Annotated in this window: 48 protein-coding genes (2 of these 48 cut by a window edge); 6 read left to right on the top strand and 42 right to left on the bottom strand. The window is 40.1% G+C overall.

What is annotated here, in order from left to right; all coding sequences use genetic code 11:
• Together PR800_RS04310 and PR800_RS04305 are read right to left on the bottom strand one after the other, a co-directional pair.
• Positions 1-1,426 carry the start of a nitrate reductase subunit alpha gene (locus tag PR800_RS04310; RefSeq protein ID WP_272530283.1) on the bottom strand. 2,336 nt of this gene lie to the left of the window's left edge, so only the first 1,426 of its 3,762 coding nucleotides appear in the window; the start codon lies at positions 1,424-1,426; its stop codon lies beyond the left edge, outside the window.
• 67 nt (positions 1,427-1,493) lie between these two features.
• Entirely contained in the window at positions 1,494-2,894 is a 1,401-nt protein-coding gene (locus tag PR800_RS04305) for a NarK family nitrate/nitrite MFS transporter (RefSeq protein WP_166264160.1), read from the bottom strand.
• A gap of 331 nt (positions 2,895-3,225) precedes the next feature.
• Here PR800_RS04305 and narX point away from each other — a divergent pair, with 331 nt between their 5' ends.
• Both narX and narL read left to right on the top strand, forming a co-directional pair.
• On the top strand, positions 3,226-4,968 hold the full coding sequence (gene narX, locus PR800_RS04300; RefSeq protein ID WP_272530281.1) for a nitrate/nitrite two-component system sensor histidine kinase NarX: 1,743 nt from the start codon (positions 3,226-3,228) through the stop codon (positions 4,966-4,968).
• Positions 4,969-4,989: 21 nt separating this feature from the next.
• Positions 4,990-5,649 (top strand): two-component system response regulator NarL, encoded by a 660-nt coding sequence (gene narL, locus PR800_RS04295; RefSeq protein ID WP_272530280.1) that lies wholly within the window; start codon positions 4,990-4,992, stop codon positions 5,647-5,649.
• A 9-nt stretch (positions 5,650-5,658) separates the two neighbouring features.
• Here narL and PR800_RS04290 read toward each other — a convergent pair whose 3' ends face one another.
• The 7 genes from PR800_RS04290 to PR800_RS04260 all read right to left on the bottom strand — a co-directional run bounded on the left by PR800_RS04290 (position 5,659) and on the right by PR800_RS04260 (position 14,599).
• Entirely contained in the window at positions 5,659-6,813 is a 1,155-nt protein-coding gene (locus tag PR800_RS04290) for a CdaR family transcriptional regulator (RefSeq protein ID WP_166264154.1), read from the bottom strand.
• 26 nt (positions 6,814-6,839) lie between these two features.
• Positions 6,840-7,991: a glycerate kinase gene (locus PR800_RS04285; protein WP_195697818.1), complete on the bottom strand. Its 1,152-nt coding sequence runs from the start codon at positions 7,989-7,991 to the stop codon at positions 6,840-6,842.
• Positions 7,992-8,024: 33 nt separating this feature from the next.
• Positions 8,025-9,365 (bottom strand): MFS transporter, encoded by a 1,341-nt coding sequence (locus PR800_RS04280; RefSeq protein ID WP_166264150.1) that lies wholly within the window; start codon positions 9,363-9,365, stop codon positions 8,025-8,027.
• A gap of 122 nt (positions 9,366-9,487) precedes the next feature.
• The gene (locus PR800_RS04275) at positions 9,488-10,672 is read right to left on the bottom strand and encodes a thiolase family protein (protein WP_102138110.1); all 1,185 of its coding nucleotides are present in this window, start codon (positions 10,670-10,672) and stop codon (positions 9,488-9,490) included.
• 9 nt (positions 10,673-10,681) lie between these two features.
• A complete protein-coding gene (fabG, locus tag PR800_RS04270) occupies positions 10,682-11,419 on the bottom strand; it encodes a 3-oxoacyl-ACP reductase FabG (RefSeq protein ID WP_102138111.1) in 738 nt (245 codons plus the stop codon).
• A 26-nt stretch (positions 11,420-11,445) separates the two neighbouring features.
• Positions 11,446-13,014 carry an acyl CoA:acetate/3-ketoacid CoA transferase gene (locus PR800_RS04265; protein WP_166264146.1) on the bottom strand — a complete coding sequence of 523 codons (1,569 nt, stop codon included), beginning with the start codon at positions 13,012-13,014 and terminating at the stop codon, positions 11,446-11,448.
• Positions 13,015-13,081: 67 nt separating this feature from the next.
• Complete coding sequence (locus PR800_RS04260; protein ID WP_206276584.1) at positions 13,082-14,599, bottom strand: class I adenylate-forming enzyme family protein; 1,518 nt, start codon at positions 14,597-14,599, stop codon at positions 13,082-13,084.
• A 496-nt stretch (positions 14,600-15,095) separates the two neighbouring features.
• On the opposite strand from PR800_RS04260, the gene yghU reads away from it, so the two are divergent.
• Entirely contained in the window at positions 15,096-15,935 is an 840-nt protein-coding gene (gene yghU, locus PR800_RS04255) for a glutathione-dependent disulfide-bond oxidoreductase (protein WP_166264142.1), read from the top strand.
• Positions 15,936-16,345: 410 nt separating this feature from the next.
• On the opposite strand, the gene PR800_RS04250 is transcribed toward yghU, so the two are convergent.
• The 6 genes from PR800_RS04250 to PR800_RS04225 form a co-directional block, all read right to left on the bottom strand.
• Entirely contained in the window at positions 16,346-17,020 is a 675-nt protein-coding gene (locus tag PR800_RS04250; protein ID WP_195697821.1) for a TorD/DmsD family molecular chaperone, read from the bottom strand.
• A 31-nt stretch (positions 17,021-17,051) separates the two neighbouring features.
• Positions 17,052-19,475 carry a DMSO/selenate family reductase complex A subunit gene (locus PR800_RS04245; RefSeq protein WP_166264138.1) on the bottom strand — a complete coding sequence of 808 codons (2,424 nt, stop codon included), beginning with the start codon at positions 19,473-19,475 and terminating at the stop codon, positions 17,052-17,054.
• A 28-nt stretch (positions 19,476-19,503) separates the two neighbouring features.
• The gene (locus PR800_RS04240; RefSeq protein ID WP_166185226.1) at positions 19,504-20,331 is read right to left on the bottom strand and encodes a dimethyl sulfoxide reductase anchor subunit family protein; all 828 of its coding nucleotides are present in this window, start codon (positions 20,329-20,331) and stop codon (positions 19,504-19,506) included.
• A 2-nt stretch (positions 20,332-20,333) separates the two neighbouring features.
• Entirely contained in the window at positions 20,334-20,960 is a 627-nt protein-coding gene (locus tag PR800_RS04235; protein WP_102138119.1) for a DMSO/selenate family reductase complex B subunit, read from the bottom strand.
• Between the two features lie 255 nt (positions 20,961-21,215).
• Positions 21,216-21,866, bottom strand: a complete 651-nt coding sequence (locus PR800_RS04230; RefSeq protein WP_166185224.1) for a response regulator transcription factor — start codon at positions 21,864-21,866, stop codon at positions 21,216-21,218.
• A 53-nt stretch (positions 21,867-21,919) separates the two neighbouring features.
• Positions 21,920-23,683 carry a sensor histidine kinase gene (locus tag PR800_RS04225; RefSeq protein ID WP_272530278.1) on the bottom strand — a complete coding sequence of 588 codons (1,764 nt, stop codon included), beginning with the start codon at positions 23,681-23,683 and terminating at the stop codon, positions 21,920-21,922.
• A 960-nt stretch (positions 23,684-24,643) separates the two neighbouring features.
• Here PR800_RS04225 and PR800_RS04220 point away from each other — a divergent pair.
• Entirely contained in the window at positions 24,644-26,050 is a 1,407-nt protein-coding gene (locus PR800_RS04220; RefSeq protein WP_210848267.1) for a cytochrome-c peroxidase, read from the top strand.
• A 66-nt stretch (positions 26,051-26,116) separates the two neighbouring features.
• Here PR800_RS04220 and dmsD read toward each other — a convergent pair whose 3' ends face one another.
• The 4 genes from dmsD to PR800_RS04200 all read right to left on the bottom strand — a co-directional run bounded on the left by dmsD (position 26,117) and on the right by PR800_RS04200 (position 30,738).
• Positions 26,117-26,749 (bottom strand): Tat proofreading chaperone DmsD, encoded by a 633-nt coding sequence (dmsD, locus tag PR800_RS04215; protein WP_102138123.1) that lies wholly within the window; start codon positions 26,747-26,749, stop codon positions 26,117-26,119.
• Positions 26,750-26,811: 62 nt separating this feature from the next.
• A complete protein-coding gene (locus tag PR800_RS04210; protein ID WP_272530277.1) occupies positions 26,812-27,663 on the bottom strand; it encodes a DmsC/YnfH family molybdoenzyme membrane anchor subunit in 852 nt (283 codons plus the stop codon).
• 1 nt (position 27,664) lies between these two features.
• Positions 27,665-28,282 carry a DMSO/selenate family reductase complex B subunit gene (locus tag PR800_RS04205; protein WP_102138125.1) on the bottom strand — a complete coding sequence of 206 codons (618 nt, stop codon included), beginning with the start codon at positions 28,280-28,282 and terminating at the stop codon, positions 27,665-27,667.
• Positions 28,283-28,293: 11 nt separating this feature from the next.
• Positions 28,294-30,738, bottom strand: a complete 2,445-nt coding sequence (locus tag PR800_RS04200) for a DMSO/selenate family reductase complex A subunit (protein WP_195697826.1) — start codon at positions 30,736-30,738, stop codon at positions 28,294-28,296.
• A gap of 531 nt (positions 30,739-31,269) precedes the next feature.
• On the opposite strand from PR800_RS04200, the gene PR800_RS04195 reads away from it, so the two are divergent.
• Entirely contained in the window at positions 31,270-32,148 is an 879-nt protein-coding gene (locus tag PR800_RS04195) for an SMP-30/gluconolactonase/LRE family protein (protein WP_195697827.1), read from the top strand.
• Between the two features lie 68 nt (positions 32,149-32,216).
• Entirely contained in the window at positions 32,217-33,557 is a 1,341-nt protein-coding gene (locus PR800_RS04190; RefSeq protein ID WP_166264124.1) for an MFS transporter, read from the top strand.
• A gap of 135 nt (positions 33,558-33,692) precedes the next feature.
• Here PR800_RS04190 and PR800_RS04185 read toward each other — a convergent pair whose 3' ends face one another.
• The 23 genes from PR800_RS04185 to PR800_RS04075 form a co-directional block, all read right to left on the bottom strand.
• Complete coding sequence (locus PR800_RS04185) at positions 33,693-34,433, bottom strand: SDR family NAD(P)-dependent oxidoreductase (RefSeq protein ID WP_210843004.1); 741 nt, start codon at positions 34,431-34,433, stop codon at positions 33,693-33,695.
• 1 nt (position 34,434) lies between these two features.
• Complete coding sequence (locus PR800_RS04180; protein WP_102138129.1) at positions 34,435-34,686, bottom strand: acyl carrier protein; 252 nt, start codon at positions 34,684-34,686, stop codon at positions 34,435-34,437.
• 19 nt (positions 34,687-34,705) lie between these two features.
• Positions 34,706-35,515, bottom strand: a complete 810-nt coding sequence (locus tag PR800_RS04175; RefSeq protein ID WP_272530275.1) for a MaoC/PaaZ C-terminal domain-containing protein — start codon at positions 35,513-35,515, stop codon at positions 34,706-34,708.
• The gene (locus PR800_RS04170) at positions 35,512-36,765 is read right to left on the bottom strand and encodes a beta-ketoacyl-[acyl-carrier-protein] synthase family protein (RefSeq protein WP_102138131.1); all 1,254 of its coding nucleotides are present in this window, start codon (positions 36,763-36,765) and stop codon (positions 35,512-35,514) included. The genes PR800_RS04175 and PR800_RS04170 overlap by 4 nt, the downstream gene beginning before the upstream one ends.
• Positions 36,762-38,174, bottom strand: coding sequence for an efflux transporter outer membrane subunit (locus tag PR800_RS04165; protein ID WP_272530330.1), 1,413 nt, complete (start codon positions 38,172-38,174; stop codon positions 36,762-36,764). Before PR800_RS04165 ends, PR800_RS04170 begins: the two co-directional genes overlap by 4 nt.
• A gap of 2 nt (positions 38,175-38,176) precedes the next feature.
• Positions 38,177-40,147 (bottom strand): ABC transporter permease, encoded by a 1,971-nt coding sequence (locus PR800_RS04160; protein ID WP_375373106.1) that lies wholly within the window; start codon positions 40,145-40,147, stop codon positions 38,177-38,179.
• Positions 40,147-41,331, bottom strand: coding sequence for an efflux RND transporter periplasmic adaptor subunit (locus PR800_RS04155; protein ID WP_195697830.1), 1,185 nt, complete (start codon positions 41,329-41,331; stop codon positions 40,147-40,149). Before PR800_RS04155 ends, PR800_RS04160 begins: the two co-directional genes overlap by 1 nt.
• A complete protein-coding gene (locus PR800_RS04150; protein WP_166264116.1) occupies positions 41,328-43,529 on the bottom strand; it encodes a peptidase domain-containing ABC transporter in 2,202 nt (733 codons plus the stop codon). Before PR800_RS04150 ends, PR800_RS04155 begins: the two co-directional genes overlap by 4 nt.
• Positions 43,530-43,535: 6 nt before the next feature.
• Positions 43,536-44,492, bottom strand: a complete 957-nt coding sequence (locus tag PR800_RS04145) for an ABC transporter (protein ID WP_166264114.1) — start codon at positions 44,490-44,492, stop codon at positions 43,536-43,538.
• The gene (locus PR800_RS04140) at positions 44,489-45,175 is read right to left on the bottom strand and encodes a DsbA family protein (RefSeq protein WP_229597488.1); all 687 of its coding nucleotides are present in this window, start codon (positions 45,173-45,175) and stop codon (positions 44,489-44,491) included. Before PR800_RS04140 ends, PR800_RS04145 begins: the two co-directional genes overlap by 4 nt.
• Before the next feature lie 79 nt (positions 45,176-45,254).
• Positions 45,255-45,452 (bottom strand): DUF4762 family protein, encoded by a 198-nt coding sequence (locus tag PR800_RS04135; RefSeq protein ID WP_102138136.1) that lies wholly within the window; start codon positions 45,450-45,452, stop codon positions 45,255-45,257.
• A gap of 110 nt (positions 45,453-45,562) precedes the next feature.
• Positions 45,563-47,233, bottom strand: a complete 1,671-nt coding sequence (locus PR800_RS04130; protein WP_272530273.1) for a PglL family O-oligosaccharyltransferase — start codon at positions 47,231-47,233, stop codon at positions 45,563-45,565.
• Positions 47,234-47,244: 11 nt separating this feature from the next.
• Positions 47,245-47,808: a fimbrial protein gene (locus tag PR800_RS04125; protein ID WP_229597489.1), complete on the bottom strand. Its 564-nt coding sequence runs from the start codon at positions 47,806-47,808 to the stop codon at positions 47,245-47,247.
• Positions 47,809-47,816: 8 nt separating this feature from the next.
• The gene (locus tag PR800_RS04120) at positions 47,817-48,938 is read right to left on the bottom strand and encodes a fimbrial protein (protein ID WP_102138139.1); all 1,122 of its coding nucleotides are present in this window, start codon (positions 48,936-48,938) and stop codon (positions 47,817-47,819) included.
• A 2-nt stretch (positions 48,939-48,940) separates the two neighbouring features.
• Complete coding sequence (locus tag PR800_RS04115; protein ID WP_102138140.1) at positions 48,941-49,555, bottom strand: fimbrial protein; 615 nt, start codon at positions 49,553-49,555, stop codon at positions 48,941-48,943.
• A gap of 10 nt (positions 49,556-49,565) precedes the next feature.
• Positions 49,566-50,276, bottom strand: coding sequence for a fimbrial biogenesis chaperone (locus PR800_RS04110; RefSeq protein WP_229597622.1), 711 nt, complete (start codon positions 50,274-50,276; stop codon positions 49,566-49,568).
• A gap of 83 nt (positions 50,277-50,359) precedes the next feature.
• Entirely contained in the window at positions 50,360-52,837 is a 2,478-nt protein-coding gene (locus PR800_RS04105; protein ID WP_195697833.1) for a fimbria/pilus outer membrane usher protein, read from the bottom strand.
• Positions 52,838-52,907: 70 nt separating this feature from the next.
• Positions 52,908-53,447, bottom strand: coding sequence for a fimbrial protein (locus tag PR800_RS04100; protein WP_272530269.1), 540 nt, complete (start codon positions 53,445-53,447; stop codon positions 52,908-52,910).
• Positions 53,448-53,530: 83 nt separating this feature from the next.
• Entirely contained in the window at positions 53,531-54,073 is a 543-nt protein-coding gene (locus tag PR800_RS04095; RefSeq protein WP_102138144.1) for a fimbrial protein, read from the bottom strand.
• A gap of 199 nt (positions 54,074-54,272) precedes the next feature.
• On the bottom strand, positions 54,273-54,593 hold the full coding sequence (locus PR800_RS04090) for a helix-turn-helix domain-containing protein (protein WP_102138145.1): 321 nt from the start codon (positions 54,591-54,593) through the stop codon (positions 54,273-54,275).
• Positions 54,594-55,467: 874 nt separating this feature from the next.
• Positions 55,468-56,076, bottom strand: a complete 609-nt coding sequence (locus tag PR800_RS04085; protein WP_102138146.1) for a sulfite oxidase heme-binding subunit YedZ — start codon at positions 56,074-56,076, stop codon at positions 55,468-55,470.
• Positions 56,076-57,086, bottom strand: coding sequence for a protein-methionine-sulfoxide reductase catalytic subunit MsrP (msrP, locus tag PR800_RS04080; protein WP_272530268.1), 1,011 nt, complete (start codon positions 57,084-57,086; stop codon positions 56,076-56,078). The genes PR800_RS04085 and msrP overlap by 1 nt, the downstream gene beginning before the upstream one ends.
• 85 nt (positions 57,087-57,171) lie before the next feature.
• Positions 57,172-57,671, bottom strand: the end of a protein-coding gene (locus PR800_RS04075; RefSeq protein WP_272530266.1) for a heavy metal sensor histidine kinase. 865 nt of this gene lie beyond the right edge of the window; only the last 500 of its 1,365 coding nucleotides appear in the window; the start codon falls outside the window, past its right edge — the gene reads right to left on this strand; the stop codon is at positions 57,172-57,174.

Here is a 57,671-nt window from a genome sequence, read left to right as displayed (position 1 = left end):
CACTAGTAACTAATGATTCGCTACCATCAGCTAACTGAATACGTTTAGCGGGCAGTTTATGTAATAAAATATCTTTAAGTTCAACATGCTGGAAGTGCTCGCTTTCTAAGCCACCAAAGTAAGGGAAACCAACATCGACAAATTCATCATAGCTATCTGCCAAGCTGAGTTTCATTTTAATGTTATGTGCATCTTGTCCAGCGCGCGGTTCTAAATTCCATTTTTGGCCGCCATCCCAACGGAATCCCATTGAACCTTGTGGAGCACATAATTCGCCTGTCTCTTCATCAATCGCAATAGTTTTCCATTCGGCATTTTTTTCTTCGCCTAATGAATTATGTAAATCAGATGCCCGTAGCATGCGGCCTGCGGCATAAGAGCCATCTTCACGCTTATCTAGCATGACAAGCATCGGCATATCGGTATACGTACGCACATATTCACGGAAATATTCAGCTTCGCGTTTTACATGGAATTCATTGAGGATCACATGCCCCATCGCCATTGCCATGGCGCTATCTGTTCCTTGTTTCGGGTTCAACCAATGGTCACATAATTTGGCAATTTCCGCGTAATCTGGCGTCACCGCGACCGTTTTCGTCCCTTTATAACGCACTTCTGCAAAAAAATGTGCGTCTGGCGTACGCGTTTGCGGAACGTTAGAACCCCAAGCAATAATATAAGACGAGTTGTACCAATCTGCTGATTCCGGTACGTCAGTTTGTTCGCCCCACGTCATGGGTGATGCAGGCGGCAAGTCACAATACCAGTCATAAAAACTTAAGCACGAGCCACCAATTAATGATAAATAGCGCGCACCTGAGGCATAAGAAACCATCGACATCGCGGGAATGGGTGAAAAACCAACAATGCGGTCAGGACCAAATTCTTTAATCGTCGCGACGTTTGCCGCTGCAATTAGTTCATTCACTTCCTGCCAGCTTGAGCGAACAAAACCACCACGACCACGAGCTTGTTTATAGCTTTTTGCCTTTTGCGGGTCATTGATAATAGATAGCCACGCTGCAACAGGGTCTTGTTGCTCCGCTTTTGCTTCACGCCACAATTTAAGTAAGCGCTTACGCATCATTGGGTATTTAACACGGTTTGCGCTGTATAAATACCAAGAGTAGCTCGCCCCTCGAGGGCATCCTCTCGGCTCATGGTCAGGTAAATCAGGGCGAGTTCGTGGGTAATCCGTCTGCTGAGTTTCCCAAGTGACTAACCCATTTTTGACATAAATTTTCCAGCTACAAGAGCCAGTACAATTAACACCATGAGTGGAACGCACAACTTTGTCATGCTGCCAGCGGCTACGATAACCATCTTCCCAATCACGGTTTACATTTAACTCTTGCCCGTGATCACCTGAAAAGGTTTCGCCCAACTGCTTAAAATACCGAAATCTGTCTAAAAACTTGCTCATCGGATTGCCTCCAAAGAGACGGCGACCGGCGCCGTACATTGCTAAAATTGATTTTTATGACTTGTTATTATTTGTGTTTACGGCCGTATACCAGCCATGTGATAAACACACAGGAAATATAAAATACAAAAAATACTTTCATCGCATCTGCTGGTGAACCCGTCAGTGTTAATGATGTTCCGAACGCTTTTGGAATAAAAAAGCCACCGATTGCCCCAATAGCAGAGATAAACCCTAGAGCCGCAGCACTTTCTGTTACCGCTTCTTTTTGAGCCTCTTGCTCTGAAGCCCCTCTTAAAATGGCCTTATCCATGGTTAATTTACGAAAAACGACTGCGATCATTTGGAAGGTTGAGCCACTACCTAACCCTGCCGTTAAAAACAGCACCATAAATACGCCATAAAAAGCCCCGAAAGAGCCTCCTTGACCTTTTTCTGGTAACGTAAAAAACAGCAAACCAGAGAAAACAGCCATGACAACAAAGTTCAGTAATGTGACTTTCACGCCGCCAAAACGGTCAGACAGCATGCCGCCAACTGGACGCGCTAACGCCCCGAGGAAAGGACCAAAAAAAGCAAATTTCAGAATAATGACGTCTGGGAACTGCGTTTTCGATAACATCGCAAAACCGGCAGAAAAACCGATAAATGAGCCGAATGTCGCCAGATATAACAGGCTTAATACCCATAGATGGCCCCGTTTCAAAACAGGTAATTGTGCTTTAAGAGATGCCTTATTAGCCGCTAAGTCATTCATGCCAAACCAAGCCATCACCGTAAAAAGCAGTAGAAATGGCACCCAAATCCAAGCGGCATTTTCTAACCACAGCGTTGAGCCATCAGGTTGAGTCGCTCCCGTTCCCCCCACGAAAGTAAATACGCCAACACCCACAATGAAAGGGGCCACCAATTGCATGACACTGACCCCTAAATTGCCTAGCCCACCATTCAGGCCAAGTGCACCACCTTGACGAGCTTTAGGGAAAAAGAAGCTGATATTAGCCATGCTGGATGCAAAGTTAGCGCCGGCAAAACCACAAAGCAGGGAAATAATGACAAAGACTTGATAAGGCGTGGCGGGGTTTTGAATCGCATAACCTAGCCAAATGCATGGGATCACTAAAAATAGCGTACTAATAGCAGTCCAACGACGCCCACCAAAAATAGGAATAACGAATGAATAAGGGACTCTTAATAAAGCGCCTGAAACGGAAGGTAATGCGGTTAATAAAAATAATTGGTCTGTCGTAAAATTAAAACCCACTTTATTTAAATTCACAGCAACGGCACTAAATAACATCCATACGCAAAATGCGAGCAATAAACATGGAATAGAAATCCATAAATTACGATTTGCAATACGCTGCCCCGTTTGCTGCCAAAACCGAATATCTTCAGGACGCCAATCCTGTATAACACCGTTATTTGACTGTGCAACCACGTTATTAACATTATCTCGTTGAGACATAAATCACCCCGATAAATACAATTTCTGCTCGCAGTGTGTGGCGAATAGCCCACTGTGAAGCTGATCTAAATCAAGAGAGATTTAAATGAAATATGCGTGATTTTTTTCGTTAACCACTAGAGGGGTATTAGGAGTACAAAACAATAACAAATTGAATTAAAACAAAAAAATCAATTACTGCGTAATTTTATGTGTTGGAATTTAAAGCGAATGATTCAATGGGATATTAAGGAGTAATACCGAAGTGGCATATTCAATTTTATATAATAGAGAAACAATATCTACGTTATCAAAAATAATGAATAAACGTAAAGAGTAGAAAGGATCACTTATGTCTATTGCTTATCACCGATTTTCAATCATTAACCAAGTTATTGGTCTAATGTTATTGATTGCCGTACTCGGTATTATTGGCATGACAATTTCAAATAGTATGATTATTAGTGTACAAGGAAATGCACATGCAATTAATAAGTCAGGCTCATTGCGGATGCAAAGCTATCATTTACTTTCATTAGTGCCACTCAACCAATACTCTGACGTATATGTTAGTGAGCTTGAAAAAAATTTATTAAGCAATGAACTGACACAAGTTGTCGAAATAGAAGATTTAAATCCGCAATTTGCTGAGCTTTATCAATATTGGGTTACAGAATTAAAACCAGCACTTAACCATGCAGTTTCTCCTAGTGATGCACGTCTTGCGGTCGTTACCTTCGTTAATAAACTCGATGCATTAGTTCGTAATATTGATGAAAAAACAGAACGAAAAATAACCTATGTAGCCATCACCCAAATGGTATTTATTAGCCTCGTTTCATTGCTACTTATTTTTGCTATCTGCCATTTTAGAAAGAAAATTTATACACCTTGGCTTAAGTTACTTCATATGGTGAATGCGATTAGCCATCAAGATTTTAGTCAGCGCTTCCCTGTCGGCAAGAAACAAGATGAGCTAAATTCCCTGGGTCAAACATTAAATCAAATGTCGGATGAGCTCGCACAGAGTTACCATCAATTAGAATCCCGAGTTATCGAAAAAACGGCTGATCTACAAAATAAAAATAACGTATTACTCTATTTATACCAATCTAATCGCACCTTACATGCCATTGGGCCACTATCCGTCAGGTTAGAAAAAGTGTTATCTGAACTGAAAAGCTTAATGCCATTACAAAACATCAGATTGAGGCTATATGAAGAAAATAATAATGCCTGCTTTCAAGAAATTCATTGCCCTGAAAACAAGGAACACTGTCTCAAGTCACCCAAAAAAGCTGAGCACCTTAAAGTAATATCATGGGAGATTTCCGATAACTTACAGCGTTATGGCATGATTTTGGCTGAAATAGATATAAACCAGCCATTATCTGAAGAGCAAAATAATTTAGTGCTCATGCTAGTCAAACAAATTGCTGGAATGCTAGCGATGGAGCACCAATTAGAACAACAACAGCAGTTACTGATTATGGATGAACGCTCGGCGATTGCGAGAGAATTACATGATTCCATCGCACAATCATTATCTTGTCTCAAAATGCAAATTAGTTATCTGCAAATGCAACCTAAAACATTGCCAACTAAGCACCAAGAACTATTAAACGAAATGCGCAATGAAATAAATTCCGCCTATAGCCAATTACGTGAACTTTTAACAACCTTCAGGCTAAAATTAACTGAACCAGGCTTATTCCCTGCTTTAGAAAGCACAATCCAAGAATTCAGCCAACGTCTTGGTTTTCAAATTGAATTAGATTACCAAATTCCAGCCAAAAGCCTCTCTCCACATCAATCTATTCATATTATTCAGATAATCCGAGAAGCTTTAAGCAATATTCTCAAACATGCTAATGCGAACTGGTCGCGAGTCTCATTAATCGAAAATAATGGGTTAATCACCATGACAATAGAAGACAATGGGGAAGGGATCCAACCTCAGCCAACAAAAAATAACCATTATGGATTGATTATTATGAGAGAAAGAGCCCTAAGCCTAAATGGGAAATATCAAATTTCCCCAAGAGTTCAGGGTGGCACTACGGTTAATGTCGTATTTCCACTGACTGTGGCCTAATTAAATTGGAGTAACTCATTAATGAAAAATGACAATAAACTGACTGGGCAATCTACCATTTTACTGATTGATGACCACCCGATGCTACGTAACGGTGTTAAACAATTAATTAGTTTAGAACCCACATTGAAGGTCATTGGTGAAGCAGACGATGGAATAACGGGTATTAAAATTGCGGAAGAGCAAGACCCCGATTTAATCCTATTAGATCTCAATATGCCGGGTATGAATGGCTTTGAAGTACTCGATAATTTACGTAGCCACGAACTTTCAGGCCGAATTATCTTATTTACAGTATCCAATTACGGTGAAGACTTAATTCATGCATTAAAACGAGGTGCTGATGGCTATTTACTCAAAGACATGGAACCCGAAAAACTCATTATTGCATTAAAAGAAGCAGCAAGTGGTAAAATGGTCGTTAGCCCAACGCTTACCTCCATTTTAGCTGAATCTTTAAGAGATAGCCGAGCCGCTACAGAGCATAATCTATCCGCATTAACCCCAAGAGAAACGCATATCTTAGATTTAATCTCACAGGGGCTATCAAATAAGATGATTGCGAATAAATTACAAATCACAGAGAGCACCGTCAAAGTCCACGTCAAACACTTACTAAAGAAACTTAATTTAAAATCGCGTGTTGAAGCCGCTATTTGGGTTTTACAACAAAAGTCATGACACAGCACCTCAACTTAATGCATCGAGCCATGGCTGTTGTTTTGGGTAACGTCGACGATAGCCATGCATAGCAACAGATAGCTGAATAAGATCCGTAAACCTTGTGGGGTCCAAACTAGTTTGCTTTTTAATTTGTTGTAACCGATAACTTAATGTATTTCTGTGAATACCTAATTGCTGCGCTGTGCTACCTATTTCGCCATTTTGCGATAAAAATAACTCCAGGGTTTCAAGCAAAATATCGCCCGAATCATGCAACAATATTTTATGGCAAATATCTAAAAAGAAATTAAATAGATAGCTATTTTCCAATTCATTAAAGAGGCATAAAGATGCCATTTCTTTAAATAAAAAGACTTGTTTATCGGGAACCGTTAGCCGGCCAACTTCAATCACTGAACGTGCGAAATGAACGGCATCTCTCACATGTTCCTGTGTATCTGCCTGAACACCAACACCAATGTAATATTGGCTAAGTTGGCTATCTAAAATGAAATGAAGGCTCGGAATAAATGACTCATTTTGATAATGTGTTGATGGAAATAGCATCAAAATTTCGCGGCTATTGAGTAATAACACATCACTTTTCTCCATAGCGGATAATTCAGTAATGATCGTATCGAGTATTTCAGGACGGTACTGAATAGCTTCAATATTAATAATCACAGGAATAGTCGGTAAAGTGAACGCAAAACCGGAATTATGCAATTTTAGTAATGCACTGCGCCCCTGTGCTGGCGTTGTGCTTTCTATAAACTGGACAAATAACATGTCACGCAAACGATGCTGCCAGTTAATACTACGCCGCTCAATTTCTTGTTGAATTAGCAGCTCAGCCGTCAGTATAGCGAGCTCGGCATAACGCTGGATCACAACAGGATCACCACTCACACCAATAACTAATTCCACTTTATCTGCCACAACAATCGGATGGTTTATCCCCGGTGCCACATTCGAATAAGCTCGCGCTTCATTTTCATTGTAAATAGTGATCCGTTTGCCGCAGCGGATCACTTCCACTGCGGCTTCATGGGTTTCACCAATACGCTTTTTTTCTCCTGAAGCGATAATCACGCCCTGACTATTAATCACATTGACGTTGTGATGGATAATTCCCATTGCACGCGTGACAATATCATTGGCTAGTTTTTCAGTCAGTAGCATCTTACCGCCTCACTTTAGGGTTTTATTTACGTATTCGAATTTGCGAGTACGGTACGCAGCAAATTTTCAGCTGTATCTGCCAAGTAACGCTCACAATTTTTCATTGCTTGCTCAAGGGAAACCGGCCCCGGACAAAGCGACCACATTGCGGTAATGCCATGTTGGTATAGGATACGGCTATCATCACTATACCCCCCACAAAGTGCAATGACAGGCACACCATAATGGCTGGCCATACGAGCCACTCCCACAGGAGCCTTACCATTCGCACTTTGGCTGTCCAGCCGCCCTTCTCCTACAATGACTAAATCCGCTTGTTGAATATAAGATTTTGCGCCAAGGAGCCCCAAAACGAGATCAATTCCCTTTTCGAGTTTTGCCGAAACAAACCAACGAAGCCCAGCACCTAACCCACCCGCTGCACCACTGCCAGCCTCCAGTGAGACATCTTTCCCCGTTATTGTTGACATCAATTTCGCATAGTGAGCCATTCCGATTTCAAGCTGGTCGAGTGTGGCTTGGTCGGCCCCCTTTTGGGGACCATAAACATAAGTCGCACCATTTTTGCCTAATAAAGGGTTTTCAACATCGCAAGAGACATTAAATTCAACTTCTACGGCTCGTGAATCAAATTTATCAAAATCAATCTTTGCAATATTAATGAGATCTTTACCACAAATTGGCGCCTCAATAAGCTGCGAGTTTTTATCATAGAACTGAGCACCTAATGCTTGAGCAAATCCTGCACCACCATCATTAGTTGCACTTCCTCCTATCCCAATAATAATACGAGAGCAGCCCATATCTAATGCATGTTTGACCATTTCACCCAAACCATAAGTTGAGGCATTCTCAACTCGACGGTGTTCACGTTGAACTAATTCCAGCCCACAGCATTGCGCCATTTCAATAAAGGCAGTTTTTTCCTCCAGCACTAATAACCCTGCATCAACCTTACTACCATAAGGCCCAGTACAGCTAAAAATGTAAGGTGTTACACCAGAAAGCACGGGGCTATGTTCCAGTGACTCCAACAAACCTTCTCCGCCATCAGATATGGGTAATAACGTCATATCTAACTCAGAGGATACACGCTTGAAACCCTCAGCAACGGCTTGGCATGCCAACCTTGCAGAACAACTTCCTTTAAAGGAATCAAGTGCGATAACAATTTTCATGCAGACTTTCCTATTGTAAATGGCGATGTTGAATTATTTGCTTTCCGCTGGAGCCGATACTTGTAGTGATTCAGGCTCGCTCATACCGTTAGTATTCACTCGTGAAGCAATAATCGTTCCAATAACTAACAAACCGACACCAAACCATAATCCAGAAGTGGCTGTTCCTGTATAATCTTCAAAAAATCCTAGAATAAACGGGCCAAGGAAGCCACCAAATAATCCTAAGCAGTTCAATAATGCCAAACTTCCCGCTAGCATGCTGCCACTCATATACGTCGGTGGAAGTGAGAAAATAATAGATTGAACCACAAAAAACATAAATGCAGTTAAGCAAAAGCCAATTAAACCGACTACTGGGCCGCCTAAGGCACCAATCACTAACCCAACCGCCATTACTGCATAACCTGAAACTAGAATGCGTGATGAACGTCGTGGTGTATTGGCCTTTCTCGCCACAAAAATGCCACCAATTGCAGCTGAAATCCAAGGGATTGCTGTTAATAAGCCAATTTGAATAGGCGTCAATTTGCCATACTCACCTATAATAGTAGGCAAGAAGTAACTTAAGCCATAGACCGAGAACTGGTGAGTGAAATAGATAGCAACAATCATCATGAAGGCTTTATTTTTAAATGCCGCCTTGAGTGAGAATTTACTGTTACTCACACTAATGCTATTTTTGTCTTGATCGTGTTTATATTTAATATAATTCCGATCATCTTCATCTAACCATTTCGCATCTTCTGGTTTATTCGGCAACACGAACCACACAACAAATGCTAGGATAACTGCTGGCAGGCCTTCAATAACAAACATCCATTGCCAACCATGGAAGCCCCATAAGCCATCCATACTCAATAATAGGCCGCTCAGCGGTGCCCCAATAATATTCGCGAGACAGACTCCAAGTAAAAATAATCCTGTTGCTTTAGCCCGCTCCTCTTGGCTAAACCAATATGTCATATACAAAATGACCCCAGGATATAGACCCGCTTCAGCCGCTCCTAGTAATAACCGCAAGATATAAAAAGAAGTCGGCCCTGTCACAAACGCCATTGCCGCAGATAATAACCCCCAAGTGATCATAATCCGCGTGATCCAAAAACGCGCGCCCACTTTTTCCATTATTAAATTACTTGGGATCTCAAGAATCGAGTAGGTTAGGAAAAAAAGCCCTGCACCAATACCAAATGCGGTTGCAGATAATCCTAAATCAATCGACATCGCATTTTTTGCCATGCCAATATTGGTTCGGTCAATAAAGCTAATAATGTACGCTAAAATCAACAACGGCATCAGGTTACGATATATCTTTGCGTTAGTTTTTTTACCCTGAGCTGCATAATCTAACTTTGCATTTGTAGAAAACATAGATAAGATCCTCATGTTGTAGTGAAACAGGTACGGCTCTCGGCAATAAGTGACCCATACCTGTTGTTTTACTTCAGCAACAGCCCGACGCCCCACGTCGGGCTTTCTGCTTGCAGTTTTTCTTATTCTCTTTCGAACAACATTGATATCCCTTGACCACCACCGATACACATAGTCACTAACCCGGTAGCAACCTGGCGGCGTTCCATTTCATACATTAACTTCACAGGCAAAATAGCCCCACTGGCACCCACAGGATGACCCAGAGCAATTGCGCCACCATTCACATTCACTTTAGTGCTATCAAGAGACAAATCATTCATGACTGCAATAGCTTGTGCAGCAAACGCTTCATTTAACTCAATTAAATCAATGTCTTTTACATCCATTTTGAGCTTTTCCATTAATCGACGGGTTGCTGGCGCGGGTCCAAAGCCCATAATGGCCGCTTCACAACCTGCTACAGCCCAATCGACCACTTTCATTCTTGGCTTCAGACCACGTTTTTCCGCCTCTTCACGACGCATCATCACTAATGCCGCAGCTCCATCATTGATACCTGAAGAGTTTGCTGCCGTAACCACACCATCAGCTTTAAATGCAGGGCGCAATTTTGCTAATTTTTCACGTGGTGTATCCCGTGGATGTTCATCGGTATCAAAAATACGCGTGCCTTTACGGCCTTCAGGTATTTCTACGGGTAATATTTGATCAGCAAAATAACCCGCTTGAATCGCTTTTAACGCTTTTTGCTGGCTATCCCATGCAAAATCATCCATTTCTTCACGGGTAATATTGAACTGTTCTGCAACATTTTCTGCCGTCATTCCGTTGTGATAAGGGCCTTCTGGCCAAGTTAAGATAGACGTTAACCCATCCTCGAGCACATCATTCCCCATGCGGTAGCCATAACGCGCTTTGCGTAAGTAATACGGCAGCATCGTCATATTTTCTGTACCACATGCCACCACAACATCGGATTGGCCAGTCTGTAGCAGCATCATGCCATCAGCTAAAGCTTGTAACCCTGAGCCACATTGGCGGTTAACCGAATATGCAGTCGTTTCTTTTGGGAGCCCTGCTCGTAGCTGACAAATACGTGCGATAAAACCACTTTCTGCGATTTGCCCAACATTACCCACGATGACTTCATCAACATCTTCGGGGGCAATTCCTGCTCTTTTCACAGCTTCACGGATCACCACAGCTCCGAGGTCATGTTGATGCGTATTTGCAAAACTTCCCCCCATCGTGCCAATTGCTGTTCTCACACCACTCACAATGACAATATCATTCGCTTGTTTCATTATTTCCCCCTATAGCACCATTCCGCCGCCAACATTGATCACTTCACCATTGATATAACGCGCTTTATCAGAGGCTAAAAAGGCAACACATTGGCCTACATCGCGCGGATCCCCGGCAAAACCCGCAGGGATCTTACTGATCATGATGTCCCACACTTTTTCAGGTACACCACGGGTCATATCTGTATCAATAAACCCCGGGCAAATCGCATTTACTGTGACACCTTTACGGGCTAACTCGCGGCAAGCCGTTTTTGTCAGACCAATAACCCCTGCTTTAGACGCGGCATAGTTGGCTTGCCCAACATTCCCAAGCCAACTGGCCGAGGAAATATTGACAATTCGCCCATGTCCTTGCTCACGCATTAATTTTGCAGCCTCTTGCATGCAGTTAAATGTTCCTTTCAGATTGATATCAATGACTTTATCCCAATCATCTTCCGTTAATTTATGCAGCATGCCATCTCGGTTGATCCCCGCATTGTTCACCAGTACATCAATCGCCCCAAAGTGTGCTAACGTTTTAGAAAATAAGGTATTGACCTCTTCACGCTTGGCAATATCACAAGGAATAAAAATGGCTTGATGGCCTTGTTCTTGTAGCTGTTTTGCACTTTCTTCACCTGACGACATGGCTAAGTCAGAAATAACGACTTTTGCCCCTTCTTCCGCAAGCACCTGAGCAATAGCAAAACCAATACCTCTTGCAGAACCCGTCACAATGGCGACTTTATCTTGTACTAACATGGATAAATTCCTCTTTAATATTGAAACTATAAATACGAAACCAGACCAAAAGGGGCTTCCTCAAATAATGAAGAAGACATCACCTTCAAATCAGGGGAAATTTCGGGTACGAAGTCCATATGGGCAAGGATGTCACGCTCTAGGTCAATACCGGGGGCAATTTCAACCAGTACTGGGGTTTCCCCCCCTAATGTGAACACTGCACGTTCCGTGACAAAATGCATGGTTTGGTTGATATTTCGTGCGACATCCGCATTCCATGAAATTTGCCGTACTTGGTTAACTAACTTTCTAATATCCCCTTCCCGCACAATATTTAACTGCCCATTTTCACAACGAATATCTAACCCTTTTGCGGTAAACGTCGAGCAAAACACCACGTGCCGCGCATTTTGGGTAATATCAATAAACCCACCTGCCCCAGGGCAAATATTGCCTAGCAACGTCGCATTGACATGGCCACGGGCATCCATTTCCCCTGCGCCCATATACGTGATATCAACGCCTGCACCGTTGTAGTACAACATTTGGTCTTGGTGACTAATCATCGCTGATAGGTTACGGCCTATACCAAAATCAATACCGCCAGCTTGGACGCCCCCCCAAATCCCTGACTCCACGGTAATATCGACGCGCTTAGTTGCATTTTCTTCCTGAATAATTGAGCCGATAACATCGTTTGGAATACCCGTTCCTAAGTTAATCACACAGTTTTCATATAGATAACGGCATGCAATTCGCCCAATCAATTTGCGAATATCCAAAGGTAATGGCGTAGTTTGTTGGACAGGGGTGCGAATATCACCGCATAGAGTTGGGTCAAAAAACCAGCTTGAGGATTGGCGATGGTCTTCTTCAGGGTTATCGCACACGACAATGTGGTCAATAAAGCTTGCGGGAACAGTGACACGCTTGGGATGCAGAGTCCCTTCTTCAACGCAATACTTCACTTGTGCAATCACTTTCGCACCAAAGCGTTTAGCCGCCAGTACCGCATGCAAGACCTCTAGGGCCATGGCTTCTTCATCGGTGGTGAGGTTACCTTTACTATCAGCGTGAGTTCCTCTGATCACCACCACATCTAAGGGAATTTCTGGGTACCATAACCATTCTTCCCCTTTGAAATTCACTTTTTCAACCAAAGGAGGAAGTGCCAACGTTTTCGCGTTCATCCTACCGCCTTCAAGATCAGGATCGATAAATGTCCCTAACCCTACTTTGGATAAGCGCCCCGGTAAGCCTGCAGCCATTGCGCCATATAAGTGCACCATTTGCCCTTGAGGGAGGCAATACGCTTCGACTTGGTTATCATTAATCATTTGCATCCATCGAGGTGCTAACCCCCAATGGGAACCAATGATCCGTTTCACCATCCCTTCATGGGCAAAGTGTTGATTCCCTCGAATACGGTTACACTGTCCAGCCGCATGAACCAGTGTTAATTGATTTGGTGTACCCTCGGATAAAAAACGTTGTTCAATTGCCGATAAAATAGATTCAGCAGCACTGGTTAATGTCATTCCCACAGTACAAATCGTATCGCCATTATTAATTAATTTAGCGGCATCTTGTTTCGAAATAAATTTATTATTCATGATAAAACCTACCTGAAGGCTAATATTTCATAGCCCCTTTTTGATTAATTAAAAACTAATTTAGAATTTAGTTATTTAAAGAGTAATATCGTAATTTCAAATCTTTCTTACTTATTTTCCCATTCCACGTTCTAGGGAAATTACGTGTAAACATAATTCTTACTGGAACTTTATAAGTTGGCACCCTGTCTTTTAACCATTCAATAATTTCTTTACTGGTTAAACATACTTGGTTTTCAGGAATAATAAATGCAATAGGCTCTTCACCATAAATGGTACTTTCAATTGGAATGACAGCGACTTCATTAACACCCGGATAATTAGAAATCAAATCTTCGACTTCAATAGAATATATTTTTTCACCACCACGGTTAATCATGTCTTTAATTCGATCTTGAATATAAAGAAAACCATCATCATCCCTATAACCAATATCCCCTGTGAAAAACCAACCATCATTAAATGATGTCGTGTTCGCAGGGCTGTCAGGCCAATAACGTTGGATAACAACATCCCCCTTCACCCAAATGTTACCTGTCGTGTTAGCGGGTTTATCTTTACCGTTATCGTCACGTATGGCCACCTGTAATCCGGGAACTGGTGTACCTGAGCTCGCTTTCTTATCACTATAACGAATATCTTCACGAAATATGGTGGCCGGGGATGATGTCTCAGTCAAACCATAAATAGAATGAATAGATGTTTTGGCGAATATATAAGAAAGCTCTTTAATCGTACCTTCATTTAAATGCCCTGCACCACAAGCAATCATTTTTAATGAATTAAATCTTTCTAGATTAATACTTTTATTTTCTTTTATTTTTTGAATTAACAATATAAATACAGTTGGAGAACCATGTAGAAATGTTATTTTCTCTCTTGCAATTGTTGAGATAATATCTTTTGCATTAAATTTTTTCTGAAGATAGATCGTACCACCAATATGAATAAATAATGCTAAAATAGCGGAGAGCCCCGTAATATGATAAATCGGTACAGCCAAAATTGTTTTATCGTGTTCAGATAACTTTAACGTTTCCTGATAGGCATATACAGCAGATAATATATTCTTGTGCGTGATCACAGCACCTTTCGGTGTTCCCGTTGTGCCCGAAGTGAATATCACCACCGCTGGGTCTTCTTCATCAACTTGGTTAATAAAATTAATTTCATCGGTAAGGATTAAATTACGCCACTGAGAAAGGCTAACTCCTTTTTCACTGAGCTGTGCCAGCCATGGTTGGTATGTATCATCCCAAAAAATGGCATCGGCATTAATACAGGATAAATGCTCTTTACCTTCAAATTCTTTCATTTTGGTACTTAAGGGCATTACCTGAATACCCAGCCCTACCGCGGCATAAAATAATTGGCAAAATTCAATCGTATTACCCCAGCCGAGTACAATTCGATCGCCTTTTTTCAACTGCACGGTGGTTGTTAGCCACAACATTGTTTGATTTACTTTCACAAGTAATTGGCGATAACTCCAACTTTGCTCTTCAAATACAATGGCAACAGCGTCTGGCTGCACTTTTGCTCTCTGTAATAAGCTTTGGTAGATGTTTGAATTTGGCACAAGCATGGACACACTCCGATACCGCTGAATATGACTGATATGCTATCAATGTATAAAATACACTCCGATAAATTAGTGCCAATCTTCACAAATTATTCACACCCTTTTTTTATTTGAATTAGTGATCTGCACAACCCATTTGTTAACGTTTTTTTTTATTTAGGTCTCATTTCACACCCTGATTTTTATAACAAATGAAAATATTTACCTTTTGTTATTGGCGAACTACCCAAAAGGCACAGAAATTCCTATAAAGAACTCAACCGCCATTGTGCGTATAAACAACGACTCACAAACGAAAAAGAGTTCAGGGTTAATACTTAACAAGCCCGTTTATCCCCTATCAGCTCTTGCACTCTGTGCTATTTAGCCTTCTCACCAAACCCAATAAGATAATAATAGTGGTGAATTCACTAGAGATTGCTACAGTGGAACACGGTCATAATGAAAGAAATGATGTGAAAGCAATCGCCATCTTTGAAAACGGTTAAGGAGTTAACTCATGGCAAACACCCCTTATATTCCCCCTAATGTCTGGCAATGGGAGCAAGGTAATGGCGGAAAATTCGCCAATATTAATCGTCCAATTTCCGGTGCAACTCACGAAAAATCTTTACCTGTAGGTAAGCACCCACTACAGCTATATTCATTAGGAACACCGAACGGGCAAAAAGTCACTATTATGTTAGAAGAGCTATTAGCCCTTGGCATTAAGGAGGCTGAGTACGATGCTTGGCTAATTAATATCGGTGAAGGAGACCAATTTAGTTCGGGTTTCGTTGAAATTAACCCTAACTCAAAAATCCCCGCCTTAGTCGACAGAAGTGGTAAGGAGCCTATCCGAGTATTCGAATCAGGTTCGATTCTGACCTATTTAGCTGAAAAATTTTCTGCTTTTTTACCCACAACTCAACCAGAACGTGCTGAAACCTTATCTTGGCTATTTTGGCAAATGGGCTCAGCACCTTTTGCAGGTGGCGGTTTTGGCCATTTTTATGCCTATGCTCCTGAAAAATTTGAATACCCTATTAACCGCTTTGCAATGGAAACCAAGCGTCAATTAGATGTGTTAGACAAACGTTTAGCAGAACATAGATATGTTGCAGGGGAAAACTACAGTATCGCTGATATCGCCATCTGGCCGTGGTACGGTGCATTAGTGAAAGGTTGGCTTTATGATGCCGCTGAGTTTTTATCTGTCCATGAATATAAAAATGTCATTCGTTGGGCTGATGAAGTCTATGCACGCCCAGCAGTACAGCGCGGTCGACGGGTTAATCGCCTACAAGGTGATCCTGCACAGCAAGTACGCGAACGCCACGATGCGAGTGATATAAGCTAAGTCATTTTTACCAACCAAAGTACTTAAATCGCACAAGGTAGTTATTATGAGCTCACCTTGTGCTTTTTTAAACTTTACCCCTCATTTAAGCTCACTAAAGTATGCCAATATTGTTCTATCAAATATAAACTTTTATCGTGTAACTTATTTATGTCAGGGACTGAACTCTCTTTATAAGCGTATTTTTATGATCCGCATCCTAATTGTTTCTGAATTATTTATTACATTTATTTTCAAATTAACATTATTAAAAAATCCTTATAAATAATTAATCCATACTACTCATTCACAATTGCGCATTAAATTTAAAGGAATAATTAACAAACATGTAAGATAAAAGGTCAGCATTAAGAAAATGTATAATTAATCCTTTAACTTTATCTCCCGCCTTATATTGGCGGGAGCATTATTTAGAAAAACAGCTTGGTCATTGTACGCTGTACTTGTAATTCTCTTGCTAACATATTTACTACTATATGTGTAATCTCCCCAGCCAATCGATACACTGGAGTTTTTGTATTTTGATAAACTAATTGGCAAAAACGTTCTTCCCAAGTAAGAAGATGTTCATATAAAACAATACGAGTTGCATGTTTATAATACTCCTTATCTTCACCCTTTAAATTTGGGTCCATTATTTTTTGCCATAGTGTCGCTAATACTGACAGCATTAACCCTATATGGTCTTGCGGTTGTTTTTCATCAAGTATATATCGGAATTTATGCTCTTCTAAAAAAGCTATCCACTGATAAGTTGATGAGCGAAATAATAAATTTTCTTCATCTAGATAGACAGAGCCCCATGGTGGAGCTAGAGGCATTCCAATACCAACAAATAATGATAAATGGTCTGCCTGTAATTTATCTAAAACATTTTCATCAGATAAATAGTTTTCTAATACACTACAATCATTACCTAATTTTTCTTGCCAATATAATAAAATACCACTTGAACAGACTTCTTTTAAAAGTATAGCATTTGGCTCGAAAAAAAATAATTGGTATAACAACTTCAATGTAACAACAGTTTCTGATGGTTCAAGTTGTAATTGAGTATCTGTAATAATACTTTGGTCATTTCTCATCACTTGCCTCTTTCCCCATAAACTACAGCAACTATATAGCCTTAACTTCTACCAAATTGGTGCCTTGTGGGTTGGCTTTAGCCAATGCAGTAGGTCTTAAGCGAGTAATAGTATTAATGCATCCGCCTATATCGACACCATTAGAATCCGGCTTATACCATGCTCCTTCAGCCAAAGCGACAACACCTGGCATAATACGAGGTGTGATTTTAATCGGTATCTGGATAGTTCCCCGATCATTGTAAACGTGAATAAGTTGTCCTTGCTCCAAGCGACGCTCACTGGCATCAATAGGATTAATCAACAATGCATCTTCAATGACTTCTCGCAGCCAAGGGACATTATAGAATGTAGAATGTGGACGCCCTTTTGATTTAAATCCTATTAGCTGTAGTGGATATCGTTTCTTCGTATCTATATCCGTGTAGCTTTCCCATGTTTGTATATATTGCGGTAAAGGAGTAACTTTGTCCCCTTCATCTAATTGCCAAGTATTCGCGATTTTAGCTAGCTTATGGCTATATATCTGAATTTTGCCTGATTCCGTTGATAATGCATTTTCTTTAGGATTTAATCTGAATGCTTTTAATACATAGCGATCTTCTTCAGGATCGAAAGGTCTACGTATTGTTTTCTTTTGTGACAATTCCTGATAACTAGGAAAATTAGGATGTTTAACCCGGCTTTCTTCATATAAATGACGTTGCCAATCATCCCATGTTCTACCTTCTCTATATTGCTCTCTTATGCCAAACTTTCCTGCTAAATCTGAAAACACATCATAAGGGTGGCGACACTCATATAATGGATCCAATACATGTTCTGTTTTTGTTATATGTGTAGAAAATGCAACAACGCGTGAATTTTCTAGCCATGTGATATCAGGCAGTAAGATATCTGCAAACTTGGCACTTGCAGTCATATGATTATCCATGACAAAAATAAACTCAAGCAGCTCTTCATTGGCTAATATTTTAGCCATTGCATTACAGTCAGAATGTTGATTTAATAGCCAATTACCTTGATACATAAACACACATTTTACATCTGTGTTAAGCTTATCTTCACCTTCAATACCGTCACTTAATGATGTCATTTCGTGACCTCGTAGGATCGCTTCCGACCATTTAAAACAAGGTATTTTTGCTTTGACGGGGTTCTTGCCTGTAGGCATCTTAGCAATATCAGTTTTATGAAATAAAAAATCTGAGCCGCCATTATTCGTTCCAGGCAAACCAATTTTTCCAAGTAAAATTGGTAACATAAATATGGCCCGAGCTGTTTGCTCACCAGCTGCATGACGTTGAGGCCCCCAACCTTGAGCGATAAATGGAGCTTTAGCATTACCTAATTCACGCGCTAGCTTATATATTTGCTCGCTAGGAACACCGCAAATATGAGCCGCATATTCAGGTCTTTTTTCTATTCCATCTTCACCCTGCCCTAAAATATACGCTTTATAACTAAGTGATGCGTCTAAAGCGGGTAGCCCATGCTCTGGTATCGCAGGCTCTGCATCATAACCGTAGCAATATTCCTTTAAGAAAGCTTCATCAACAAATTTTTCGGTAATCAAAACCCATGACAACGCTTCGACTAATAAAGCATCTGTTCCTGGGCGAATTGGAATCCATTGGTCTTCCCGCCCACAAGCTGTATCAGTATATTGAGGGTCAATAATAATAGTCCGAGCAGAACTTTTCGCTTTGCTAACTTGATAATGATAAGTATCACTACCTCCGCTCATTCTAGTATTAGCGGGGTTATTACCAAAATAAACAATGAGGTCTGAACGAGCTAATTCTGTTGGAGCACTCCCCATTGTGTAAGACTTATCCCCATAGGTATAAGTTGAGGCAGTATCAATTTGGTGGCTACTATAATTACCAACAGGTGATAGAAAACCACCAATCATATTAAGGAAGCGAGGAACAAAATGATAGGGTCCATCAGGTTTACCATAGCCTATACGGCTAAATATAGCCTGATTACCATATTGGCTAATAATTTTACTCAGCCTAGTATATATTTCTTCTAATGCTTCATCCCAACTAATTCTTTTAAACTCACCATCTCCTCGTTTGCCAACTCTTTTCATTGGATATTTCAAGCGATCTGGTGAAAATGTACGTTTATGTAGCGAACGCCCACGTAAACATGCTCGAACTTGATGCTGTCCGAATTGATCATTACCTATATCATCAGTTTCAATTCGCTTTATCTGATTATTTTCTGTAACAATCTTTAGTAAACAACTGGAATGACAATGTGCCCAGCAGTTATGCCATTTTGTTACTTCTCCAATATGAGTTTCTATTACTGCTGATGCTATTGCATTCATAGAATGAGTAGATAAAAAAGCACCTGAACCTAAAAATGTTCCCAGCTTTATAAAATGGCGTCGAGAAAGCGTATAACGTTCTTTTTCAAATTGGTCTTTTGTATCTTTAAGCATAATGATATCTCTATTTTTAATAAGAATTCTAGAGGTGATTAAATGTAATTAACTCATAAAATACAGCACGGCCTAATAACTCAGCACTGAAGACTAAAAGCGTGACAAGTATTAAAGAGACTGTTTTAATCTGTACAGCACTTCTGATTACCCAAGTAAAAGCACATACAATCAGCATCATTTTGATGAACAAAAACAATTTAATCCATTGAGGTAAAATTATATTTTCTATAACTAACTGGGTAAAAAAATGCATTAAATATCCAGTATTAACTGCCATACTTATAATAAAAATAACACTCCACAGTTGATTAAAAAATTTCCGACTATCTTCTTGATTAGTGACTATTTTAATGATCAGTGCAATCAGTAGTGAACCTGAAATAAAACCACTAGATATAAAGTTTATTAACGTCCATTCCGAATTCCATAAATAAACAGTATCCAAATAGTAAACATTTGAAATGGCAATGATTTGTGCAAATGCAAAAATAGTAGCAATAACATTGATAATTATTTTTATCACATTATTTATATTAAACCTTTCAAGAAATATCAGAGAAAATAACATGGCACCAAAAATAGATATCGTTATAATTTCTATTGACATAGCTGATGAATGGGTTAAACCGAGTAACACATTTGGAGCCCGTAAAGGAGTACCTAAATGAGTTAATGCCACGGCCCCTGATATTCCAAGTAAAATAAGTAATATAATGAAAATATTAGTAAGCTGCTTTTTATTTATCAGAAATTGATAGCTGACTGAAATGACTCGCAAGTACTGCAAGAATATAAAACTAGCAGCGACCGCTTGAGCTAATACAGTAAAAAAAACTAAAGGAAATTCCTGCATAGTTACCACTCCGCCTTATTAATGATAAAGCCTTGCTGACTATGAGTAGGCTTAGCATGACGATTATGTCGAATAATTAAAGATGGTTGAGTCAGATTGGAATCTGGTAGGGGAGCGATATTAGCCGTTTCACCATATTTAGTTCGAAGGAAATCCATTGGCCCAAAATCAAGAGCCCGTAAAGGACAAGATGCAACACAAATTGGCGCTTTATTCTGAGCTATTAACTCAAAGCATCCATCACACTTTGTCATATGTTTTTTTTCAGGGTTATACTGCGGCGCTCCATATGGGCAAGCCATTTCACAGTAGCGGCAACCTACGCAAATTTTTTCATCAACAACAACTAAGCCATCATGCTCACGCTTATGCATTGCTCCTGTAGGGCAAGCTTTTGTACAAGCAGGATTACTGCAGTGATTACAACTAATCGAAACATAATAGGCAAATACATTTTGTTGCCATGTATCATCACTAGTTTGTTTAGTCCATTCACCACCTGTGTATTCATATACACGGCGGAAATTAACGCCGATTGGTAATTCGTTTTTATCTTTGCAAGAAACCTGACAAGTTTTACAGCCAGTACATTTACTCGTATCAACAAAAAAACCATACTGTTGTGCCATAACCATATACCTATATAGTATTAAATCCTTATAAGTATATTTACGATTTTTTGGCCATTTTTCTATTAGGGGTACCCACATAAAACATGGGTATATAATGTGGTTCACTGTTTTTGAATTCAGCGATTACTGCTAAATTCTATAATTAATAGAACATCAAAAATAACATCATAACCAATTGAAATATATTCATATTTCTCAAATTAGATACGCTAACCAAGAACTATCTAATCAATAAGCGTCAATAATACGGTTTTATTTTTTTCGCCGAATTCTCATTGGAGGAGGAGGAATAGTTGCTATAAATGGCTCAATCTGAATGTAAATTTTAATCATTTCCGCCAATGTAGTTACATCCAAGTGACGTAGTGTACTCGCTTTATGAACTTCTACAGTCCGTGGTGATATGTGAAGAATATTTGACACTTCTAGATTATTTTTCCCATTCGCAAGCAAGGCTAAAATATCACGTTCACGTTGCGTAAGCTTTTGATATTTTTCAATATGATTTTTTTGATATATTTGTTTTTTACTATAAGACAACGCGGCTTCTACCGCACTAAGCAATGACTCCCTATAGATAGGTTTCTGTAAAAAGTCTACGGCACCGAGTTTAAGCGCATCAACTGCCATAGGGACATCACCATGCCCAGTAATAAAAATTATACCTAAAGTTTTATGATTCTGTTGAAGGATAACTTGTAGTTCTTGCCCACTCATTCCTGGCATTCGACTATCAAGAACCAGACATCCTTGCAATACACCTGATTGTTTTTGAATAAAGTCCAAAAATGCTTCTGCTGATGAGAAACATAATGGCTCATACCCTTCACCTTGTAGCATAAATTCCAAGGCGTCTAATACGGATTCATCATCATCAACTACAAATAAAAATGATTTTTTCATCCCAAAATCCTCTGGAGCTCCCGAACATTAAGACGGGGTACAGTCAATATATTTTATTTAACTTTAGCTATAGGGATACGAGCTACAGCTCGGCAGCCTCCGGTTGATAAATTTATCAATTCAAACTCACCGAAATGGGACTCCATGACTTCTTTACAAATCACCAACCCTAAACCAATACCATCTTGCTTCGTTGTCACAAATGGAGTTAACAACTTTTCAAAAGGCATTGATAAACCTGTACCCTGATCGTAAACCGATACTTCAACTTTATCATTTGTTTTCGTTAAGGTAATGGTGACTTGTTCACGATCATTTTGAAATGTAGCATCAATTGCATTTGTCAACAAATTCACAAGCAATTGTTCAATTGCTGCTTTATCCCCAAAGATAAAAACTGCATCACTAGCTGACTTCCAATGTAAGTGAACGTGCTTTTGATCTGCATATATTTTAACTAAATCTATTGTTCCACCGATTAATGCATTTATATCTATATACTTTTTTTCTATTGCTTTCTTTTGAAGTAATGAACGAAAACGGCGCACAACCTCATCGACTCGATTAACCTGTCGATGGATTTTATCTAAGAGTACAGTGATATCTGTATCTAATTTGCCTTGATTCCTTCGTGAAATTTCACTTTCAGCATAGAGGCGAATTGCAGCTAGAGGCTGATTCAATTCATGTGCCAAGCCTGAACCTAATTTATCAACTAATGCGTGACGTTGAACCTTATGCAAACTTTCTTGAGCATGTCTCAGTTTGAGATAATTCTTTCGGTAACGAAGAGACAAAAAGAAGTATTGAATAGGAAGAATTGCAAACAGTAATAGACCAGCAATGGTAGCGTAGTAATTATTAATTAACCAATTCCAAGTTTGATACCACCATTTTTCTTGTAGTGGATGCACCCCTAAGTCAGTAAATAACCGATCTAACTCAATTTGACTTTCAGGAACACTCCATCCCAGAGATTGGGCACTTTTTGCAGCAGAAGAATCTGACGGAATATCGAATAAAGCAACAACGACTTGCTTAGCCAATAAACGGTCTGCCGCATTAGTCATAGCAAAACTCCAATTAGGATATAAATGAGTAGATACTTTACAATGCGCGTCAGATTTATTTCGCTGACCAAGTATACGTAATTGATTTGGCTTTAATTCACCTTTTAAAATCATAGATTCAATCAAACAAACAGGTAAGATCGCCCCCTCTATTTGCCCACTAACCAATGCATCCACAACATGTTCATGAGGGTAGCCAATCTCAACCAAATGAGAAAAATACCCCTTAAGCTTCCTTTCATGAATGACATCATGAGCAAATGCCATAAACCCGCCAAAAGCTTGTTTACTCGCAGTCCCAATCGAATGCCCCGATAACTCTTCAATTGAAGATATAACACTTTCTTCTTTCACCCAAACCGCGGACCCTGTTGAATATTTTGTTCCGCTATCCATAGGGCTAATCAAAGTTGCTAACCAAGAGAGTGATGATTTTCGACCAATACGGATACTTTCAGAGGGATTAACGATAATAAAAGGTAAACGTTGCCGTAAAATTTCTTCTTGTAACTGTTCTAGTAATAAAGGCTGTAGAGTGAAGTGATATTCTGGGAGACGCTCATTTAGCCAATCTATAGTCTTTTGCCAACGATTACTCGCCTCTTCTACCCCCCTATCAGCAAAAACACCAACTGTGATTACTTCTTTGGGTACTGAGGTTGGCTTTGATATTGCCAATGGGTTTAATAAAAAAAATAATAAGTTACATAAGCAAAGACTTATGAGTATTCTTTTAAGTATATACATAATAAGGAACCGTAATATTAAGTTCTAAGTACATAAAAAAATTGTTTAAGAATTTAAAAATTAAATTCACACTCTTCACCCATTGAAAACGTACTGTGTTCAATTTTATCTTTCGCAAAGAACAACATGCTATTGTTTATTATTCTTCTATGATTCAACAGATAGAGCAAATATTTTTCATCAAATAACCACATATCGACATACTCAGAGAGATTTGTCATTCTTCAAACCAAAACTCTTGATGTAACGAGCTGACGTAGACTTTTGTAGACAAGATTGATAAAAACCTAGCATAGATTCTTCTATGATTCGCTACTTGAGAGAGTAATGAAACCTCTAAATTTACCCATTATAATAAGAAAAGGAAAATACCCATAAAAACGCTAATAATCCTATTGAGTGCTGGCTTGAAACTAGTACCTTCGTATTAACGACTATTGTCGAACACTGTCTTATTTTTCGTAAAAAAATAGTTTTTTAATTAACAATTAATTTTTAACTTTTGTTCATTTTCATTATAAATAAAGCCTAAAGTTTAAATGATAAAATTTAATTTCATGATTTCCTTGTGAGATTAGCTAGCAAGTTCAAACAAGCATTTAATTTACAACAAATAAAAAACACTCAATTTCTTAAATTCATTTTGATAATTTAAGAAATAAAGAAACCCATCATAAATGCTATCTAATCATTTTACTCAGACAATAATATTTCAGCCACAAAAAAATATTAAATAACACATATATTTCATATGGTTAAATTAAAACAATTTCTTCGAATTATTTATTTCCCGACCATTGATAGGCAAATCTTATTTCAGCAATCGCTTAAACCGATGGCCATCATTGATAAAAATCAAGAACCTCTCAGACTTATTTATCCATCATAGTCCGGCTGTAGAATTATATTAATTAAAAAATATTTAAATATATTTGACCGCAATCTTTCAAGGATAGTGTAATGAAAAAACTTACTCGCATTACGGTCGCTGTCATATTTTTGCTTTTACTCGGTTATTTTGGGTTATCTGGATATGTGTGGTATCACGATAACCAACGAAGAGAAAATAATGACATTCAGACATCTAAAATTGCAGAAAATAATCAAGTCCTAAAATTCTTTGCTGAAAAAGGATGCGATTACTGTCACACGCCGTCAACTGATTTGCCTGCCTACGCATCATTCCCCATTGCTAAGCAACTGATGGAGTACGATATTCAGCTAGGTTATAAATCATTCAACCTTGAGGCCGCTCGCGCTGCACTCATCGCAGGAGAACCTGTACCGCAAAGTGAATTAAATAAAATTGAGTGGGTTATGCAGAACCACACCATGCCACCAACACGTTATGTTGCACTTCATTGGGCCAGTAGCGTCAGTGACGAAGAACGTGATAACCTATTGAATTGGATAGCTAAACAGCGGGAAGAGCACTATGCCAGCCAAGATACCGCTGCTGAGCACCGCAATGAACCAATTCAACCAATTCCAAAATCACTGGATGTCGATGATGCAAAAGTCGCATTAGGTTTTCGCTTGTATCATGATGCGCGTCTGTCAGGGGATAGCACGATTTCTTGTGCACACTGCCACGCGCTCAATGCAGGTGGTGTTGATGGCCGTAAAACGTCAATTGGTGTTGGCGGTGCAGTAGGTCCAATCAATGCGCCAACGGTGTTTAACTCGGTATTTAATGTCGAACAGTTTTGGGATGGTAGAGCACCTGATTTACAAGCCCAAGCCGGTGGCCCACCATTAAACCCTATCGAAATGGCATCAAAATCATGGGATGAAATCATTGAAAAACTGGATAAAGACCCTGTCTTAAAGCAAGATTTCAATGCCGTTTACCCAGAAGGGTTCACGGGTGACACCATCACAGATGCGATTGCAGAGTTCGAAAAAACCTTAATCACCCCAGACTCTCCGTTTGATAATTGGTTAAGAGGCGACAAGACTGCATTAACCGCGCAACAACTCCATGGCTACCAGTTATTTAAAGAAAACAAATGTGCAACCTGCCATGGTGGTGTGATCTTAGGTGGTCGTTCCTTCGAACCGCTTGGTTTGAAAAAAGACTATGAGTTTGGTGAAATCACTGCACAAGATATTGGTCGTATGAATGTCACCTCTGATGAGCGTGATAAATTACGCCAAAAAGTACCAACGCTAAGAAATGTTGAATTAACAGCGCCTTATTTCCACCGTGGGGATGTCGCCACCTTAGATGAAGCCGTGAAACTGATGCTGCGTTATCAAGTCGGTAAAGAACTGCCACAGAAAGATGTCGATGACATTGTTGCCTTTCTTGAAAGCTTAACCGGTGTGTATACACCATATGTGCAACAAAGTGATTCACAACAGTAAATATCAATAGCTGATTGATATGAAAAACCAATAGCACCGCGCAAATGATAGCGGTGCTATTTTTATTTATAACGTATCTTTGTAAAACACCACTTTCTCTAATACAGGCAATGTTAACTGTTGTTGATATCCATCCAATGTTTCTTTGGCCAGTATCGCCAATGCGCAGTAAAAATCGCTGTTAGCCGAATCTATCAATACTTCGAGAAAATGTGCCGACCAAGGTAATAGATGCCAAGCGAGTAACTCTTCTAAATCAGCTCTGCGATTTTGCTCAGCGAGCCAAGCCGCTAACATCAAAATCAGCCCAAAGTGGTCTTCTGGCTCTTTTTGTGTTGTCACTGGCTCAACACCTTTAGTACGCATCCATTGGCGCAGCTCAACGGTTGAGTCACCAAAAACAATCTTTTCTTTGTCTAACCAGACTGAGCCCCAAGGAGGCGCGGGTAAAGCATAAGGCCCGATAAACAAGCGCTGCCATGCTTCACTGAGGGGTTCATTCTCCTGAGCACTGGATTGTAAAAGCTGGCTAATTTTTGCTAAAGAAGGTAAGGAAAATGGCCATTCTTCATGCCAAGTTGGCTCTTGTAAAATCGAAATAATCTCTGCGTTGTTTTCATTTTCTGGTGAGAAATAAAATAAAGACCCCAGAACTCGCCCTGTGACTGCGACGTGCTCAAGAAAGTGCGCTTCTTGCATATTGATTGTCTCTGAAGTTATCAGCGCAGGGAAACCATCTCCTGCGCTGAAAGGTTTACCAATTAAGCCACAGCCATACCGACTGTCATATGTAAACCATAGAATAGCCCACGACCGATAAATTCACCAATCAGTACCAGCACGGTACCCAGAAGTAGACTCAATACTGAAGGCTGATTTTGTCGCACAACAGGCAAAATCCATAGCAGTAACCCAAGACTGGTCACCACTAAGCGTATCACTTGTAAAACACCAAAATCAGGGACTAAATCCACTGCTTTTTGAACAGAAGTGGCAATTAATGCAATTTCTCCGCTTTGCAGTAGTACTGACGCGATAGTCACAATATAAGCCACGATACTAATCGCTGCTAACTTACCACTATTAAACGGAAATTTAGCCACGCGTAATAAAAGTGCGCCTAAAATTGGCCCGACAACAAACAGGGTCATAAAGAAACCAATAGTGGTATGTGACGTATTCCATGTTGGCACCGTGCTTATCATATAAACTCGAGTCATTGCCCAAACAAATAACAGCCCCATCAGCATGGTGATGATTAACCACACTTTGTCTAACCCTGTTGGCATTTTTTTCATTGCAGATAACAGCCACCATAGGCCGCCCAAAGCAAAGAAAATGGAGCCAAACAGCACTTCGTTACTTAATGATGACGCAAACACACGGTTCATCGAGTTAAATGCACGCATCGGTGAGCCCATATGCATCATGGATGCGAGAAAGCCTAAGCCCATCAACACCCATAACGCCAACATTGCATTCACAATGCGCTGTTTTTGGGGTTTATCATCTGTCGATAACCAAGCAAGCCCTGTCACAATCACGCCGCCTGCAATACTTTGGCCTAATACCGTAAATAAAATCAGCGGCCATTCGTGTAATCCATTGCCCATGTTATACCTCCCGAGGATTGGCTAAATGGCCTGTCGTATCATTGACAGGACGGCTATTGGCATTGGGTTTAATGACAATATTGGGCTTGGTATAATGCGCTTCAGGTAGTGGCGCAATCTCTGCCAAATTGCCATGTTTTTCACGTAACTCTTCAATGGGACCAAAATCTAATGCACGCAGTGGGCAAGACTCAGCACAAATCGGTTTTTTGCCAACCGCAACACGTTCATAGCAACCATCGCACTTGGTCATATGCCCTTTTTCGCTATCAAATTGCGGCGCACCGTATGGGCAAGCCATATGGCAATAGCGGCAGCCAATACACACACTTTCATCCACAACGACAAAGCCATCTTCACGTTTATGCATCGCGCCACTTGGGCACACTTTCACACAAGCAGGGTCTTCGCAGTGGTTACATGAAATCGACAAATAATAACTAAATACGTTTTGATGCCATACACCGTTATCTTCTTGCCAATCTCCCCCTGCATATTCATAAATGCGTCTAAAATTCACCGCAGGAGATAAATTTTTGTAGTCCTTACACGCTAATTCACACGTTTTGCATCCGGTGCATCGTGCGGAATCAATATAAAAACCATATTGTGTTGTCATGATTTATCTCCCTATACCCTTGCCACTTCAACCAAATTACTGTGTTGCGGATTACCTTTCGCTAACGGTGACGGGCGCTGAGTCGTCAGGACGTTTAGGCTACCACCATGGTCCACCTTATTTTCATCAGGTGCGTACCATGCCCCTTCCCCCATAGCCACAACCCCTGGGATGATGCGTGGGGTCACTTTGGCAGCAATCTGCACCTCCCCTCTATCGTTGTAAATACGCACTATGTCGCCATCTTTAATATTGCGACGTTTTGCATCAATAGGGTTGATCCACATCTCTTGTAAACAAGCAGCCTTAAGCACATCAATGTTGCCGTAAGTGGAGTGAACTCGTGATTTATAGTGGAAACCACTCAGTTGCAGTGGGTATTTTTCGGTGAGCTTATCATCATGGCTTTCAAAGCCTGGTGAATACATTGGGAGTGCTGATATCAAATCACCTTCTGCGAGCGTCCATGTTTTCGCGATATCCGCTAATTGAGATGAATAGATCTCAATCTTTCCTGACGGGGTATTTAATGGGTTTGCAATTGGGTCTTCGCGGAAGGCTTTATGTGCCACGACATGCCCTTGTGGGTTCATTTTTTTGTAAATCCCTTGCTGCTGGAATGTCTCAAAATCAGGTAGCTCAGGTAACTTTTGTCGTGAAATTTCATACAAATGGCGTAGCCACTCTTCTTGGGTTCGCCCTTCGGTAAATTTCTCTTCAACCCCCATACGGCGTGCGATTTGTGTACACATTTCATACACCGTTTTGCTCTCAAAACGTGGTTCAATGGCTTGGCTGGCGAAAATCACATAGCCCATGTTACTAGCGGCACCATCCAAGCAAAAATCCATTTGTTCAGACGCGGTACAATCTGGCAGGACTAAATCCGCATATTTCGCTGAAGCCGTCATATGGTTATCAATCACTACTATCATTTCACATTTTTTATCATCCTGAAGGATGTCATGCGTTTTATTAATATCAGAGTGTTGATTGATTAAACTGTTGCTGGCGTAGTTCCAAATAAACTTAATCGGAACATCCAGTTTATCTTTACCTCTTACCCCATCATGAGTTGCGGTCATTTCAGGGCCGCGCTCTATCGCATCGGTCCATAAAAATACAGAAATACTTGCTTTAACTGGGTTTTCTAACGTTGGCATACGCTCAAATGGAATATCATAGTTCCCTTCACGAGCCCCCGTATTTCCCCCATTTATACCCACATTACCGGTTAAAATCGGTAACATCGCAATCGCACGTGCGGTTTGCTCGCCGTTCGAATGGCGCTGTGGCCCCCAACCTTGGCTAATATAAGCAGGTTTTGCGGAACCGATTTCACGCGCTAGTTTGATGATTTTATCAGCAGGAATACCGGTGATTTGCGCAGCCCATTGTGGTGTTTTTTCTACACCGTCATCCCCTTGCCCTAAAATATATGCCTTGTAGTGGCTATTTTTCGGAGCATCTGCGGGTAGCGTTTTCTCATCATAGCCGACGCAGTATTTATCTAAGAAAGGTTGGTCAACCATATTTTCAGTGATCAGCACATGAGCGATCCCTGCCACCAATGCGGCGTCTGTTCCCGGACGGATTGGGATCCACTCGTCTTCACGCCCTGCTGCTGTATCAGTATAACGCGGGTCGATCACGATCATTCTTGCATTAGAACGCTCACGGGCTTGCTCGAGTTGATAAGTGATCCCACCACCGCTCATACGGGTTTCGGCAGGGTTGTTTCCGAACAGAACCACCAACTTGGAGTTTTCGATATCAGAAACGCTATTACCCGCCCCGCTACCATAGGTATAAGGCATCGCACAGCTGATTTGTGCTGTACTATAGGTACCGTAATGATTTAAATAGCCGCCCATGCAGTTCATCAAGCGGGCGATTGGTGAATTCGCTGGCGGCCATGAACGTGCGACTGTGCCACCTAATGTGCCTGTTCCATAGTTCAAGTACACCGCTTCATTGCCATAATCGGCAATAATCCGTTTTAGATTGTCGCTAATTAAATCGTAGGCTTCTTCCCAACTAATTTGTTTGAATTTACCTTCACCACGCGCCCCAACGCGCAGCATCGGGTATTTCAAGCGGTCAGGGTTATAGACACGACGGCGCATTGAGCGCCCGCGTAAACAGGCTTTAACTTGGTGCTTATTACCGTAAACATCATCACCGGTATTGTCGGTTTCAACATATTTTATTTCACCATCAACAATATGCATTCGCAGTGGGCAACGGCTTCCACAGTTAACGGTACATGCGCTCCAAACTATTTTTTCTTCAGGTATGGCTGTTTTGGGTGCTGTTTCACTGGTATCAGCAACACTATTAAAAGGTAAACTTAGCGCTCCACTTGCAAGTGCGAGTCCCCCGACGGTACTGGTTTGCATTAGCTTCCTGCGGCTGATCTCCGATTGGAGTACTCCCTCAGATAATGCTTTACTCATAATCTGCCTCACTTAACATTGCTTCAGCGTTTTAAAATGGCTTTTTTGAAATTTATTTTTATCTTTAATTTATTTATCGACTTCCAATTACCATTCTATAACCGAGGCACCGTGGGGTATTGTGCACGATCAACAATCCAGCACAAAAAGTATGGTTTTTATCCATTAGCAATCATTAAATAATATTGAAAATAAAACCATCCCAGTTTTTATCTTTAAAAATTAATTTAATTAAAATAAATATAGTGAGATTATTTCTTAAATTGAGTTGATTTAACTATTTTAAAACCTTTTTATTTAATAAATATTTTTTACTTAATAAATTGCGCCATTCATTTCTATTGTGCAAATGAACAAACAAATTAACAATTGGCCGTACAATAAATACAGCTATCTTCACATTATTTTAATAGTACTTCCCTACTATTAAGATTACCTCTAACCAATAGCCAATCATATATATCACATCATATCTAAATTAATTAGATACATTCCTTTTAATCAATCGATATTATTAATAAGGCTGTAAAAATGAAAATAAACGTATTATTAGATTTGAAGAATAATTTAGGGGAAGGCCCTGTTTGGGATATTCAACAGCAACGCTTATATTGGATTGACAGTTTAGATGGCCGTGTATTTTCCTGTACGGAACGTGGAACTGAAATTAAAAGCTGGGATGTTAGGCAGAAAATTGGTTCAATGGCTTTATGTAAAGATGGAAACTCCGCAATTGTTGCACTCGAGAAAGGAATTTATCTTCTTGATTTTGCTACGGGAGAAACAAATCTTCTGCACTCACCTGAAAGTGATAAACCTCATAATCGATTCAATGATGGGAAAGTTGATAGGCAAGGACGCTTTGTTGTCGGTTCGATGGATATGCAAGAAGAGACCCCGTCAGGTGCGTTATATCGACTAGATACGGACTATTCCCTTCATAAAATTGAACAAAGTATTATTGTTTCAAATGCGCCTTGCTGGTCGCCTAAAGGCGATACTTTCTATTTTGCTGATACATGGACAGGTGAAATATGGAAATATGATTATGACGGCTTAACAGGCAATATCAGTAATCGCCAAACATTCTGTACCGTTAACACCTCATCGGGTGGAGCTGCTGATGGTGCGACCGTTGACAGTGAAGGCTATCTTTGGAATGCCCTTGTATATGCAGGAAAAATCGTTCGATATAGCCCTACTGGCGAAATTGACAGAATTATCGAAATGCCTGTTAAGAAAGTCACCAGCGTCGCTTTTGGAGGTGAAAACTTAGATATTTTATATGTCACATCGATGGCAAGGCCGCCTTTACCTCGCTTTCCTGAAGATGGCCAATTACGCGGTAGTGTCTTCTCCATACATAATCTTGGTGTGACCGGTATTCCTGAAAAACGGTTTGGGGGTTAAATAACGTTTAAATCAAAAATGAATATCAACGGTTCACAAATTATTATACTTATAAAAGAGCTACAATTATGATTAAAAATAATGTTTCAAATAATAAAATATCATTTAAGAAAATACATCGTTTCTCGTGGGTCTCATTATTTGTTTGCTGGCTTATTTGGTTATTAAATGCTTATGATAGAGAAATGATATTAAGACTAGGCCCTGTTATTTCTCAGGAATTTAATTTAAGCCCTGAAGAATGGGGGAATATCGTTGCTATTATTATGATAGCCCTCGCTATTTTAGATATACCCGGTTCAGTTCTAAGTGATCGATATGGTTCAGGTTGGAAACGTGCTCGTTTTCAAGTTCCTTTAGTATTAGGTTATACCGCTATTTCATTTGTTTCTGGTTTTAAAGCTATTAGCCATAATTTAACCTATTTTATCCTATTAAGATTTGGAGTGAATCTCGGTGCCGGTTGGGGTGAACCTGTTGGAGTAAGTAATACGGCAGAATGGTGGCCAAAAGAAAAAAGAGGTTTTGCACTTGGTGTACACCATACTGGATATCCCATCGGAGCTTTATTAAGCGGTGTTGTTGCAAGTTTTATTATCTCTGAATTTGGCGAAGCGAACTGGCGATATAGCTTCTTTATACCACTCGTGGTCGCACTGCCTATTATGATTTTTTGGGCTAAATATTCAACCGCAGCACGGATCTCAATATTATATGAGCATATTGAAAAATCAGGCATGACCAAACCAGCAGAAAGCAGTAGTACTCAAGTACAAAAAGGCCAAGGATTTAAAATTTTTATTAAGACACTAAAAAATAGAAATATTGCACTAACAGCAGGGAATACATTATTAACTCAGATTGTTTATATGGGGATCAGCATGGTATTGCCCTCCTATTTATATCATGTCTCTGGGTTATCTTTAGCCGCTTCAGCGGGGCTGAGTATCATCTTCACATTAACGGGTGTACTCGGGCAAATTGTTTGGCCTTGGCTATCAGACATATTAGGTCGAAAAAGAACCTTAATCATTTGCGGTTTATGGATGAGCATTGGTATCGCTTTATTTTACTTCGCAACGTCAATGCCAAAAATTATCGCTATACAGCTGTTCTTCGGCTTGGTGGCTAATGCCGTTTGGCCAATTTACTACGCTATGGCATCTGATAATGCCAATGACCAATCCATTTCTACTGCAAATGGTATTATCACCACATCCATGTTCATTGGTGGTGCATTATCCCCGCTATTAATGGGCTGGTTAATTAATCTTGGTGGAGGCTGGAATAGCTCTTTAGGCTATATTTATACCTTCTTTGCAATGGCTGCCTGCGCACTACTTGGTGTCATATTACAGCTCTTTACTACCCACACATCACTGCATGAAAGCCATACTACAGCTGAATAAATCACTTTAAATAAGGTTGTTTAAACCCATAAAAAAACCCCTTAAACGGAAATTTACTAAAACGTTTAAGGGGAAATATAAAATATAAATTATCGAGTGAATATTTGTTCTGCTAACCGTAATTAAAACAATCCATTACGCAGTTAGGCCACCATCTAAGACCAATGTTTGCCCTGTTAAGTACTGGCTATTATCGCCAATCAAAAATTCAACTAGCTCTGCCACTTCTTGGGGTTGCCCTAAGCGGCGTAACGGGATGTTTTGGCACATAGCTTTTAATTTAGCTTCAGGCATTGCACGGGTCATATCACTATCAATAAGCCCCGGAGCAATACAATTCACACGTAACCCAAAACGCCCAACTTCATGAGCCAATGAACGCGTCAACCCCATCATCGCGGACTTACTCGCCGCATAAGCTGTCTGGCCAATATTGCCTTTTAGCCCAGTAATTGATGACATCAATACGACCGAGCCATTCCCCGTCATCAACATTGCAGGTAATAATTTACGGTGCCAATTCATCACGGAAATGACGTTGTTCTCTAGCACGTCTCGCCAGATTTCAGCATCTTGATGAATATGTAAGGCATCCCTAGTGATACCTGCATTATGAATAATAGCCGTAGGAGCCCCAAACTGTTCCAATAACGAGCTAGAAAGCGCGTCAACTTGTGCTTCATTCTTACCATCACACGGGGATCCTTTCACCCATGTATCTAAATCGGGGTTTTCAAGACTCGCTTGTGCTTCATTAACACCATCAACGTTACGCCCAGTAAAAACCACATTCCAGTGGCGTCGCAATTCACTAACCAGTGCGAGTCCAATTCCTCGGCTTCCTCCCGTCACGAGTATCCATTGATTATTTGCCATTTTAAGATTTCGGTTCCTTATCAATATGTTCACACAGTGCTTTTACCGAAATTTCTGGATGTTCTAGGAAAAATTCCGCATCTAAAACAACATTAAAGTCACGTTTAACAAGCACCATAAGTTCAACATAATCTAAGCTATCAAACTCTAACTGGACTAAAGTCATATCCGCATTCAACTCTTCTGCTTCTATATCTTTTGCGTCACAGATCATGTCACTAATTTTGATATAAATTTCTTGATATTGGCTCATTTTTTTTATCCTTGCATTCTTATTGAGTTATTGAATTAACTTTCAATGTTATTGAATTGTTTATTATTTTTTCCCCGTAATGGGCAGTGATACTGATACTTACTAATCGGCCACTCTCACTATCCGCAATGACTAAGGCGGGTAAAATACGTAGGTAAATAGATTCAGGAGAGGTGATAGGAACCCATTTAGTCAGAAGTGCACGGTCAAAAACCACTTCTTGGTGGGTTTGTACGATAGGATAACGGCAAAAAATATCTTTCAATGTAGAGCCGGCTGGCAGCCATTGCGCGATCTCTTGTTGTTGAAATAAAGAGCTATCATGAATTAAGTACCAAAACAAAACTGCATCAATAAATTGCCATTCATACATTTCGTTGGGAAACTGAGAGAATATTGACTGCAATTTCACAAGTTCGGCGGTCGAAATCGTTATCTCATTTGCGATTTCATGTAATCGCGGTGGGGAGGTGACCGACAATTGGCAAGTTAAACAATTTTGTTGCTCATCAGAAGAGAGTAAAGCCACAGATCCCGCTTTATTTCGTGCAACTAATTGATAATCTTTATCGTTCCATAACGGATTGCGTAACCGCACGACACATTTGATAAACTCAGAGTCGATAACCTCTTGTGAAGCCAATAGTTCGTGATTTAATGATTCACTCGCAAATTGTTTCACATCGAGTAGTGCACGCATGCCATGTACACTCAGTTGCTCTACGCCCTTCGCTTTGACCCATTCAAGGTCAAAATGAATCGGGTTATCATCACCAGAAAATGATGCCCACTGTTTTGCATCCTCAACGGTATAACGTAATGTCCTCATGACGCTTTCTCTAAAATCAGCGCCGCATTAGCCCCACCGAAGCCAAAACTCAGGTTTAGTGCACGCTTAACTTCACCAATACGGTGTTCGTTAGGGATATAATCGAGGTCACATTGCGGGTCCGAGTGATGTAAGTTAGCGGTTGCAGGCATCACGCCATGTGCCATAGCTTGCAAGCAAATAATGGTTTCAAAGCTACCAGCAGCGGCAATTAAGTGTCCGGTATAGGATTTAGTACTAGACATTGGGATTTGATAAGCTGCCGCACCTAATGCCTTTTTCAGTGATTCTGTTTCATTTAAGTCATTAAGAGCCGTTGAGGTCCCATGGGCATTGATATAATCGATAGATTCAGGAGCGGCTCCCGCTTGTTGTAAAGCCATTTCAATGGTTTTCACTCGGGCGACACAATCTTCTGCTGGTGATGTAAAATCAAATGCATCAGAAAAATTCGCATACCCTGTAATTTCACCCAAAATAGTGGCGCCACGTGAAATAGCGCTCTCACGCTCTTCTAAACACAACACGGCTGCACCTTCAGAAAGCACGAATCCACTACGGTCCGCACTGAATGGGCAACATGCACGAGTCGGGTCTTCCGCTTCACGAGTTAAAGCACCAAGAACATCGATATTCCATACAGCACAATCGGTCCGCAAGGACTCTCCTGCACCAGCGAGCATCATATCGGCTCGTCCATGACGGATCGCGTCAAAAGCATCACCAATCGCAATAGTGCCTGTCGCACAAGCCGCGATGGTCGTATTTTGATATCCACGCAGGTTCCAAAACTGGCTGCAAGCCGCTGTTGTCACACTTGGCATTGCATAAAAACAGTTGAAAGGCGAGGTCATCCCTGTCGCTTCGAATTCACTTACCGACATATAATTTTCATCAAGCCCTGCCCACCCCGATCCCATAATGACGCCACACATCAGAGGGTCATATAAATCCGTTAATGGCGTGTCTGCGAAGGCCATGTTCATGGCCTCTCGTGCGGCCCCCAAAGCTAAGCGCGTATGGCGCGGTAAACGACGACGAATAGCCGCGGGAACCCCTTTTAAGCTGGGTTCATTATCAATAAGCCCTAAAAAATGACTGTGGATATTTTGCGCAGTTTTATCAACGTAACGATAACCGAGCTTTTTATCCATAATCGCTTGCCAACATGCTGAAGCCGTATCCCCCAATGGAGTGACAGCCCCATAGCCTGTGACAACAACGCGTTTAAAGTGAGATTTTTGGTTCATAATGGGTTGTCCTCTTGTCGGGCGCTACCGCCACCTTGTGCTAGCCAAAGTTGCAGCGTTGCATAAAGATAATCGTATTGATTTTGAGCTAATGTGTTCTCAATAGTTAAAAGGTCATCTTGCGCATTAAGCAGTGTTTGATAATTCGCGGCACCAGCTCGGTAACGGCTGCTAGTGAGCTTTAACCGCTGCTGGCTAAGTGATAATGACTGTTGCAATTGCTGACGAATTTCATCCGCGGCAAAACGGGCTTCCATCGCGTTATCGACTTCTGATAAGGCGGTATAAGCTGCTCGACGAAATGCCACCGCAGCTTGTTGCACTTGTAAGTCGGATTGTTCAATGGTCAATTTCACCGTGTTCCACTGAATAAAAGGCAGAGAAATCGAACCTCCAACAACTCGTGTCGGGTCACTAAACCATTGAGAAAACAATTGGCTACCCGCATTAAGCGCACCTTGCAAAGACAGTGTCGGGTAGAAACTCAATTTAGCAGCGTCAGAGTCAGCAAGCGCGGAACGAAGACGTGACTCGGCAGCTTGAATATCTGGCCGCTGTGCTAATACGGACAACGGTGTCGCGTTAAGAATTTCAATTCGTTGATTTCGATTAAGTGCGGTGAGCTCACTGGCATGCTGCTCTGCAGGGCGGTTCAACAATAGGGCTAGCGCATTACGGGAACTGTCACGTTCTTTAATGATTCGTCGCAATTCATTTTTTCGACTAATCACAGTTTGCTGCGATTGTAAAAAATCCAGTTGGCTAACTTTTCCTGCCAAATACCAAGACTTAATTTGCTGCTGACTTTTTTCTGCAATCTTTTGGCTCGCTATCAGGTTATCAATCTGTTGATTTAACAGTGCAATATTCCAATATAATTGTGCTGTCGTATTAATAACCACTAATGCTGTTGCATGGTAATCCTGTTCGGTTGCTATTGCTTCCCACTCATTCTTTTCACGAATACGTGCAAGCTTTCCCCATAAATCAACTTCATAATTTAAGTTTAGATTTGAGCTATAACTCTCTTGAGGAGAGGTTCCATTGCGAATAGATTTTGTATTGCTTGCTGAGCCCCCAAGGGAGACATTTGGGGTTATATTAGTGTTTGCTAGCCCGGCCGTACTTCGCGCCAGCTTTAACTTAATTGCCGCTGCGGCTAAATCATTATTATTCTCTAGTACCTGGTTGATTAGTTGAGATAGCAGAGGATCTTTAAAGTTATCCCACCAATTTTCAGTTAGGTTCAATGACTGAACTGACGTCACTACGTCATTTGCACCGGATTGGTGTATTTTATCATCCCACTGCTGTGGCAATGTGAGCTCAGGACGTTGGTATTCCGTACGCGTAAAACTGCCGCAGCCATTTAGCAAAAATAAAGCAGAAATGATATAAAGCGATTTGATATTCATTCGCGTGCCAATGCCTCCGTTGGGTTGAGTTTGGCAGCCCGACGAGCAGGAAAATAGCCAAAAACAAAACCAATTAGAGCGGAAAAACCGCACGCTAATAAAATAGGGAACAGAGTAAACACCATCGTAAATTCAGTGGTGAGATAAGAAAAAACCCACCCCGCTAACCATGCACCGACAATACCAATAAACCCGCCAAGCGAACAAATCATCACGGCTTCTATCAGAAATTGGTTCATAATATCTTGAGGACGCGCTCCGACCGAAAGGCGGATCCCGATTTCATGAGTTCGTTCCGTCACAGAAACCAGCATGATATTCATCACCCCAACGCCGCCAACCAATAAGGAAATAGCAGCAATCGAGGTGATCAGTAATGACATAGAATCGGATGTTTTTTGTAATGCATTTGCGAGCTGGTCATCCGACTGAATAAAAAAGTCCTTTTTACCATGTTCGCGTAATAACAAACGCTCAACCTGTAATTTAGCTTGTTGAGAAGTTAAGCTTTCAGGGAAACGCAACGAAATAAATTCAATGGGTTTGTCCCCAACCACACGTTGCTGTAAGGATGAGTAAGGCACCCACCCCATAACAAAGCCACTCGACATTTTGGGCCCCGGTTTACGGGCAATACCAATAATTCGCCATGGTGAATGGCCAATTTGCACAATTTGCCCTAATGGTTCTTCTTCTGGTTGAAAAAGTACCTCTCGGCTTCCTTCATCCAACACGATAACGGGCTCACTGTCTGCCATATCGAGCGTACTGAATAAGCTACCATGTAAAAGCTGAAACCCTTGTGCCGCAAAATATTCTTCTGAAACGCCATTAAGCATGATGGAGTTATCCAAGCCTTTATTAACGACCATCGTCATGCTACTCGCGACGGGGGAAATAGACTCAACCCATGGCAACTGCTTTAGGCTTTTGACATCATTTAACGATAACGCACGCTCCATATCAGGCCGCTTAGCCCCCCACCCAGTGCCAGGGCGAATTTCCAGAGTCGTGCTGCCGAGTTTCCCGATTTCATCCATGATGGAGCGTCTTGCTCCTTCCCCCACGGCCATTGATGACACCACAGAAGAAATACCGATGATAATTCCCAACATCGACAAAAATGCACGCATGCGATGACCGAGTAAGGCCCGCCATGCCATACGAATAGACTCAATAATATTGCGCCACACCGATGCACGGCCATTATCTTCAACAGTAGGAAGCTGGTGTCGTTGTTTTGTGCCTTTCTGCGCTTGGTTCTGCTTATCAGAAACAATTTTTCCATCACTAATTTCAATAATTCGCTGAGTTTGCTGAGCGATATTTTTATCGTGGGTCACAATCACAACAGTGTGCCCATCGAGATGAAGTTGATGTAAAATATCCATCAATGCGTGGCCACTAGCGCTATCTAATGCCCCTGTAGGTTCATCCGCAAGAATGATTTGCGCACCATTGACCAAGGCGCGACAGACACTGACACGCTGCTGTTGCCCACCAGATAATTGATAAGGTTTGTGATCCAAGCGCGTTTGTAACCCTAACTTTTCTGCTAATAAAGCAACTCGAGCGCTCCGCTCATCTTCTGGCATTGCCGTATACAAAGCGGGGATCGCAATATTTTCCTCTGCAGTCAGGTAGGGCATTAGGTGATAACGTTGAAAAATAAATCCAAGATATTGGCTACGTAATTCCGCCAGTTGGTCGCTATTCACCTCATGAACCGCAATCCCATTGATAAATACTTCCCCTTGAGAGGGCTTATCTAAACAACCAATGATGTTCATCAGAGTTGATTTACCTGAACCTGATGCACCAATGATAGCGACCATCTCTCCTTGATTAATTGATAGCGAAATATCATTCAAAACAGGAATGGTTTGTGTACCAGCTGAAAACTCACGATAAACATGATGAAGTTCAATCAGAGGACGAGTTAAAGATACATTTCGTGTCATCGCCATTATTCACTCGCCACATTATCTGATTGAATAACAACTTGTTCACCCTCACTAATTCCCTCAAGAACTTCGACAAAATGGCGGTCATTAATGCCCACTTTGATGGTGCGCGTTTCCGGTTTTTCATTTTTGATCACGGTCACTTCATATTGGTTTGCACCCATCGCACGCCCCAGCGCACTAGTAGGGAGTCGAATGGCATCTTTTACTTGTGCAACACGAATAAATACTTGCGCTGTCATTGATGTCTTTAATGCACGATCAGCGTTATCAACCTCGAACGTTCCGTTGTAGTAAATTGCGCTGTTCTGTTGCCCTCCAGAATTATTGTTATTTTCATCAAGCGCTTCGGGCGGAATGGGTTGAACATACCCCATCGTACTTTCGTAGTGCGTTTCCGGGTCTGCAATCACATAGAACGTGAGGGGTTGGCCTGGGCTAATTTTTTGAATATCCGCTTCTGAAATTCGTGTCTGAACCTGCATTTTATCCAGGTTCGCCAACACTAAAATGGTTGGTGCTGTCTGTGAAGAAACGATGGTTTGCCCTTCGTTCGCCACAATACCCAGCACTTCACCACTGATCGGCGCGACGATCCGTGTAAAATTGAGGTTAGCTTGTGCAGTTTGTACGTCCATTTCTGATTGCGTGATTAACGCCTCATTGACATTAACCTGCTGTAATTGCGCCTCATATTGTGCTTGCGCTTGTTCATATTCACTGCGAATACCAGAACCATCTCGCTGCATCACTACCTGACGCCGATAGGCTTTGATGTACTGTATTAAAGTTGCTTCTGCAGCCCGTTTTTGCGCCTGAGCACTGGATAACCGGGCAGTTGCATTTTTGAGCTCAGACTGTTGGATAGTCGGGTCGATTTCTGCTAATAACTCCCCTTTAACTACTTTGTCGCCTTGTTTTACATACAATTTTCTGATTTGCCCGTTAACCTGAGCCCCTACGTTAACTTGCATTGAGGGCTTTAATTTCCCCGTTACCATAACGATTTTTTCTATATCGCCACGTTCCACCGATAAAATTACGTTTTCATACAATACAGGGGCGGGTGATTGCCAAACAAAACGGCCGATCACCACGATCAACACAAGCAGTGCCACCAGCCCACCTAAAATGCGTAATCGTCGGGCCGTTAAACCCAATATTGGTGTTACGTGACGAGAGGTCATAAGGGAGTACCTTCCATTACCGCTAATAAAGAAGGTTCAGATTGAAGCGTGCCTGCGGTGACAGAAGGGTCTTTATTGGTGCTTATCTCAAGACTTAATTTCCCATCCACGATTCGGTAAAGTGCATCAAAATTAGCCGCCAGCTCTTCACTGTGAGTGACGACAATCAATGTCTTACCTGTTTTCTGGCAATGTGATTGAATAGTCGCCATGACTATTTTTGCTGTTTCTTCATCCAAATTGGCAGTGGGCTCATCCAATAATAAAATAGGACGGGCACTGTACAACGAACGAGCTAATAACAAACGTTGGCGTTGCCCAAGTGACAGTGCCGCATGGCTTTCTCTTATTAACGCATTCACTCCACCAGGTAATTGATTAATCACTGCACCGAGTGCCAATTTATCGAGCAGCACTTCGACTCTTTTTTTATCTTTTTCACGGAAATTAGGGTCAAATAGCGTAATGTTATCTAAGACTCTCGCATTGAATAGAATATCTTCTTGGCTTTGCAAGCAAACCAATTGCGTAAGCTGCTGCACACTGACGGCTTCCCCATTGGATTCGCATATTCCTTGCTGTGGGCTGAATAAACCCGCAATGGTGCGTAATAACGTGCTTTTTCCTACCCCAGATTCCCCAACAATGGCAACCTGTGAGCCTGAAGGTAAGTCTAATGACACATTATTTAAAATCGGTTTTGCAGGGTCATAACAGAAATGAATCCCCTTGAAAGATAAGTGTGGTGCATTTCCTTGCACTGAGGCTTGTTTCTCGTGGAATGGTTCGGTGTCCTGCTCGCTTTTCTTAGGGAATAAAGAATGGGCGCGTGTATCAATAATATGCAGTTGTGACTTATGTATAATCGCATAAAAAATACGCGTCACATAATTGGTGAAAATTTGACGTAAGAAACTATAAGCAAAGAAATCCCCCAACGAAATTAACTCATTGGCCACCATAGGTAGAACCACCAACATAAAAATGACCATCTCCAAACTACCGATTAATTGATAGATGCCATCTTTAATTTGTTGATACACATTTCTGCGTTGCATACAGGTAAACAATTCACGGTTTAACCATGCAAATTGCGCCTTACGCTGATTTTCTATCCCTGCTGTTTTTATGGTCAGAATGCCTTGCAGCGTCTCCATAAAAAAGTCATTTAATTCTGCTGATTTTAGCTGTAACTGCTGGGTGTACCACCGGTCACGAATAATCGCCCATACACTAATTAAGCCCATCACGGTAACACCCGCAGCCGAAATAGCGGCTAACACGGGGGCAATCCAAAACATGGTACCTAATGCGATTGCACAAATAACCCAATCCGTTCGTAACCCGTTATCCAGCTCAATTTTTTCGGTTAATGCCCTCTGCCAAGCAACAAAACGGCTAAAAACATCCCCGGGTGCGCGTTTTTCAAAAAAGCGCAATGGATTACTCAATAAACGGGAAAAGCCAACCCCGCTTTTAATCAACACAAAGTGTTTTACGAAACGCTCGCTGAGCATTCTCACGCCAAGGGCTAATAGTGTTGCAACCACAAAGGCAACAATAAACCAGCCATAAGGGAAAATGGCATTTTTAGCGTCGGAAAAGGCTTGGTTAATCGCATTGCTCACCATGGCTGGCATTAAAAATAGCGTTAAAGAAACCAAAAAAGCGAATATCATCAACCAATAAACACCGCGAATCTCTGAGGTTTCTTTCAGGCTCATTGCATGAGGAGCTTTTTTCCCATCCCCATCATTTTTGTCTTCTGGTGCTAGCGATTCAATTCTTTCCAGCGCGGTATCCGGCTCTAAAATTAATGCATAGCCGCTGATTTCCGCTTTTAATGCAGAGAAAGGTAACCATTGCTGCCCAATTGCAGGGTTCATCACGCACACGTTATTTCCCTTACGATAAGCAAGCAGCACAAAATGGTTTGCTCCGTAATGTAAAATAGCGGGAAGCGGTAAGCTATTGAGCTCTTGGTGCTCAAATAGCACCGGTGTCGTCGCAACACCGTAATTAGCTAAGATGGACGAAAGATCAATCAAAGAAGTTCCATGATCCGATGCCGGATACATCTCTCGCAGCGTTTCAAGAGAAACGTTGAGGCCTTGGGTTTGTGCTAACATCGCAATACATGCTAAGCCACATTCATTGGTTTCTTCTTGAGAAACAAAATTTGGAATAATATTTTTCATTATTATTTAATGGCTAATAAAATAAAGTGAATGGCTATGCCATAAAAGCCAATCATTGGGATAATGACGAACCGCATTTTCAATAATGGCTGGCATTTGAGTTGCAACATCTTTTGCTGCAACAGGCGGATAAACTTTGATTTGTAAACCGTTTTGGTAGTACAGATGATAAAAAACTACCTGTGCCGAAATCGCACTGGATAAACGCACGACACCATTGTGTAACTTTGCTGCACGGTTAAATAAATGGCACGATAATTTGCTCGACGCCCCTTCCTCAGTTTGAACCGTGTAATCAGGGGTAATATCAGGGAAAACAATCATATTCTTTTGCCCTGTCGCCGTTTCTGTCATCGCGGTCATTAATTGGCTAGCTAATACTTTATTTCCCTGATGAATAGAGCAATAAGATAAATTCACCTGACCTAGCTCACGTGCCGAAGCGTTATACTTTTGCTGCTCTGCGCTCGACGAAACCACCACCGTCGCATTGCCAGGAGTCACCCCCGCCCCAACCATTGTGGCTAAAACATCAGAAACCATATGCAACGGAGCAAGTACAACGGGTTTATTTTGTTGGTGCAAAGGCGCAACAACGCTATCAAGTTCAAGGGTACAAACTCGAACTTGCGCCATGATTTCTTGGTTTTGTCCCCATGTGGCTGCCTCTTCCAAAATGAAGCGTCGAATAGCTATCCAGCTCATATCAATATGCCCTTTCGTTTCCATTAAACTACGAAAGTTTTCCGTGGCGACTTTATTACGATTACGATATTGACGGCCTAATAAACCAGCGCGACATAATAAATTAGAAACAAATAATACCGATGTGATATAGCCCCGACGCAATAACAACCGTAAAAAGGCAAGCCCACTATGATTAAGTTTTTGATATCCTTTTTTAAACGGCATCAAACAGTTTTTCGCTGTAAATACCGTCCAAACAATGAAAAACCGGATCACCGTAACTCCTCATTACTTTTGTCTAATAACTCAAGCATATAGGTAGTAAAGTCTGCAAAATCGCGGTCTTGATAAACAACATAGCGTTTATTGATAATAAAGGCAGGTGTTCCAGTGATTTGATAAAATTTGCTAATTTCAAGCATATATTTAAGACGTTCTTGAACGGCTTGGCTTTCACTGGTTTTTAGGTATTGAGTAGAATCAATATTGTGCTGTTTTAACCATTGGTTTAAGACATCTTTGTTAGCTAAATCAAGCTTATCGCTGATAACGGCAGTATAAAGATCCTGACGGTATTGAGATTCCACACCCATCTCTTCCAATGTCGCAAAAATAGGCGCATAGGCAGCCAGCCCTAGATTATTATCCTTGGCTAAATGAATGACTTTAAAGTTGACATTCTCAGGGAGTGTTTTTTCGAATTGGCTGACATTGTCATGATTTACTGCACAATAATGGCAACCATAAGAAACAACTTCTATGATGCTATTATTTTCTTTTATTGGACTCAACAGAGCTTGTTCACTATTAAATTCAATAAAAGAAGAAACTTGTGCATCATCATTTGAGAAAGTATTAAAAACAAAAATATGATAGGACAAAACCGTCATGAGTGAAGAAACGATAATAACAAATAGAGTATAAAGTGTAATAGTTATTGGTTTAAAACGAGTATTCATAACAGTTAATTCCATTCAGGTACGAAAAATACATGGGGATAGCTCCCCATGTATCAACTAATAAAAATTAAATTTAATATTATGGAGCTGTTACATCACAGTTTGGTGCATCAACAGCTTTCGCTGAGTATGTTTTGTTACCGTGCTTATCAGTACAAGTTGTTACTAATTGGCAAGATTTAACTCCACCAATAGTGATGCTCTCATAAGTATCAGTACAAACTTGTTCTGTTCCACCAATTACAGCAGCAGCTTCGATAGCATTTAACTTTTTCATGTTATTTCCTTTTATATAGATTTAAATTAATAAAACACCCTATTTATTGATAATGGACATCAATAAATTCTTTAGATTTTTAATTAACACATGAAGTACCACATGAATAATTAAAAATTCAATTCTTCTAATTTTTCATTATTATCAAATAAAAAAATCGCTTTTTCTTTGACACTTTTCGCTTTCTCTCTCTCACCTAATTCATTTAAAACAAGGATCCAAGAAAAATAAACATTAACATCTGACCAAGAACGTGAATAACTTTCAGCCCAAGATGAAAACAAATTCAAATAATAAGGGTCTTGCGTCTCATTATAGCGTAATAAATATCCCATATTGAGATCTAATTTATAACGATCATCGATTAAGTAATATTTCCATTCGCTATAATCAGGCTCATTTCTCGAAAGAAGAAACTGTTGCCCTGTTTTTTCTATATAGGTTAAATATTGCTGCGTTTGCAAAGTAAAATACAGCAACCCCATTGATAAAAAACCACCTAACGCAATAACTATTTTAGAACAATACCCTACAACTTTATTCAAATGATATTTTTTAGTTGGAATATCAGCACAACGTATTAGCAGTATCAGTACCACCCCATGAGGTATTGATAGCCACAATGGAAACTCTGTCATCATGTGTAAAACAATTGGTAATGCAATAACTAAAAAAACATAATTATTATTTTTATTTTTTAATGAAGAATAAAGTAGATACCCACCACCAATAATAACTAACAATATCGCAGCAATGCCAACTAACCCACCTTCAACCATCCAACGTAATATCTCATTATGTGGATGTGACATGCCCCTTACTTTGGTTTCTAGTAACCCACCACCAAAGCGCTCTAAAAATACAGATTCAAAACTACCAACACCCGTACCAAATAAAACATTCTCACTGAATAAATATAAACTATGCTGCCACAATACCCATCTAATATGCGATGTCTGTAATTTACTTTCAGAAAAGTCAGAAATATTAAAAGCAACTTTTATTCCATAACCAAAAATAAGACCGATAACAATCGCTATTACAGAATAAAAAATATATTTACGATGATACTTTGCAAAAAAATAAAAAACAACAACAATTAATAATAAATTTAAATATCCAGTTAATGATTGAGACAACGATAATACTGTGCTCATTAAAATGAGACTCACAATGATAATAGTAGACGCATACCATGTGATGGTTCTTATTAAAATAAACATACCTATTGCACTGGCAATGCCAACACAAATAAAACTAGAAAGAACATTAACTTGTTGGAATACGCCATATGGCCTATCCCCTGATATTGGGAAAAATTTAAAAACTTGTGCTATTGAATATAGACTCTCAATAATAGCAGCAAATAATACACTGCAAACAATTATTTTCAATACGGATTCTGAAATATTTATTTGCAATAAAACTTGATAAAAAAATAACGCACCCAATAACCAATATGCAGTCAAGTATGCATTAAGCTGGTAATCTTCAGGTGAAAAAAAACATAAACCTAATAATAACACCAACCCAAGCGTAATATAATTACTCGACTTAGAGTAATATAATTTTGAATTTTTAATTTGTGTAATATTAACCACTATAATAAAAAAAGCAATAAAAAAACTACTAATTATATTAAATGGTAATGACAAACCTGTTCCGCCCATATTCGGCAAATAAATATGCAATATAATACCAAAAAATATTATAACAAAACCTAAAAGCCCCCATGGATAACTTTCTTTTTTATTATTTTTAATTTTTATTGCAAAAATCATATTTTTATTCGTTATTGATAATTTAATGTATAGTATGCTGTACTATAAAAATTCCCATAAGTAATAGTTTGGTTAACTCTCGCTTCAGGCTCAGCCTCGACATAAGCCTTAAATTGAATTTCCGTATTATTTGTTGCCAAGTTTTGCGCTAGTGATGGCGTATTCAATTCTATGGGTGTTTCATTTAAATTTAATAACCCAATACCAATACCGCTAGCTTCACTTTGGTCACTAATCGCAAGATGGTCAGGAAGATTCCCATTTTCAATTCCATTAAATGTCACTGTCACCGATTTAAATATAGTCGTATTACAGTTCGCTAAATGAATTGAGAAATTTAAAGGTTTCGATTTGCCTTCTTTATAAAGTTCTTTAACCGAGATTTGTTGAAAACTAACAGAGACCTTCTCACTTCCAGGCGCTATCTGACATGGCGTAGCAACAACCATGCCTTTGAATGAATAGCTACCCATATTACTCGGGATCACACTCGCACTCACCGCCCCCGAGACTAATAAATATAAGCCAATCGACAATAAATATTTTGTACGTTTTAACTGATTATTATTTCGCATGATCGGCCTCATTGGAATTCAGCAAGAATGGTTCCGGTACTTGTAAACTCACCTTCTTCCACACTACTTCCAGGCGCTGCTATTGGCGCAGCCGTTAAGTTCCAAGTACCTTGGTTATTAATAAAGTTAGGCACTTGGTATGCTTGATTCGGTTTTACCAATGTACCCGTCACATTATCAGTCACCACAATGCCAAGATTTGTGCGTTTCACACCATTTTTTAATGTACCGAAATAAGCAGGGTTAAAATCCGCACTACCTGACGCCCCTGGTAAGAGTGACAGCTTGATATTTAAATCACCTGTCGTAAAACTCCCACCGCTACATTTGACTGGGATCTTAAAGGGCTGAGCATAATTAACTCCATTTAACCGTTCACTCGTATTTGCTACATCAAGAAAATCAATATTAATTGGGTTACCTTGATTAATCGTACACTCGTCAGCAACTGTGATAATCCCTGCACCTAAAACAACCCGAGTTGAAGGGATTGACGCATAAGCTGTACTGCCATTCGCTGGGCTGCCTTTTTTAGCAAAAACCTGTACCAGTTCAGCTTGGTTGATGGTAATACCATTTATAATCGGTTTTTTCAGTCTAAACGTGATTGTTCCGCTCGATCCCGTCCGTAACTCGACGCCATAATCACGGCTATTGACACTCGGTGGAATACACTCTATTGGCTCAGATCCCCCATTCCATATATCTTTAACAGGAACAGGAACTTTCTGACCAATCGTTCCCCCAATTTGAATTTCAACTTTTACATCAAAATATTCATTAAGGTTCAGATACCCTGGGTTTTGCATTGATGTAGGAATGGTTGACATTAAATCAAATGTCATTCCTGAATCAGGATCTGAACTCCCAGACCCTCCTGTATTCATTTTTTTTTGGCAATAAATATCGAAAAAAGGCCAGTTACCTACATCAAAATTGAATACTGTTTCGGCATCCTTCTCATTGACAAGTATCTGATTATTCATCCTTGCTTCGAATGTATAAGTCCCCCCAGTAGGTATAACCGAGCCGTGAGGAAAGCCCAAAGCAGATAACGGGAAAGCCCCTATTGTCAGTAAACCAGCCACAAGAGTCATATCTTTTAGTTTTTTGTTGTTGGATACAAACATGGTTATAAATACTCCAGTTTTAGCCTAATTAACCCACTAAAAGTTCCCGCTGAAACAGACTGTGCTGTAGATTCTAATGAGGCATTAAGTGTAATGTTGTTATCACCAGGTTTGATCACCCATGAGCTTGTTGGCTGATTGACCATTAGGTTTTGATGTTCCTTACTGGAAATACGTAATCCTGCGCCTCGAATATCACCTGTAACTCGCACGAGCTCAGGGTTAAAAAAATTCGAATCTCCTGCAATACTCAATGAAACAGCACTTTCACCTGTTAGGTAGTAACGCTGCGCATTTTGAGTTGACTCTCCAGCAGCATTCACAAATGACTTAGATGCTCCTCGCTGACAATCTTTGAGTCGAATATTAAATGCAACAGGCGCGCTTCTATCGCCAATACGACGAAACGCTCTAGCATTAATCTCACCTAAATCAATATATTGCTCTTGAGTCTCCAATTCGAGGACACAAGGTGACGCATAAACACTCCCTGTAAAATGCACAGTACTATGAACGTCTAGCAACGTTTGGCGTGATAGTTTTTCATCCGCAATATCTGCAACCGCAGAGAAACTTCCTAGCCCTAACAATACGATCCCTAAGCACCTAATGTTCATATGAATACTCCTAGCGAATCTGTTGTTCTGGTGGTAACGCTTTACACGTATTTCCGCTACAACTGTATTTCAGTTCTGGATGACCACCATAATCATTCACATACATCATGGTGAAACTATCAGCTGAGCTATTGACCTTAATATCGAGATTAGATTTAGGGGCGATCATTACGCCAGGAAAATCAGTCAGTTTTTTTCCGCCGTCTGCCACAAGTTTATTATTCAGGCTAATAATGGTTACAAAATAAGGTGTTGGGTTTTCAGCACGCCAATTATTCCCCTGTTTATAAAATGTCACTTGGTCTTGCCAAACCGCACTTTTAGATTCAGGAATAATAGCTGTCGGCCGATAAAATAATTTAATGCGCGATTGCATCGCTAGCTGTAAAACATTTGGTTTATCAGGCTTCGGTGGAACTTCACGCACATTTAAATAAAACAGACTTTCTCGGTCTTGGGGGAGCTTATCTATTTCGGCTGTTTTTGAAACACGAGCAACGCCTTTTTGCCCACCATTAATGCGTTGTAATGGAGGTAATACAACTAATGGCGATGTAATTTTTTTCCCATTGGCATCTTCAACCCATGACTGAGCAAGAAAAGGAATACTTGAGCTGGTGTTTGATAAATTAGCACTCGCAGAATTTTCATCGCCTTTAATGATCAGTCGTGTTCTATCTAGTGAAATACCTGCATATGATTGCCCTACGCCAACCATCATAACTAGCAAACCACCTACCCATTTATTTATACGAATCGCCATTTTCTCTACCTTATAAGATACTTTTTCAAACTGTCATTACATTATTGGCAAGGCAGCAAAACTGACATACCCGAATTAATTTTTTCAGGCAGTTGAATTTTACATTGCGCTTTTCCGCCCCAAGATACCGTTAATGTTTCTTTAGGATTTACTGCCATCAAATACGCCAATCCATTTTCCATTAACATGGCAATATTAATACCATCAGCGTTTGTCACATCAGCACCAAACGGAGGTACCGTATCGTTATAACGAATAGTTGCGATGAGCTTTTCACCTTCTGCTACATCAAACCGCTGATAACCGATTGCACCTTCTGTTAATGTCGATGTTGCTATCGCCTTATTGGTATCAACGTTATTTTTTAACTTATCAACATCAATACGTGTGTCGAAGCTGTAATAGCTGACAATGTCAGGCACAACAGAAATACCAGCCCAGTTAGTCCGCGTTTTTTCATGGTTAAACGGCACGCCACCAACACCGTTGGTATCGACCATAATTCTTGCTGTATCCGTTGTACCAGTACTGTTATGTAATGCAGAGCCATGTTTGGTAGCAGTAAAACCACCGCGTAATGTCCCGTTGATCGATGCCGTTTGCCTTTCTTGATAGCTGACATTGGTATTAACTTCAGCAAGTTGCGTCCGTTTTTGATAATATCCATCAAACCGCACGCGATCATCGCTGCTTCGGCCGGCTCTAACTCGCCATAAGTTATTCATGTCCCTGTTATCACTGTAAGACAGCATGTGGCTGGTCTTACTGCCGCTGTTTTGCAAGTCGTATCCTGCCCAACGGCTATCACCAACAGGTACTGAAACCGAAAGTGAAATGCTATCGTCACGTCGGCCTCGATAGTCAGAACGGTAAGCCGCAATATTGGTTGAGACACCATCGATGCCCATTAGACGAAATGTTCGACCCACAGATAAGCCATACCTATCTTGAGATGTTTGGTCCCAAAAAGTCTGATGGGTATAAGTTAGGAATACCGTCGTTCTCCAATCAGGATCATCAGCCCAAAAAGTTTTATTCCCTGTCACGGTATACATCTCTTTTTGACGGCCAATACCCAGATATCTGTTCTCACGCTCATCTAAATATTGCGACAGCGTTCTAAACTTATCCTGCGAGAAGCGGTAACCCGCAAAAGTAATCGTACTGTTAAGTTCATCAAATGATTTTGAATAACTCAGGCGATAAGAAGAACCCGTTTGCGTGTTATCACCTGGCATTCTGCTAATGGATTGTGTGACATCTGCAGAAAGTGCACCAAATATAGATAAATCACGCCCTAACCCAGCAGATATTGCGGTGTAATCCCTACCAGCAAAAAGTAGCCCACCAATGAGTGACCAGTTATTGCTCAGTCCCCAAGAGAAATCTCCCGTGGCAAACATTGGCCCCTCAAGCTTGTGATTAAATCGAGATGGCTTACCGACCGAAGCGTTGTAACGCACATAACCTGGGCGCGTTAAATAAGGAATATTTGCCGTATCAACTTGAAAAGTCGATATCTCGCCGTCATCACCTTCAACTTTGACATCCAAGGTTCCACGAACGGAGCTTTGCAAATCTTGAATACTAAATGGCCCCGCAGGTACCGTCGTTTCATAAACGACACGCCCAGCTTGAGTCACAACAATTTTTGAATTGCTTTTCGCGATACCATTAATCTGTGGCGCATATCCCCGTAGATTCGGAGGTAACATACGTTCATCACTGGCCAAGTTAAAACCAGTGAAACGGATCGTGTCAAAAACCTGAGAATTTAAATAAATTTCCCCCAGTGTCAGCTTAGCCGCCATGTGGATCAGAGGACGATATGCATAAAACTGGTTCCAATCGAATTTTCTATCACCGCGCTCGTTATAATTAGCTTGATAATCAGCTCTAAAGCGCCACGCCCCTAAGTTAAACCCGGTTTGGCCATATGCTGACAATGAGTGCTTGTTTGTATTTGTCGTCAAAGAACGAGAAATTGACCCTGTCAGGTTATAATCAAATATAAGGCCTGAAACCCCTGAATCCCAACGCTCAGGCGGTACCCAACTAGGATCGGAATATTTCATCCATGCCTGTGGAATAGTGATATCCAGTTTGCCTTCATTATTATTAATTTTAACGCCTGAAATAGGTAAAATATTTGAACATTCAGGGGATATGGCTTGGATTTTTTTTAACGCATCTTCTTTGAGCGCTAACATTTCAATTTGCTTAGGAGTAAAACAAACTAATGATTTTTCACTATCTTGAGGATCGGTAATATAAGTGACCTTCTGCTGCGACAATGATTGTCCATTAATATAGACATCTAATAAATAAGTCCCAGGAAATACAAAGTTATCTTTAGAGAATCGAGTTAAATCAATATTGTTACGATCACCAACATCTAATACGTCAACGTTAAACTCAACAAGATCATTTGCAGACATATTTGGTGAATAGCAAAGTACTGCAATATATATTGCAAATAGTCTTTTTATATTATTTATATTTCCATTTAAAATAATCATTTTAATTACTCAGTATTCACTCGTTGGCTAGAGATTTAGTTCAATTCTCTTTTATATGTAATTATTAGTTTTAGAAATAATCCATCCTAAACCTTAGAACCCCTTCGAAATCACCTGCCTTAATATGCTTTTGATAAGCAACTAAAACAGCAGTAAAATCTAATCTATTGCGCCCTTCTAATAATGTGTAATCCGGCATATTTCTATTAAGCTTAAGTATTTCTCCGTGAGAATCTCTAAATTGAATTCCAAATCCTTCTGAATCACCACTCACTTGTAAAATTTGGTCATCATTAACAGAGGTTCCCATCATGGTTATTTGCGCGCGCGATGCACTACCTTTGTCATTAGAAGGCAACGTACATCCAACGAGCTTTATATCAAAATCCTTACTCACCAAAATATTGATTTCAGGGGTGATCTCTCGGGCACTAATTTCACCAAAATTAACCCAAAGCTCTCGGCTTTCAGGATCAATCGTGCATGAGGCTTCTATTAATTCACCTTGCATTACAATATCACCAGGGGTGTTATTGCCGGTCATTCCCCAACTTAATAGAGGCCATAACAAACTAGAGCCTAGTGTTATTTTTGCAACCCGACTTATCATGGACAATACCATTTAGTTATTGGTAGGTTTTATTAATGCGGAGTATTAAATACTCCGCACATTGATATAAAACCAATTACAAATTATTGGTAATCAATTTTAAAATTGATAGTTGAATCAAAGCTACCTGGAGTCACTGCATTAGATGCATTATCAGATTTTAAATAAGCAACGAATGGAATTGCAGTTTTACCATTAGACAAGTTAACAGAAGAAGAAGCTTGTCCCCAAACAACATCTTTATTTCCATTGTCTCTTAAACCAATACCAGCACCACTTGCAGTACCTGAAGTGAACGCTGCTAATGTATTATCATTAGGGTTAATAGTTGATGGTGTGTAAGTTACTGTTGCTGTTTGTGCAACGGTAGTATCACACCCTTGCAGAACGATATCTTTCTTGATATTACCTGCACGCTCACCATTTTTTAAATTAGAAATAGGGATCTGATAAAAGTTAACTTTTACAGGACTTGATTCTTGACTTAAACCACAAGCAGAATTCACTAACTCACCTGAAAATTCGATAGTACCGTTAGTAGGAGTACCAGTATAAGCAGCCATTGCTGCGAATGAAGCAAAACCTGATGCAAATACGGCACCCATTACAAATTTATTCAATTTCATGATTATTTAATCCTGTGTAATTCTTACATGATGTATGTTTCAACGTAACAGTTGTTAATAACAACTTTAGATAAAAATAATCATTAACTTTAAAATTAATTAATGATTATTTTTAATAAAGTTTTCATTTTAATATATTACATTAGTTATGTTTAACAATTTCCCTTCACTAAACGAATTAAACTATTTATTAACCGAATTATCGCCACATTTTCTTAATATCTTTATCTAAAATAGAAAAATAATTATTCCCATTTTTCATGGTGTACTGTAATCTTTCATTATCATATTTATCTATTACGTGGTTAAAAAAATCTCTCCAAGACTTATTGAATATGATTAGGATTGTATCCATCATTTCAAATGTTAGCTTTGTTTTCCCCGTCTCGTATCGAGATATCTGCTGCTGGCTAATATTCAATCTTCTTGCTAACTCTCCACCAGTTAAGTTTTGCTCTTTTCTAATTCCTCTCAAATACTGTCCTATCTCTTTATTTATCTCATTAGAAAAATAAGTCATTTAATTCAACCTTTGTATTAAAAATTAATTATAGGCACCAATCTGAACCATAGATACCGTCCTAAAATTTTTAATGATTATATGGTTGATTATTTGTTTTGTATAATCGATAAGGCAAATTGATTGCTATTAAAAACAATTTATTGCCCTATTAATACGAAGTAAATGTAACAAAACAGCTCAACAGTAAAATTAATAATATAAATAACAATATGTTATGGATGCAAAATTAGATTTACTCATATTGGAAATTACATTTTGGTACATTTTAAAATATTGAAACACAGATTTTACTAATGAGATGTATTTTATGGTGAAATTTCAATCGCAAAATACAACTTAAGAATGCAGCATTACTCGAATTTTGCGTTTGTAAATTATATGAATTTTTTTTAAGACTTATCTGAGCTTTGTTATTTATAAACACCAACAAATTAATTATAAATTACCGTAAAGTTTATCACCAGAATTATGGACCATAGAAAACATCACTAACACCCAATAAATTCCAACACAATATAAAAAACCAGAATATTTATTACTCCGATAATGAGTATTAAGATATTATATTTCATATTTGTTAATTTTATACTTTAATAAAGTGTACATGAAAGATTCGTTTAAACATTTCATCCCTGTAGAAAAATAAGAATTTAGCCGAGTCACACTAAGTTTGGGTTCAATTCAAATAGTAACGATATAACCGTTACCACAAGAAGGGGATGAGCAAGACGACAAGCACTTATCATAAAACGATGTACAGATTTGCTTTACACAATATTGAGATACATACCAAATACCTAATACTGAGAAACTCCAGTACTGACATTTGATAGTATCAGGAAAGAATACGATTAAAGCGCGTCACCCTTTATTAAGGTTTTATTCGTTGTGTTTGCTGGCTCCGCATGCGATAAGCAAACGCACTCCCCACAACGGCTAAATAGATAAATGGTTCAGGCGTTAAGGTTTTTAGTGACAAAGTATAGTGGCAAAGCGCCAATATGAGCGTAGGGTAAAGCAGCATATGAATTCTTTTCCACCATACGCCCAAATAAAGGCGTATACGGTTGAATGAACTAACTGCCATTAACAATAAACACAACCAAGCAATCGCTCCAATTGCTAAATAGAGCCGCGAAAAAATCTCTTCGAAAAATAACGCCAAATTATTTACGCCAATTTCCAGTAATAGATAGCTACTTAAATGCAGCGCAGCCCAGAAAAAACACCATACCCCCAGTAATTTTCGCATCTGAAACAATACGGTAAATCGCAATAATTTTGCAACCAGTGGGATCAATACAATAATGATGAGCAAACGCAAAGCAGCTATTCCTGTAAAATGTTGGATATCTTTAGCTGGGTCGGCTCCAAGCCGTTGGGTCTCGACTAAAAAAATTAGCCATACTAGAGGGAGCAAAGCAATAAGGTGAAAACTCCCTTTGGTTAATCCAACGATGAACTTATTGTCTTGGGGCATCAATAATATCTCCGCAAATCCATTCCTTGATACAAACTTGCCACTTGCTCGCCATATCCATTAAACAACAATGTTGGCTGTCGGGTCACTTGGCCTAAGCCTCCAGCACCAATAAAACGCTCAGTGGCTTGTGACCAACGAGGATGGTTTACACCTGGATTCACATTGGCAAAAAAGCCATATTCGCTCGGCGCTGATAGGTTCCATGTCGTGTCAGGCATTTGCTCAGTAAGGCGAATTTTGACGATAGATTTAATCCCTTTAAAGCCATATTTCCATGGTACGACCAACCGGATCGGTGCTCCGTTTTGGTTGGGTAATGTCTTTCCATAAACGCCAGTCGCCAGCAAAGTCAGTGGATTCATGGCTTCGTCTAAGCGTAGCCCTTCAACATAGGGGTACGATAAACCACCACCAATATAACGACTTTTTTGTCCTGGCATTTGTTCTGGAGCGTAGCGTGTTTCAAAAGCCACATATTTGGCTTTGCTAGTGGGTTCGACTAAAGCCAATAGTTTCGCTAAAGGGAAACCAACCCATGGAATAACCATCGACCAAGCCTCAACACAGCGCATGCGATAGATGCGCTCCTCTAAGGGAAACTTAGTGTTTATATCATCTAAATTAAGCGTAAGAGGACGATTCACTTCGCCGTCTATTGTCACCGTCCACTCATCCGTGATTAAAGTATGAGCATTCTCAGCAGGATCGGATTTACCGAGCCCAAACTCATAAAAATTATTATAACCAATCACTTTATCTTCTGGTGTGAGGGTTAAAGATGGCTGAAACTCTTCAGGTTGAATAAATGTCAGAGATTTTCTTGGCGTCATCGGAGTTGTTGGCGTATCGTCGTTAAACCAAGAAAACAGCCCTGCATTAGCTGTCGCCGCAACGGTTAAACCTGCAGCGCCAATGCCTAAAGCCTTAAGTAACTGACGGCGTTTCATAAAAAAGAGGGTTTCATCCGTGATTTGAGATGTGGGAATTTTAGGTAACTTTTTCATCATGCGCTCCATAGCAAAAAGGATATGAAATTAGTTATACCGAAAGCGCAGTAAAAGTGGCTGACAGTAAGATGACAAATTTGTCATCTTACTTAATTGTAGGAAATTTCAGGGTAATGGTACTGGTTCCTGCATGGTGCTCAAAACTCACTGCCCCGCCATGTAATTCGACTATCGCTTTCACAATCGCTAACCCAAGTCCTGTTCCCTCTGTAGTTCGAGCATTATCACCACGCCAAAAACGCGTGAAAATTTCATCACTATTTTGTAGAGGTTCTCCTTGGTTAGTCATTTTAATTTCTCTCTGTTGCGGCAGCGCTATAACTTGGGTAACGACACGGGTGCCCGGGTGAGAATATTTAATCGCATTGGAGACAATATTCACTAAAACTCGGCTGAGTAATACAGGGTCAGCATCAAGAGTCAGGGATGAGGACTCGCTATGCAGCTCAATCTGTTTTTCTTCTGCATAGGCAGAAAAGAGCTCATAGACATCGTTAACTAACGTATATAAAGAAAGGTTTTCTCGATTTAAGGTAATATTTTTATTTTCAGCACGGGCAATAAACAAAGTACTTTGTATCATTT

Origin of the sequence: Providencia sp. PROV205 (assembly GCF_028479505.1) — a bacterium.
In the GTDB taxonomy this organism is placed as follows: Bacteria; Pseudomonadota; Gammaproteobacteria; order Enterobacterales; family Enterobacteriaceae; genus Providencia; species Providencia huaxiensis.
The sequence above is the reverse complement of the archived record's forward strand: the minus strand, read 5'-3'. Positions and strand labels throughout refer to the sequence as shown.

Coding starts and splice junctions, on each gene's coding strand:
- fabG (WP_102138111.1), bottom strand. CDS start 11,419: ATGTTAGTACAAGATAAAGTCGCCATTGTGACGGGTTCTGCAAGAGGT.
- PR800_RS04230 (WP_166185224.1), bottom strand. CDS start 21,866: ATGAAAAAATCATTTTTATTTGTAGTTGATGATGATGAATCCGTATTA.
- PR800_RS04150 (WP_166264116.1), bottom strand. CDS start 43,529: ATGAAAAATATTATTCCAAATTTTGTTTCTCAAGAAGAAACCAATGAA.
- PR800_RS04175 (WP_272530275.1), bottom strand. CDS start 35,515: ATGAGGACATTACGTTATACCGTTGAGGATGCAAAACAGTGGGCATCA.
- PR800_RS04265 (WP_166264146.1), bottom strand. CDS start 13,014: ATGAATAATAAATTTATTTCGAAACAAGATGCCGCTAAATTAATTAAT.
- PR800_RS04125 (WP_229597489.1), bottom strand. CDS start 47,808: ATGCGAAATAATAATCAGTTAAAACGTACAAAATATTTATTGTCGATT.
- PR800_RS04225 (WP_272530278.1), bottom strand. CDS start 23,683: ATGTATATACTTAAAAGAATACTCATAAGTCTTTGCTTATGTAACTTA.
- PR800_RS04250 (WP_195697821.1), bottom strand. CDS start 17,020: ATGAGAAATGACCAAAGTATTATTACAGATACTCAATTACAACTTGAA.
- yghU (WP_166264142.1), top strand. CDS start 15,096: ATGGCAAACACCCCTTATATTCCCCCTAATGTCTGGCAATGGGAGCAA.
- PR800_RS04260 (WP_206276584.1), bottom strand. CDS start 14,599: ATGCTTGTGCCAAATTCAAACATCTACCAAAGCTTATTACAGAGAGCA.
- PR800_RS04180 (WP_102138129.1), bottom strand. CDS start 34,686: ATGAGCCAATATCAAGAAATTTATATCAAAATTAGTGACATGATCTGT.
- narL (WP_272530280.1), top strand. CDS start 4,990: ATGAAAAATGACAATAAACTGACTGGGCAATCTACCATTTTACTGATT.
- PR800_RS04135 (WP_102138136.1), bottom strand. CDS start 45,452: ATGAAAAAGTTAAATGCTATCGAAGCTGCTGCTGTAATTGGTGGAACA.
- PR800_RS04195 (WP_195697827.1), top strand. CDS start 31,270: ATGAAAATAAACGTATTATTAGATTTGAAGAATAATTTAGGGGAAGGC.
- PR800_RS04275 (WP_102138110.1), bottom strand. CDS start 10,672: ATGAAACAAGCGAATGATATTGTCATTGTGAGTGGTGTGAGAACAGCA.
- PR800_RS04290 (WP_166264154.1), bottom strand. CDS start 6,813: ATGCTACTGACTGAAAAACTAGCCAATGATATTGTCACGCGTGCAATG.
- PR800_RS04095 (WP_102138144.1), bottom strand. CDS start 54,073: ATGAAATTGAATAAATTTGTAATGGGTGCCGTATTTGCATCAGGTTTT.
- PR800_RS04120 (WP_102138139.1), bottom strand. CDS start 48,938: ATGTTTGTATCCAACAACAAAAAACTAAAAGATATGACTCTTGTGGCT.
- PR800_RS04155 (WP_195697830.1), bottom strand. CDS start 41,331: ATGACCTCTCGTCACGTAACACCAATATTGGGTTTAACGGCCCGACGA.
- PR800_RS04105 (WP_195697833.1), bottom strand. CDS start 52,837: ATGATTATTTTAAATGGAAATATAAATAATATAAAAAGACTATTTGCA.
- narX (WP_272530281.1), top strand. CDS start 3,226: ATGTCTATTGCTTATCACCGATTTTCAATCATTAACCAAGTTATTGGT.
- PR800_RS04090 (WP_102138145.1), bottom strand. CDS start 54,593: ATGACTTATTTTTCTAATGAGATAAATAAAGAGATAGGACAGTATTTG.
- PR800_RS04205 (WP_102138125.1), bottom strand. CDS start 28,282: ATGACAACACAATATGGTTTTTATATTGATTCCGCACGATGCACCGGA.
- PR800_RS04110 (WP_229597622.1), bottom strand. CDS start 50,276: ATGATGGTTGGCGTAGGGCAATCATATGCAGGTATTTCACTAGATAGA.
- PR800_RS04235 (WP_102138119.1), bottom strand. CDS start 20,960: ATGGCACAACAGTATGGTTTTTTTGTTGATACGAGTAAATGTACTGGC.
- PR800_RS04200 (WP_195697826.1), bottom strand. CDS start 30,738: ATGAGTAAAGCATTATCTGAGGGAGTACTCCAATCGGAGATCAGCCGC.
- PR800_RS04085 (WP_102138146.1), bottom strand. CDS start 56,076: ATGCCCCAAGACAATAAGTTCATCGTTGGATTAACCAAAGGGAGTTTT.
- PR800_RS04245 (WP_166264138.1), bottom strand. CDS start 19,475: ATGCTTAAAGATACAAAAGACCAATTTGAAAAAGAACGTTATACGCTT.
- dmsD (WP_102138123.1), bottom strand. CDS start 26,749: ATGCAAGAAGCGCACTTTCTTGAGCACGTCGCAGTCACAGGGCGAGTT.
- PR800_RS04220 (WP_210848267.1), top strand. CDS start 24,644: ATGAAAAAACTTACTCGCATTACGGTCGCTGTCATATTTTTGCTTTTA.
- PR800_RS04280 (WP_166264150.1), bottom strand. CDS start 9,365: ATGTTTTCTACAAATGCAAAGTTAGATTATGCAGCTCAGGGTAAAAAA.
- PR800_RS04140 (WP_229597488.1), bottom strand. CDS start 45,175: ATGAATACTCGTTTTAAACCAATAACTATTACACTTTATACTCTATTT.
- PR800_RS04160 (WP_375373106.1), bottom strand. CDS start 40,147: ATGGCGATGACACGAAATGTATCTTTAACTCGTCCTCTGATTGAACTT.
- PR800_RS04170 (WP_102138131.1), bottom strand. CDS start 36,765: ATGAACCAAAAATCTCACTTTAAACGCGTTGTTGTCACAGGCTATGGG.
- PR800_RS04185 (WP_210843004.1), bottom strand. CDS start 34,433: ATGGCAAATAATCAATGGATACTCGTGACGGGAGGAAGCCGAGGAATT.
- PR800_RS04115 (WP_102138140.1), bottom strand. CDS start 49,555: ATGAACATTAGGTGCTTAGGGATCGTATTGTTAGGGCTAGGAAGTTTC.
- PR800_RS04190 (WP_166264124.1), top strand. CDS start 32,217: ATGATTAAAAATAATGTTTCAAATAATAAAATATCATTTAAGAAAATA.
- PR800_RS04210 (WP_272530277.1), bottom strand. CDS start 27,663: ATGGGCAATGGATTACACGAATGGCCGCTGATTTTATTTACGGTATTA.
- PR800_RS04100 (WP_272530269.1), bottom strand. CDS start 53,447: ATGATAAGTCGGGTTGCAAAAATAACACTAGGCTCTAGTTTGTTATGG.
- PR800_RS04285 (WP_195697818.1), bottom strand. CDS start 7,991: ATGAAAATTGTTATCGCACTTGATTCCTTTAAAGGAAGTTGTTCTGCA.
- PR800_RS04305 (WP_166264160.1), bottom strand. CDS start 2,894: ATGTCTCAACGAGATAATGTTAATAACGTGGTTGCACAGTCAAATAAC.
- PR800_RS04130 (WP_272530273.1), bottom strand. CDS start 47,233: ATGATTTTTGCAATAAAAATTAAAAATAATAAAAAAGAAAGTTATCCA.
- msrP (WP_272530268.1), bottom strand. CDS start 57,086: ATGATGAAAAAGTTACCTAAAATTCCCACATCTCAAATCACGGATGAA.
- PR800_RS04240 (WP_166185226.1), bottom strand. CDS start 20,331: ATGCAGGAATTTCCTTTAGTTTTTTTTACTGTATTAGCTCAAGCGGTC.